General features: G+C 64.9%; 55 protein-coding genes (2 of these 55 only partly in view). 37 read left to right on the top strand and 18 right to left on the bottom strand.

What is annotated here, in order from left to right; all coding sequences use genetic code 11:
* The 3 genes in view from L0U84_RS32085 to L0U84_RS32075 are tightly spaced (each overlapping or abutting the next) and all read right to left on the bottom strand, a layout consistent with a single transcriptional unit that may run on beyond the window.
* Positions 1-750, bottom strand: the 5' portion of a protein-coding gene (locus L0U84_RS32085; protein WP_233856074.1) for a DUF6513 domain-containing protein. It extends 633 nt beyond the left edge of the window; only the first 750 of its 1,383 coding nucleotides appear in the window; it begins with the start codon at positions 748-750; its stop codon lies beyond the left edge, outside the window.
* The gene (locus tag L0U84_RS32080; RefSeq protein ID WP_233856073.1) at positions 729-1,349 is read right to left on the bottom strand and encodes a flavoprotein; all 621 of its coding nucleotides are present in this window, start codon (positions 1,347-1,349) and stop codon (positions 729-731) included. Before L0U84_RS32080 ends, L0U84_RS32085 begins: the two co-directional genes overlap by 22 nt.
* The gene (locus L0U84_RS32075) at positions 1,346-3,409 is read right to left on the bottom strand and encodes a sigma-54-dependent Fis family transcriptional regulator (RefSeq protein WP_233856072.1); all 2,064 of its coding nucleotides are present in this window, start codon (positions 3,407-3,409) and stop codon (positions 1,346-1,348) included. The genes L0U84_RS32080 and L0U84_RS32075 overlap by 4 nt, the downstream gene beginning before the upstream one ends.
* A 393-nt stretch (positions 3,410-3,802) precedes the next feature.
* On the opposite strand from L0U84_RS32075, the gene L0U84_RS32070 reads away from it, so the two are divergent.
* Positions 3,803-4,306, top strand: coding sequence for a dihydroneopterin aldolase (locus tag L0U84_RS32070; protein WP_233856071.1), 504 nt, complete (start codon positions 3,803-3,805; stop codon positions 4,304-4,306).
* A gap of 148 nt (positions 4,307-4,454) precedes the next feature.
* On the opposite strand, the gene L0U84_RS32065 is transcribed toward L0U84_RS32070, so the two are convergent.
* The 9 genes from L0U84_RS32065 to L0U84_RS32025 form a co-directional block, all read right to left on the bottom strand.
* On the bottom strand, positions 4,455-4,835 hold the full coding sequence (locus L0U84_RS32065) for a hypothetical protein (protein ID WP_233856070.1): 381 nt from the start codon (positions 4,833-4,835) through the stop codon (positions 4,455-4,457).
* 185 nt (positions 4,836-5,020) lie between these two features.
* Complete coding sequence (gene fae / locus L0U84_RS32060) at positions 5,021-5,530, bottom strand: formaldehyde-activating enzyme (protein WP_233856069.1); 510 nt, start codon at positions 5,528-5,530, stop codon at positions 5,021-5,023.
* A gap of 181 nt (positions 5,531-5,711) precedes the next feature.
* Positions 5,712-6,626 carry a triphosphoribosyl-dephospho-CoA synthase gene (locus L0U84_RS32055; RefSeq protein ID WP_233856068.1) on the bottom strand — a complete coding sequence of 305 codons (915 nt, stop codon included), beginning with the start codon at positions 6,624-6,626 and terminating at the stop codon, positions 5,712-5,714.
* Between the two features lie 5 nt (positions 6,627-6,631).
* Positions 6,632-7,639 (bottom strand): ATP-grasp domain-containing protein, encoded by a 1,008-nt coding sequence (locus L0U84_RS32050; RefSeq protein ID WP_233856067.1) that lies wholly within the window; start codon positions 7,637-7,639, stop codon positions 6,632-6,634.
* Entirely contained in the window at positions 7,636-8,676 is a 1,041-nt protein-coding gene (mch, locus tag L0U84_RS32045; protein WP_233856066.1) for a methenyltetrahydromethanopterin cyclohydrolase, read from the bottom strand. The genes L0U84_RS32050 and mch overlap by 4 nt, the downstream gene beginning before the upstream one ends.
* Positions 8,639-9,862: an ATP-grasp domain-containing protein gene (locus L0U84_RS32040; RefSeq protein WP_233856065.1), complete on the bottom strand. Its 1,224-nt coding sequence runs from the start codon at positions 9,860-9,862 to the stop codon at positions 8,639-8,641. The genes mch and L0U84_RS32040 overlap by 38 nt, the downstream gene beginning before the upstream one ends.
* 11 nt (positions 9,863-9,873) lie before the next feature.
* Positions 9,874-10,800 (bottom strand): NAD(P)-dependent methylenetetrahydromethanopterin dehydrogenase, encoded by a 927-nt coding sequence (locus tag L0U84_RS32035; RefSeq protein WP_233856064.1) that lies wholly within the window; start codon positions 10,798-10,800, stop codon positions 9,874-9,876.
* A 102-nt stretch (positions 10,801-10,902) separates the two neighbouring features.
* Entirely contained in the window at positions 10,903-11,928 is a 1,026-nt protein-coding gene (locus L0U84_RS32030; protein WP_233856063.1) for a beta-ribofuranosylaminobenzene 5'-phosphate synthase family protein, read from the bottom strand.
* A gap of 287 nt (positions 11,929-12,215) precedes the next feature.
* On the bottom strand, positions 12,216-12,614 hold the full coding sequence (locus L0U84_RS32025; RefSeq protein WP_233856062.1) for a 4a-hydroxytetrahydrobiopterin dehydratase: 399 nt from the start codon (positions 12,612-12,614) through the stop codon (positions 12,216-12,218).
* 417 nt (positions 12,615-13,031) lie between these two features.
* Between L0U84_RS32025 and L0U84_RS32020 the strand changes: the two genes are divergently transcribed.
* From L0U84_RS32020 to L0U84_RS31960, 13 genes are all read left to right on the top strand, one after another.
* On the top strand, positions 13,032-14,849 hold the full coding sequence (locus L0U84_RS32020; protein WP_233856061.1) for a methanol/ethanol family PQQ-dependent dehydrogenase: 1,818 nt from the start codon (positions 13,032-13,034) through the stop codon (positions 14,847-14,849).
* 164 nt (positions 14,850-15,013) lie between these two features.
* On the top strand, positions 15,014-15,433 hold the full coding sequence (locus L0U84_RS32015) for a c-type cytochrome (RefSeq protein WP_233856060.1): 420 nt from the start codon (positions 15,014-15,016) through the stop codon (positions 15,431-15,433).
* Positions 15,434-15,482: 49 nt separating this feature from the next.
* Positions 15,483-16,376 (top strand): substrate-binding domain-containing protein, encoded by an 894-nt coding sequence (locus tag L0U84_RS32010; protein ID WP_442794063.1) that lies wholly within the window; start codon positions 15,483-15,485, stop codon positions 16,374-16,376.
* Positions 16,373-17,140, top strand: coding sequence for a hypothetical protein (locus L0U84_RS32005; protein ID WP_233856058.1), 768 nt, complete (start codon positions 16,373-16,375; stop codon positions 17,138-17,140). Before L0U84_RS32010 ends, L0U84_RS32005 begins: the two co-directional genes overlap by 4 nt.
* 16 nt (positions 17,141-17,156) lie before the next feature.
* Entirely contained in the window at positions 17,157-18,161 is a 1,005-nt protein-coding gene (locus L0U84_RS32000) for a LysR family transcriptional regulator (protein WP_233856057.1), read from the top strand.
* A gap of 4 nt (positions 18,162-18,165) precedes the next feature.
* A complete protein-coding gene (locus L0U84_RS31995; protein ID WP_233856056.1) occupies positions 18,166-18,735 on the top strand; it encodes a DUF3280 domain-containing protein in 570 nt (189 codons plus the stop codon).
* A gap of 195 nt (positions 18,736-18,930) precedes the next feature.
* Positions 18,931-19,953, top strand: a complete 1,023-nt coding sequence (locus L0U84_RS31990) for an AAA family ATPase (protein WP_233856055.1) — start codon at positions 18,931-18,933, stop codon at positions 19,951-19,953.
* A 20-nt stretch (positions 19,954-19,973) separates the two neighbouring features.
* Positions 19,974-20,933 carry a DUF58 domain-containing protein gene (locus L0U84_RS31985; protein ID WP_233856054.1) on the top strand — a complete coding sequence of 320 codons (960 nt, stop codon included), beginning with the start codon at positions 19,974-19,976 and terminating at the stop codon, positions 20,931-20,933.
* Positions 20,930-21,853 (top strand): calcium incorporation protein MxaA, encoded by a 924-nt coding sequence (locus L0U84_RS31980; RefSeq protein ID WP_233856053.1) that lies wholly within the window; start codon positions 20,930-20,932, stop codon positions 21,851-21,853. The genes L0U84_RS31985 and L0U84_RS31980 overlap by 4 nt, the downstream gene beginning before the upstream one ends.
* A complete protein-coding gene (locus L0U84_RS31975; protein ID WP_233856052.1) occupies positions 21,850-22,836 on the top strand; it encodes a vWA domain-containing protein in 987 nt (328 codons plus the stop codon). The genes L0U84_RS31980 and L0U84_RS31975 overlap by 4 nt, the downstream gene beginning before the upstream one ends.
* The gene (locus L0U84_RS31970) at positions 22,833-23,378 is read left to right on the top strand and encodes a tetratricopeptide repeat protein (RefSeq protein ID WP_233856051.1); all 546 of its coding nucleotides are present in this window, start codon (positions 22,833-22,835) and stop codon (positions 23,376-23,378) included. Before L0U84_RS31975 ends, L0U84_RS31970 begins: the two co-directional genes overlap by 4 nt.
* Positions 23,375-24,361 carry an MxaL protein gene (locus L0U84_RS31965; RefSeq protein WP_233856050.1) on the top strand — a complete coding sequence of 329 codons (987 nt, stop codon included), beginning with the start codon at positions 23,375-23,377 and terminating at the stop codon, positions 24,359-24,361. Before L0U84_RS31970 ends, L0U84_RS31965 begins: the two co-directional genes overlap by 4 nt.
* 379 nt (positions 24,362-24,740) lie before the next feature.
* A complete protein-coding gene (locus L0U84_RS31960; protein WP_233856049.1) occupies positions 24,741-25,310 on the top strand; it encodes a hypothetical protein in 570 nt (189 codons plus the stop codon).
* A gap of 32 nt (positions 25,311-25,342) precedes the next feature.
* Here the strand turns inward: L0U84_RS31960 and L0U84_RS31955 are convergent, their stop codons facing one another.
* Positions 25,343-26,317 (bottom strand): GlxA family transcriptional regulator, encoded by a 975-nt coding sequence (locus tag L0U84_RS31955; RefSeq protein WP_233856048.1) that lies wholly within the window; start codon positions 26,315-26,317, stop codon positions 25,343-25,345.
* A gap of 174 nt (positions 26,318-26,491) precedes the next feature.
* Here L0U84_RS31955 and L0U84_RS31950 point away from each other — a divergent pair, with 174 nt between their 5' ends.
* From L0U84_RS31950 to L0U84_RS31900, 11 genes are all read left to right on the top strand, one after another.
* Positions 26,492-27,175: a DJ-1/PfpI family protein gene (locus L0U84_RS31950; protein WP_233856047.1), complete on the top strand. Its 684-nt coding sequence runs from the start codon at positions 26,492-26,494 to the stop codon at positions 27,173-27,175.
* Positions 27,176-27,288: 113 nt separating this feature from the next.
* Positions 27,289-27,729, top strand: coding sequence for a zinc-finger-containing protein (locus L0U84_RS31945; protein WP_233856046.1), 441 nt, complete (start codon positions 27,289-27,291; stop codon positions 27,727-27,729).
* Positions 27,730-27,947: 218 nt separating this feature from the next.
* A complete protein-coding gene (locus L0U84_RS31940; RefSeq protein WP_233856045.1) occupies positions 27,948-28,925 on the top strand; it encodes an ABC transporter substrate-binding protein in 978 nt (325 codons plus the stop codon).
* 58 nt (positions 28,926-28,983) lie between these two features.
* Positions 28,984-30,009, top strand: a complete 1,026-nt coding sequence (locus tag L0U84_RS31935; protein ID WP_233856044.1) for an amidohydrolase family protein — start codon at positions 28,984-28,986, stop codon at positions 30,007-30,009.
* A 41-nt stretch (positions 30,010-30,050) separates the two neighbouring features.
* Positions 30,051-30,902, top strand: coding sequence for an amidohydrolase family protein (locus L0U84_RS31930; RefSeq protein WP_233856043.1), 852 nt, complete (start codon positions 30,051-30,053; stop codon positions 30,900-30,902).
* Positions 30,903-31,001: 99 nt separating this feature from the next.
* Positions 31,002-32,282 (top strand): MFS transporter, encoded by a 1,281-nt coding sequence (locus tag L0U84_RS31925; protein WP_233856042.1) that lies wholly within the window; start codon positions 31,002-31,004, stop codon positions 32,280-32,282.
* Between the two features lie 60 nt (positions 32,283-32,342).
* Positions 32,343-33,329 (top strand): protocatechuate 3,4-dioxygenase, encoded by a 987-nt coding sequence (locus L0U84_RS31920; RefSeq protein ID WP_233856041.1) that lies wholly within the window; start codon positions 32,343-32,345, stop codon positions 33,327-33,329.
* Positions 33,330-33,374: 45 nt separating this feature from the next.
* Positions 33,375-34,232: an HpcH/HpaI aldolase family protein gene (locus L0U84_RS31915; protein WP_233856040.1), complete on the top strand. Its 858-nt coding sequence runs from the start codon at positions 33,375-33,377 to the stop codon at positions 34,230-34,232.
* Entirely contained in the window at positions 34,233-35,780 is a 1,548-nt protein-coding gene (locus L0U84_RS31910; RefSeq protein WP_233856039.1) for an acetolactate synthase large subunit, read from the top strand.
* A gap of 28 nt (positions 35,781-35,808) precedes the next feature.
* Positions 35,809-36,705: a phosphate ABC transporter substrate-binding protein gene (locus L0U84_RS31905; RefSeq protein WP_233856038.1), complete on the top strand. Its 897-nt coding sequence runs from the start codon at positions 35,809-35,811 to the stop codon at positions 36,703-36,705.
* An 80-nt stretch (positions 36,706-36,785) separates the two neighbouring features.
* Complete coding sequence (locus L0U84_RS31900) at positions 36,786-38,711, top strand: hypothetical protein (protein ID WP_233856037.1); 1,926 nt, start codon at positions 36,786-36,788, stop codon at positions 38,709-38,711.
* A 522-nt stretch (positions 38,712-39,233) separates the two neighbouring features.
* Here the strand turns inward: L0U84_RS31900 and L0U84_RS31895 are convergent.
* Complete coding sequence (locus tag L0U84_RS31895; protein ID WP_233856036.1) at positions 39,234-40,295, bottom strand: hypothetical protein; 1,062 nt, start codon at positions 40,293-40,295, stop codon at positions 39,234-39,236.
* A gap of 535 nt (positions 40,296-40,830) precedes the next feature.
* On the opposite strand from L0U84_RS31895, the gene L0U84_RS31890 reads away from it, so the two are divergent.
* Complete coding sequence (locus L0U84_RS31890) at positions 40,831-41,916, top strand: porin (RefSeq protein WP_233856035.1); 1,086 nt, start codon at positions 40,831-40,833, stop codon at positions 41,914-41,916.
* Between the two features lie 41 nt (positions 41,917-41,957).
* Here the strand turns inward: L0U84_RS31890 and L0U84_RS31885 are convergent, their stop codons facing one another.
* Complete coding sequence (locus L0U84_RS31885) at positions 41,958-42,290, bottom strand: hypothetical protein (RefSeq protein WP_233856034.1); 333 nt, start codon at positions 42,288-42,290, stop codon at positions 41,958-41,960.
* A 42-nt stretch (positions 42,291-42,332) separates the two neighbouring features.
* Here L0U84_RS31885 and L0U84_RS31880 point away from each other — a divergent pair, with 42 nt between their 5' ends.
* Together L0U84_RS31880 and L0U84_RS31875 are read left to right on the top strand one after the other, a co-directional pair.
* On the top strand, positions 42,333-43,262 hold the full coding sequence (locus L0U84_RS31880) for a helix-turn-helix domain-containing protein (RefSeq protein WP_233856033.1): 930 nt from the start codon (positions 42,333-42,335) through the stop codon (positions 43,260-43,262).
* Between the two features lie 140 nt (positions 43,263-43,402).
* The gene (locus L0U84_RS31875) at positions 43,403-44,581 is read left to right on the top strand and encodes a lactonase family protein (RefSeq protein ID WP_233856032.1); all 1,179 of its coding nucleotides are present in this window, start codon (positions 43,403-43,405) and stop codon (positions 44,579-44,581) included.
* A 4-nt stretch (positions 44,582-44,585) separates the two neighbouring features.
* Here the strand turns inward: L0U84_RS31875 and L0U84_RS31870 are convergent, their stop codons facing one another.
* From L0U84_RS31870 to L0U84_RS31860, 3 genes are read right to left on the bottom strand one after another with little or no spacing between them, the layout of a single operon-like run.
* Positions 44,586-45,323 (bottom strand): ABC transporter ATP-binding protein, encoded by a 738-nt coding sequence (locus L0U84_RS31870; RefSeq protein ID WP_233856031.1) that lies wholly within the window; start codon positions 45,321-45,323, stop codon positions 44,586-44,588.
* A complete protein-coding gene (locus L0U84_RS31865) occupies positions 45,320-46,186 on the bottom strand; it encodes an ABC transporter permease (RefSeq protein WP_233856030.1) in 867 nt (288 codons plus the stop codon). The genes L0U84_RS31870 and L0U84_RS31865 overlap by 4 nt, the downstream gene beginning before the upstream one ends.
* A 28-nt stretch (positions 46,187-46,214) precedes the next feature.
* On the bottom strand, positions 46,215-47,285 hold the full coding sequence (locus tag L0U84_RS31860; RefSeq protein WP_233856029.1) for an aliphatic sulfonate ABC transporter substrate-binding protein: 1,071 nt from the start codon (positions 47,283-47,285) through the stop codon (positions 46,215-46,217).
* Positions 47,286-47,576: 291 nt separating this feature from the next.
* Here L0U84_RS31860 and L0U84_RS31855 point away from each other — a divergent pair, with 291 nt between their 5' ends.
* From L0U84_RS31855 to L0U84_RS44080, 9 genes are all read left to right on the top strand, one after another.
* Positions 47,577-48,395: an ABC transporter substrate-binding protein gene (locus L0U84_RS31855; protein ID WP_233856028.1), complete on the top strand. Its 819-nt coding sequence runs from the start codon at positions 47,577-47,579 to the stop codon at positions 48,393-48,395.
* A 92-nt stretch (positions 48,396-48,487) separates the two neighbouring features.
* Positions 48,488-49,249, top strand: coding sequence for an amino acid ABC transporter permease (locus L0U84_RS31850; protein WP_233856027.1), 762 nt, complete (start codon positions 48,488-48,490; stop codon positions 49,247-49,249).
* On the top strand, positions 49,246-49,983 hold the full coding sequence (locus tag L0U84_RS31845) for an amino acid ABC transporter permease (protein ID WP_233856026.1): 738 nt from the start codon (positions 49,246-49,248) through the stop codon (positions 49,981-49,983). The genes L0U84_RS31850 and L0U84_RS31845 overlap by 4 nt, the downstream gene beginning before the upstream one ends.
* Before the next feature lie 40 nt (positions 49,984-50,023).
* A complete protein-coding gene (locus L0U84_RS31840) occupies positions 50,024-51,043 on the top strand; it encodes a succinylglutamate desuccinylase/aspartoacylase family protein (RefSeq protein WP_233856025.1) in 1,020 nt (339 codons plus the stop codon).
* Positions 51,044-51,251: 208 nt separating this feature from the next.
* Positions 51,252-51,803 (top strand): GNAT family N-acetyltransferase, encoded by a 552-nt coding sequence (locus L0U84_RS31835; RefSeq protein WP_233856024.1) that lies wholly within the window; start codon positions 51,252-51,254, stop codon positions 51,801-51,803.
* Between the two features lie 39 nt (positions 51,804-51,842).
* Positions 51,843-52,772, top strand: coding sequence for an ABC transporter substrate-binding protein (locus tag L0U84_RS31830; RefSeq protein ID WP_233856023.1), 930 nt, complete (start codon positions 51,843-51,845; stop codon positions 52,770-52,772).
* A 43-nt stretch (positions 52,773-52,815) separates the two neighbouring features.
* Entirely contained in the window at positions 52,816-53,817 is a 1,002-nt protein-coding gene (locus L0U84_RS31825; protein ID WP_233856022.1) for an LLM class flavin-dependent oxidoreductase, read from the top strand.
* Positions 53,818-53,855: 38 nt separating this feature from the next.
* Complete coding sequence (locus L0U84_RS31820) at positions 53,856-55,220, top strand: LLM class flavin-dependent oxidoreductase (protein WP_233856021.1); 1,365 nt, start codon at positions 53,856-53,858, stop codon at positions 55,218-55,220.
* Positions 55,221-55,239: 19 nt separating this feature from the next.
* Positions 55,240-56,454 carry the 5' portion of an amino acid ABC transporter permease/ATP-binding protein gene (locus L0U84_RS44080; RefSeq protein ID WP_326491212.1) on the top strand. 588 nt of this gene lie beyond the right edge of the window, so 1,215 of the gene's 1,803 nt are visible here — the first part of the coding sequence; its start codon is at positions 55,240-55,242; the stop codon falls past the right edge of the window.

The following is a 56,454-nucleotide window of genomic DNA, read 5'->3' as shown; positions in this document are numbered from 1 at the left end:
CGCGGCCAGCCCGAACGGAATCGGGTCGAGAATCGGATCGGCGAGAAACGCGCGGCCGCGTGCTGTCAGCGCTTCAATCGCGCTGTCGAGCGAGGCTGCGTCGGCTGGTTCGCGCGCGACGAGGATCGGCGTCGCTGGCACTTCATCGGCGATCCACAGCGTGTCGAGGTTCAGGCTCATCAGATAGTCGGCGCCCGCGCGGCCGCCGCGCAGCAACTCGTCGTCGCGCATCGAATCGACGCTGACGCGATAGCCTTCGGCCTTCAGCCGTCGCACCGCGTCTTCGAGATGCGCAAACGGCGTGTCCGGCAGACAGCCTATGTCGATCACGTCCGCGCCCTGGGCCGCGTACTCGCGCGCCCTTGCGGCGATGCCGTCGAGGTCGAGCCGCGGCGCGTCGACGATCTCCGCGAAAATCTCGGTGTCGTAGCGGCTCAGATCGAGTGGCTTCGCTTTGCGCCCGAAAAACTGCGGCAAGTCCTTGACCTCCTCGGGCCCGCGTTCGAACGGCACGCCGTAGTGCGCGCTCAGCGCGTCGAGATCGCCGCGGCAGCGGCCCGGCACGATCACGCGCTGCGCGGCGAGCGGCGCGCTCACGCGACGCTGGATCAGCTCGGCGGTCATCAACGCGGCGACCTGCAGGCCGATTTCGCGTACCTCCCAGCTGAACGGCGTCGGCGCCATGCCGTCGAGCACGCGCCGCAGGCTCGGTTCGGCAAGCCGGCCGGTCAGGAAGAGGAGGTGGTCCATGCGAGAGCGAGGGTCGCGAGGCGTTGGGCGAGCGCCGCTTCGAGTTCGTCGAGCGAGCGCACGAGCGTCGTGTATTCGAAGCGCGCCAGACGCTCGACGTTATCGAGTTCGATCGCCCTTGGCCGCAGTTCGACCCATTCGTCCGGGCTATGCGTGATCACGCTCGGTTCGGTGTCGCATGCAAAGACGATGCCGGGGATGCATTGCTTGCCGGCCTGCGCGTACATGTTGGTCGGCAGCGTATCGGAGATGCCGTACGCGCATTTGGCGACCGTGTTGCTGGTGGCGGGCGCGATCACGACCGTGTGATAGACGCCGTGATACAGCATGCCGACCGGCACGCCGCTCGCGCTGTTGTCGCGCAGCACGCGAAACTGTTCGCGCAGCTTGTCGAGCGACCAGCCATAGAGCGGCAGCACTTCCTCGGCAGCCGCGGACAGAAACAGATCGACGCGCGGCAAGCGCCGCGCGAGCGCGATCGATTCTTCGAGCATGTGACCAGAGCCGGTCACGCACCACGCGAAGCGCGCATCCGGCTTGAAGTCGGCGAGATCGCGGGCGGCTTGGTGCGCTGACTCGTTGGGGGACGACTGGGTCATGCGTCGAGATCGAGCGGCATGCCGTCCGGCGGCGAGCCTTCGTGCGACAGCCGGATGTGCAGCCGGCGCATCTTGCGGTACAGCGTGTTGCGGCTGATGCCGAGCGCTTTCGCGACGTTGCTGACGTTCCAGCGATGCTCGTCGAGCAGCGACAGCACCGTGTCGCGCTCGTTCAGCTGGATCGCGTTCAGCGAAGAAATGTCGGCCTCGTCGGCGAGATGCGCGTCCATGTCCGCGTTCGCAAGGCGCAGCGCGGTCGGCATGTCGACTGCCGAGGTGCGTTGCGTGACCTCGGGCGGCAGATGCTCGCAGCGGATCGGCTCACCGTCGGACAGCGCGATGGCCATCTGCAACACGTGACGCAGCTGACGGATGTTGCCGGGCCACGCATAGGTGAGCAGCGCGTGTTCGGCTTCCGGCGTCAGATCGGGCGGATCGTCGGTTTCGTTGGCGAGCAGATGATGGATCAGCGGCAGCTTGTCGACGCGCTCGCGCAGCGCCGGCAGATTCAGCTCGACACCTTTGAGCCGGTAGTACAGGTCCTCGCGGAACTGGCCGCTCTGCACGAGTTCGAGCAGATTGCGGTGGCTCGCGCTGATCAGCTGGAAATTGACCTTGACGGTGGTCTCGGCGCCGAGCGGCGTGACCTCGTGTTCCTCGATCACGCGCAGCAGGCGCGCCTGCAGCACGAGCGGCATGTCGCCGATCTCGTCGAGAAACAGCGTGCCGCCGTTGGCCTGCACGATCTTGCCGCGCCGTCCTTCGCGCTGCGCACCGGTAAACGCGCCCGCGCGATAGCCGAACAGCTCGCTCTCGATCAGGTTCTCCGGCAGCGACGCGCAGTTGACCGGCACGAACGGACCATCGGCGTGCGGGCTGATGCTATGCAGCGCCTGCGCGAAGACTTCCTTGCCGGTGCCGGTCTGGCCGCGTAGCACGATTGGAATCTTGCGCTGGATCACGCGCGCCGCCAGTTGGATCTGCGAGGCCATGCGCGGGTCGCCGAATTCGAGGTGGGCGATCTCGTCGAGCTTCGGCACCGGCGCGTGCTTCTCTTGTTTCTCGTGTTTTTCGGGGGTGTCGCCGCGCAGGGCGGAGCCGCTGACGAGCACGCGCGTCACGCGCCCGGTCGCGTTCTGCGGCGTCTGCGCGACGAGGAAAAAGCGGTTCGTCGCATTCGCGCTGTAGACGGTGACCGGATGGAACGAGCCGCGAATGCTACGCGCGATCATGTCTTCGAGCGACGCGTTGAACGCTTCTTCGATGCGCCGGCCGCGCAGCTCGCTCAACGAGCGGAAGCCGAGCTGGAACAGCGCGCTGCGATTCGCGGCGAGCACGGTGCTGTCGTCGCCGACCGCGAGCTTGCCGCCGTGCAGCGTGCCGACGAATTCCGGGCGGCTGTGGAAATGGATCATGTGGGCGTGCCGGTAGCGCGCATCGAGCAACCGGTTCTCGATCATCTGCCGCGACATGCCGACGAGCACCAGCGAGTGCTGCTGCAGCAGCTTCGAGCGGCTCGTGACGTCGAGCACGCCGGCGATTTCGCCGCCGTCGTCGAAGATCGGCGCGGCCGAGCAGGTGAGCGACGTATAGCGCGGATAGAAATGCTCGTGCTGACAGACGGCGATGCAGTCGCGCTCCGCGAGACAGGTGCCCATGCCGTTGGTGCCGGCTTCGCGTTCGCTCCACAGCGCGCCGACGCGAAAGCCGTCGCCGGCGACCGCCTCGGCGAACGGCACGGACGACACCTGATGCACGATCACGCCGCCCGAATCGACGAGCACGACCGCGAGTTCGGGGTCGGCCAGTTGCTGATAGAGCGTGGTCATCTCGAGCTTCGAACACGCGATCAGATCGCCGAGCGCCTCACGGCGGGCGCTGAGTTCGTACTCGGTCAGAACCGGTGGTGGGACGAAACGCCCGGGATCCAGCTGGAATTCGTTGATGCAGCGCGTCCACGATTGAGCGACGCATTCGCTTGTCGGCCGCGTGGTCAACTGATGGTTGACGACGTTCAGAACTTCCCGGACGTGCGTATTGCTGTCAGCGAGCAACGACATGGGATTTGTCTCCGTTGCGTCATTTCGGAAGCGTGACTGCTTCGCACGCCGCGAATGCCGCTTTATCAAGCCTGTCTGCCCTTGGTGCGGCGTAATCTCGGTTCGCCTGCGCCCACGCGACCGGCCCTGCTACCAGGCGGGTATTTAAAACTGTACGCCCGATGCCAGATTGGTTCAACAGAAAGTCACACGGGTTTACCTCACCGTGCCCGAAATTTGCTTTTCTCGATGCGCGATGCGTTAAACGGTTTGCATGTTGCATGCCTGTGGCAGCTTCGGCACAGAGTGTGCCGCGGGTCGTTCAGTTCTACTGTTCTACTGTTCTACTGTTCTATTGTTCCGCTCTTCATCACAGGTTATTCAATCTTGGGCCGCGCCGCGGCGGAGACCATCATGGATCGAATCGATACTGTTCGCCTTGCCGCATTTTCCAGCCTCGGCGCCAATTCCTCGGATACCGGCGGACTGCCCGAGCGCCTCGACATCGTATTCATCGAGAACTTCATCGGCCAGACGGTCATCGGTATCGATAGCAGCGAGATGCATGTTGCGCAACCGGTGCGTGTGAATCTGGCCATCGGCGTGCCCGCGATCCGCGCGTGCACGACGGACCGAATCGAAGATACGGTCAACTACGCGGCCGTGCGCGAGGCGCTGCTCGCGCTATTCGCATCGCATCGCGTGCGGCTGCTGGAGGCACTCGCCGAGACGATCGCGCAACTGCTGATCGCCGACTTCGGCGCGCACTGGGTGCGCGTGTCGCTCGCGAAGCCGGCCAAATTCGCCGATCTTGCGGCCGTCGGCGTGCAGATCGAGCGGCGTCGCGGCGATGGCTCGGCGGCCGCCGTGGGCCTCGCGCGTTACGCGTCGCTGGGCGAGGGGCTGGTGCCGAATTGAGGGGGGCGCCTAGCCGGGGGCGCCTAGCTGGGCACGCCTAGTGGGGGGCGCCTAGCCGGGCAGCCTAGTGGGGCACGCCCAGCCGAGCACGTCTAGCGGGAAGCGCCGCCCCGGCCGCGCCGCACACCCGGCGCGTTTCAGACAACGGTCATTTCGCCACGGTCGAGGTTTTCTGCGGACCTAGTCCGCACGCCTGATACGCGCTCGTTTGCAGCGTGCGGAACCGCTTGGTTTCCGCCTTCGCGTGATCAACGCGGAATTCCGCGCCGCCTTCGCCGCCTAGCGTCGCGTACTTCGAGAAGGTCGACTGGTCGACGAACTCGTCGTACGGCAACGATGCGGCCATCTTGTCGATCACGCACGAACACTTGTAGACGTTCGCGAAATCGTGGCCGTTATCGTCCATGCAACTGAGCACGTATTCGACGCGGCCTTCGGTCGGATAGTTGTAGCCGCCGTCCGCCCACGCGAGCGGCGCGGCGAGCACGAGCGAGGTAAAGGCGAGAAGCGCGCGACATCTGTTGTTCATTGAATGCCTCTGCGAGAGCATTGAACCTGCTTCACGAACCGCTATTCGAGGTGCATGCCTTGCGGCCGCGAGGCGACGGGATGCGCGAGGAGGCGGGGCCGGCCATGACGCCGCGAATCGCATGGCGATAAGCATCGCGGACGACACCGCTGAGGGCGCCGCGTCTCCTGCGCTGGCACGCGCCGTCAGTTCGGAGCGAACGGATGCGCGACGGTGCCTTTCTTCGATACTACTTCAGCCGCGCTCGGTTCGCCGCTGACCGCGCGCTTGAGCGCCTCGCGGGTCGCCTGATAGTTGAACTGCTGGATCTTCTTGTCGTCCTCGGCCTGCCAGTGGATGAAGACGCCGACGCAGACGAACAGATCGTCGGCCTCGTCTGCGGGAATCGTGCCGTCCTCGACGCTGTCGGCCACCGCGAGCGCGACCGCGTGCTGCGCCGGGCCGAACATCTGCACCGCCTGCTTGGCGCCTTTGATCGTCACCTTGTTGAACAGGATCGTATTGGGCTTCGTGATGAGATTGGGCGCGACGACGGCGAGTAGCGAAGTGAAGCCGTCCTTGTTGTTGGTGAGGGCGTTGCAGAACGCGGTCTCCGCAGCCGAACCTCGCGGTCCGATCAGCAAGTCGATGTGCGCGACCTCGTTGCCGTCGCCGACGAGCGACTCACCGATCATGACGCGGTTGATCTTGGCCATTCTGTTCCTCCAATGAGTAGGTATGGACCTGCTGACGAGGCGCCGCCCGCGATCGTCCAGACAAGCATCGCGAGAGCGGTGCGGATGCACGGCGGTACTAACTAACAGGTTCCGTGCCAGTTGCGGCTGCGAGCGTGCCCACGCGCCTCGCGGGCGCGTATCCAGTCCATACGATTCAGGGTTAACCGCTCCCTTCGACACAGCGCGCGATGAACAGCGTGGCTACCGCGAGGTCCGCACTGGTGCCGGGATTGATCGCGCGCGCCTTCAATTCGTCATCCCAGGCATCGAGTTGTGCATCGCTTGCCGGGCGGCGCGGGGCGGCTCGGGTCTGGCGCCAGCGCGCGTGCTGTTCGCGTGCCACCAGCGTGACACTCTGCGCCAGCGGGAGCCCGTGCTTGCGCACAATGTGAGAGTCGGGCCAGCCGCCGAGGAACGCGAGAAACACGTTGAGCATCGCGATTTCGTTAGCGATTTGGTTAGCAATTTCGGGCGCGGCGTCGCGCGCCCGCGCCGAAGCTTCCCGGTACGCCGCGAGGCCGGTGTCGAACAGGTCCGCGAAACCGTTCGCGTACTGCCGCGCGATGCTGTCGCGCTCGCTGGCGAGCCGCATCGCGTCGCGCAGGCCGATCGTCGGCGGCGCGTGGACCGATTGCTCGGGCGCGTCGCCGAGGCCGCCCGGATTGGCGAGCGCGATCGCGCGGTAGGCCAATCGCGCGTCTTCGACGTCGAGCCGGCTCAGCACATCGCCGGCGGCGGCGCGCCACGCTTCCTCCGACACCGGCCGAGCGCCGGCTTCGTCGAGGGCTGCGGCGAGCGGCGCGACCAGCAGCACGATGCCAAGATTCGTATTGCAGCCGACGGCCGCGCGCGTGCGCGTGACTGCGTCGAGAATGCGCTGTCCGACTCGGGCGCCGCGTGCGAATAGCGCATCAAGCGACGCGTCCGCGCTGGCCAGGAACTGTGCCGCCTGCATGCCGTGGCCGGGGCTTCGGATACTGACGTTGCCGGGTTTCGGCGTGGTGACGTCGAGCGCGCAGGCTTCGAGGAAAGCCGCGCGCGCTCGCTCGACGGGAATCGCAGGAGCGTCGGGCATGGCGGTCAAGCCCGGCGCCGCGGAGACTGCTTCGGCAACCCGTCGCTAATGGCTGGCTCGCCTTGCTCGTTCGCACGCCGCTGTGCCGCGAGCTTGCGATCGAGCAGATCGTCGACCAGCGCGGCCGCGACGTCGAGCGGCACGACCGACTGCAAGCCGCGCCACGCGGCCACGCCGTTGACTTCAAGCACGAGCGGCAGCGCGGCGGGGTTGGCGGGGTCAGGATTCGGGATCAGGTCGACGCCCGCATAGTCGAGCCCGAGCGCGGCGGTTGCGCGCACTGCCGTCTGCGCGAGCGGAACCGTCAGTTCGGCGGGCTCGCAGCGTGCCCCTTGCGCGACGTTGTGAATCCAGCCCTTGCCGCCGCTGCGCCGCATCGCCGCAACCGCCTTGCCGCCGATCACCAGCACGCGCCAGTCGAAACCGGGCCGCTCGCCAGCGACGAAGCGCTGCAAATAAGCGACCTGCCGGTAACGTGCAAGCGACGGCAACGGCGCAAGCAAGCCGCCGCGCGCACCGAGCCGTCTGAGCCCGTGGCCTTGCGAACCGAACAGCGGCTTGAGCACGACCTGACGGCCGGCGGCCGCTTCGCGCATCAGTACGCGTTGCGCGAACGCGGCGGATTCGCCGGCCCACGTCGCCGGTGTCGGCACGCCGGCGCGATGCAGCAGGAAGCTCGTCATCGATTTGTCGACGCTGCGCTCGATCGCGCGCGCGTCGTTGTAGACCGGCACGCCCGACTCGCGCAGCGCGTGCAGGATGCCCAGGCGCAGCGTCACCTGCTCGAAGGTGCCGCCGGCGATGCCGCGCACGAACACCGCGTCTGGCAGCGTGCGGCCGAAGCCCGGGATCACGAGGCCGTGCGGCAGCCACGTGGTGTCGATGCGGCAATCCGCGAGATCGACGCAGCGCGCATCGGCGCCGCGCGCGCGGAACGCTCTTTTCAGCCGGCCGGTGTGCCAGCCGGTTTCGTCGGTCATGATCGCGATGCGCACGCCTGGCGTAGTCATCATTGCGCGACGGACTCGCCGCCCCACTGTTTGCGCAGCAGGGCGGCGTCGAGGCGGCCGCCATGATAGGTCGTGCCGCTTTCGAGGCTGCTGACCCACACTTCGGCGGGCGCGAACAGCGCGGGATCGATCTGATAGAAGTCGAAGTTGACGGCGGTGAACACGTCCGCGAACGGCCGGCCGTAGTCGCGCGAATTGGCGGAGGGCAGGCTGTCGGCGAGACGTTGCGCGATCTCGTCGTGCTGGACGGTCAGATGCACGCGGCCGCCGTACAGGATCGCGTCGTTGGTGCGGCCCATCGCCTGAATGCCGTCGGGCGCGGGCGGCGGCAGCGGCGCCGAGCCCGTGCCCGCGACGATCTCGTCGAGCGGCACGCCGAGCACGTGCACCTTGTGCAGCGCAACTTCGACGACGCGAGCCACCACCTGTACCGTTCCCGCGACAGAGTGTGTCGGCGTGACGATCAGCGTCAGGTGCTCGGGCGCGAGGCCGCAATCGCGCAGCACCTTGTCGATCACGACCTGCGGCGGCAGGCGATCCACTTCGAGCACCAGCGCACCGCGTTCGTGGCGGTCCCGATAGCCGAGTTCGTCGAACAGCGGCTCCTTGACCGCGAGCGCGCGGGCGGGCCCCGAGCCGAGCGAAAAGAACTTCTTGCCGCCGGTCTGCTCCTTGGTGGCCGACAGACTCCAGCCCGCGTACTGGCTGCCGAGACAGGCGAGCACCGGCGAGGAGGTGCTGACCTCGAGCATCGTCGGCCACAGCGGCGTGGCGTCGAAGTTCGCCCGCACCGCGACGCGGCCGAGACCGCCCATGCAGATCCGCGCGATCAGCACGCCCGCGTCGAGACTGCCGCGCGCGTCGACGCCGGCATCCGCGATCACCGTGCCGTCGGCCGTGCGCGTGAGCGCCACGCCGAGGTGCGCCGCCTGCTCGACGAGCCGTGCGACGAGGCGCTCTGAAAGCGCGTTCACACTCGGCAGCGCGGCGGGCGGGGAAGTCTCAGCTGTGGGCGTGGAGGCAGGCATGGTCGGGTTCATCGCAGGTTTCGATTCGTTGGACGACGCGTTCGTGCTGCGCGTCGAGCGCGCCGCGCACCGCGTCCGCCGACGCCGCGCGCACGTGCAGCGTGCAGACCGGCTGCGCTACGTCGATGCGGGTGCCCGGCGTCGGCACGTCGCGGCATTGCGGATCGCGCAGGCAGGCGTCGGAGAACGCCGCCGACACGTTGAACGGCCGCTGCGCGAACAGCACCCGCTGGCCGGCGCGCCAGCGCGGGGCGCGGGCGAGCGCGAGGCTCGCCGCCGACGGCGCGTGTGCGTGCCGACACGCGTCGAGGTGGCAGGCGAGCAGGCCGGCTGGCCATGCATCGGGCGACGCGGTTTCGTAGAGCGCCAGCGTCGACGAAGGGCGCGCGTTGATTTCGAGCACTTCGAACGTGGTGCCGTCGGACAGGAAGTCGCAGCTGTTGATGCCGACCAGACCGGTGCGTGCGCACAGCGCGTCGAGCGCAAGCTGCGCGTGCGCGACGAGCGTCGGCGGCAAGTCGATGGGTCCGATCGAGCCCGCATGCACGAAGCGCAGATCGCCGGTCGCGCAGGTGAGTTGCTCGGCGAAACCGATCAGATGCGCGCGGCCGCGCACGCCGATGAAAAGCGCCGACAGCGAGCGGCCCTGACCGATGCGCTGGAAGTAGCCGTGCGCGCAGTCGCTCGTTGAACCGACCGCGTCGGCCGCCCGGATATGCGTACCGCCGCAGCCATCCGCCCGCTTGAACAGCCAGCCCTCGGGCGTGGCGGGCGGCTCGAACGACACGGCCGGATGCGCGATCCGCAACGCGTCGAGCAGCGCGAAGAAGCGCCGCGGCTCGCGCACGGCCGCGATCGTCCCGGCACCGTTGCCGAGAAAGCGCGGCAATCCGGGCTCCCGGCACAAGTCAGGCATCAAAGGTTCGAGCCCGCTGCCGCCGATCCAGCCAAGCAAACCCGGCAGGTGCGCGACACGCGCAAGCGCATCGACGAGCCGCGCCCGATCGATTGCGAGCGCGCCATCACCCCGGCCGATGTCGAACCACAGTTCGGCGGCCTCGCGTGTGTCGCGGTCGCCGAAGATATCGAGCGCGGCGACGTGCAGGCTGGCGCGCGCCGCGGACTGCGCGAGCCAGCGCGCGGACAAGCCGGCGAGCGCGACAAACGGCGCATGCGTGAGCGGCCGGTGCGGTTTCATGATGGCGGCTCTCAGCCGAGACCGGCCGCGACCGCGCGGGCCTCGTCGTAGGCTTGCGGGAAGCCTAGGTAGACCGGCTTGCCGCCCGTGCGCATGCGCATGAACAGGCGATGCTCGACCTGATACTTGACGTTGCCGATCGCCAGCGCGCCGATGCCGACCGCGCCCGCGTTCGGCACGCCGTCGATCGGCTTGCCGTCGTTCATCACGTTCACGCCGGCGATGCCTTCGGGTGGCACCGCGTTGACGTCGGCGGCGACGAGCAGGCGTTTCGCATGCGCGAGGTCGTCGCTGCCGACCACCTGCACGCCCGCGAGCGCGGTCGCGAGCACGATTTCCGCGTCGGCGAGCGCGCCGCGCAACTCGTCGGGTGTCGTGGTGCCGATGCCGTTGGTGAAGATGCCGAAGCGCTGGTTGAGTTCGGCCGAGGCGCTGAGCGCTCGATTGCGGTCGGTGTGGCTCGCGATCGTCACGTCGGCGCCGCGCGACGCGGCGATCGCCGCCGCGATGCGCCCGACCGCGCCGGTGCCGCCGAGAATCAGCACGCGCTTGCCGCCCAGCTCGACGCCGTGCTGTTTGCCCAGGTGCCGCTCGACCAGCGCGACGAGCGCGGCCGCGGTCGTGTACGAGCCGCTCGGGTCGGCGAACACCGAGACTTCGAACGGCGGGACCATCGCTTTGCGCGCGGTGTCGAGCATGTCGGCGGCCTGCATCACGTCGCGTCCGCCGATGAAGATGCCGGTGCGCGACACCCCTTTCGGGCCGCGCGAGAAGATCGCGTCCTGCGTCAGATTCGCGACCATCCCCGCTTCGACGTTGCAGTACGGCACGATGACCTGATAGCCGGCGTCGGCGGCCATGTTGACGTCGAACGGACTCATCTGCGGCGTGGCCGTGAGCATGTGCAGGATGTAGGGCCTTTCAATGGTTTCTGACATGGCGGGGCTCGTTTTAGTGGCAATCCTGGGGACGGCGCGAGGTCAGGCCGCGCCGCGCGTGGCCGCGCCTTTTGCAAGCGGCGGCCTGAGCAGGGCCGCGCATCATGCGGCGTCGATGTGCGGCGCGTGCGTCTCGGCGCCGCCGATCGCCGCGCCGCTATTGCGGCCCGCGACGACGCTGCATTCGATATGCGGCAGCGCGCTCGCGACGGCGCGTGCGGTCTCGAGCGCGCGCTCGGCCTCGCGCGCGCTCGCGAGCACCGCGAAGCCCGTCGGGCCCCACGAGGTCTGGCCGATGCCGGCGGTGCGTTCGGCGGCGACCGCGCGCAACACGCGCTCGACGTCGGGGCTCGCGAACACGCCACCTTGCGCGCTCGCGAAATATTCTCCGATGGTCTGCTGCAGCTCGGTCAGGCCGTGCGCGAACGGCGCGAAGTTATGTTCGGCGGCGCCGGGCAGAATCTGCATCAGCACCAGATGGCACAGATGCGCGGCGAGCTGCCGCGGAAACGGCGCGAGCGACGCGAGCGCGCCGCGTTCCTCGGCACCGTGCAAGCCCTCGCGGCTGTTGTCGCTGACGAGCAGCACGCGCCACTGTTGCGGAAACGGCTGGCGCGACAGCAGCGGCGGCATGCTCTGGCGCAGATCGCCGGGCGGCCCGCCATCGAGCAGCAGGCCGCCGTGCTCGAAGCCGAGTATGCCGATGCCGGAGCGCGCGCCGCGCCCGAGCAGGCTGGCGAGCTCGGCGCTCGTCGCCGGCTGGCCGACGAGGTGTGCGAACGCGGTGCCCACGGCGAGCGCCAGTTGCGTGCCGGAACCGAGGCCCGTGTGCGCGCGCGGCGCCTCCAGCACGTCGATCGCGAGTGTCGCCGGTCCATAGGCAGCCTGCAGCCGCGCAAGACTCATCGCGATCCGCCCGCGCTCGGCCTCGCTCGCCACGCCGCCAATCTGCTCGCGTTCGGCGAGCCGTGCTTCGATCCGCGTGCCGTGCGTATCGATGACGAGCCCCAGGCTACCGAACGCACGCCCGAGCGACGCGTTCGGATCGAGAAAGCCCAGATGCAGCCGCGCGGGCGCATCGATCGTAATGGGGGCGCGTGGCGGCAGGCGACGAAGCTGAAGCGGCATCTCGAGTGTCCTCAGTTGTCCTTGCGGGTGCGAGCGACTGCGTTTGGCCGCGGAGCGTCCGCGAGCGTCGCGTCGCATCGCGTCGCGGGTTCCAGCGACAGTGCGCCCGGCGACCTCAAGCGAAAGCCGTACCAGGCGCGCGGAACGGCTCCCGCCGCGGGTTCGGCCCGCCGACACCACTCAACGGGCGGGTCGCGCGCGACGCGATTTCGCCGCTGCATGGACGCTGTGTGACGCCGAAGGCGCACTGTGTCACGCGCTGTTTCATCCGGCGCCAGCCGGCCGCGTCAACTGCCTTGCGCGGATTTGGGCGCGTCGTACTTGATGTAGCGGAAGCGCTGATCGTCGGCCGGCGTGCCTTCGAGCGGGCCGTCCTCGAGGCCAGGCTGCCAGTGGACCACCGATTCGATCTTGGTCGCGAGCGCGAAGTCCTTGTCGGTGATGCCTTTCGCGCTGTGCGTTTTCAGCTTGACGGTCACGAACGCGTACGAGACCGTCAGATCCGGGTGGTGCCATGCGGCTTCCGCAAGATGGCCCACGGTGTTGACCACCATCAGCGTTCCCTTCCAGCCCTCGGTGCGGTATTTGCGCCGCAGCCAGCCATCTTCCAGATACCAGTGCTGTAGCGGACCGACGAGGCGCTGCTGGATCTCTTCGTCGGTATAGACGTGCTCGGTGTTTGCCATGGCGGTTGCTCCTCGAATACGCGAATCGTTCGCCGAACGAAGCATCGTTGCTGGTGACAGGCCCGTGCTGCGGCGCGTGATTCGCAATGGACACGATTCGTATCACGCAAGTGACACAGTATGTGCCGCATCGCGTGACGCAACCCTTTCAGCTTACCGCCATGCAAGCTTCGGCGTGCAACGCCCGAGCGCCGCGACAGGTCGCGCGAGCAGGGTCGCCGGGCCCGGGAGGGCAATGGCGGCAGCGTTATCGCTATTCCGGCATGGAATATGCGTCGGCCGTTCATGCGTCGCGAAGCCTGACATCGAATCGGGATAGGGCGTTAATCGTTACCTGCACTCGAGAAGGCGCGCACGATGCGATGAGGTAGCGTGGGTCATTCGTGAGTTGAACAGCAGGACAATTCTGGAGGAGACATGAACTTACGCACTGTAGTTCTTGGGCTCGCGATCCTCGCATCCGCAGCCTTTGGTTCTCTGGCTGCGCAGGCCGATTCGCAGCTCGACGGACTGATGAAAAACCCATCCAACTGGGCGGCCCAGGCGGGCGACTATGCGAATCACCGCTACAGCCCGCTCAAGCAGATCAACGCGAACAACGTCGGCAAACTGCAGGTCGCATGGACCATGTCGACCGGCGTGCTACGCGGCCATGAAGGCGCGCCGCTCGTGATCGGCGACACGATGTATATCCACTCCCCGTTTCCTAACAAGGTGATCGCGGTCAACCTGAAGGATCAGACGTTCCTCTGGCAGTATCTACCCAAGCAGGACGAGCAGGTCGTCTCCGTGATGTGCTGCGACACCGTCAATCGCGGTCTCGCTTACGGCGACGGCAAGATTTTCCTGCAGCAGGCCGACACCAAGCTGGTCGCGCTGAACGCGAAGACGGGCGAGGTGGTGTGGACCGCGCAGAACGGCAATCCGAAAGCCGGCGAAACCAACACCAACGCGCCGCACGTATTCGGCGACAAGGTACTGACCGGCATCTCGGGCGGCGAGTTCGGCGTGCGTGGGCGTCTGATCGCATACGACATCAAGACCGGCAAACCGGTCTGGACCGCGTACAGCACGGGCCCCGACAACGAAATGCTGCTCGACCCGCAAAAGACGATGACGTACACCAACGGCCAGATGGTGCCGGTGGGCGCGGATTCGTCGCTGAAGTCGTGGAAGGGCGACCAGTGGAAGCTGGGAGGCGGCACCACGTGGGGCTGGTATGCGTGGGACCCGAAACTCAACCTTGTCTACTACGGTACCGGCAATCCGGGCACATGGAACCCGACGCAACGTCCGGGCGACAACAAATGGTCGATGTCGATCTTCGCGCGCGACCTGAATACCGGCACGGCCAAATGGGTCTACCAGATGACCCCGCACGACGAATGGGACTATGACGGCGTCAATGAAATGATCCTGTCCGATCTGACGATCAACGGCAAGAAGGTGCCCGCGATCGTGCACTTCGACCGTAACGGCTTCGGCTATACGTTGAACCGCGAAACCGGCCAACTGCTGGTCGCACAGAAGTACGACCCGGCGGTGAACTGGGCCGACCGTGTCGATCTGCAAAGCGGCCTGCCGATTCGCAACGCGGCGTACTCGACGCAGGCAGCCGGGTCCGATCACAACGTGAAGGGCATCTGCCCGGCAGCGCTCGGTTCGAAGGACCAGCAACCGGCGGCGTTCGATCCGAACTCGAATCTGTTCCTCGTGCCGACCAACCACGTCTGTATGGACTACGAGCCGTTCGATGTCGACTACGTGTCGGGACAGCCGTATGTCGGCGCCACGCTGTCGATGTATCCGGGCCCGAACGAGAACAACGCGATGGGCAACTTCATCGCGTGGGATGCGAGCAAGGGCAAGATCGTCTACTCGAAGCCGGAGAAGTTCTCGGTATGGTCGGGTGTGCTGGCGACCGGCGGCGGCATCGCGTTCTACGGCACGCTGGAAGGCTACCTGAAGGCGGTTCGTATCTCGGACGGCAAGGAACTGTGGCGCTTCAAGACGCCGTCGGGAATCATCGGCAACGTCTTCACGTATGAGTATCAGGGCAAGCAGTACGTCGGCGTGTACTCGGGCATCGGCGGCTGGGCCGGCATCGGCATGGCGGCAGGTCTCGAGAAGCCGACCGAAGGTCTGGGCGCGGTCGGCGGCTACAAGGATCTCGCCAAGTACACCGCGCTGGGCGGCACGCTGTTCGTGTTCGCGATTCCTAACGAAAAGAGCTGAACCAACGGCTGAAATGAACGGCTGAACGAGCGGGGCGGCCTCTGCAGGCACGGTCGCCCCATCAGCCTCGTCAAGCCGGTGAATCACCCTCAACCGCGCCCGTATGGTGGATGCGTTGATGAAGCGCATCGGGGAGCGGCTTATTTCCAGATGGAGACATGTGCATGAAAGGCCGATCTATCCTGTTGCTCACCGTGTTGCCCGCAGCGCTGGTCGTGTTGCCCGTCGGATACGCGCAGAACAATCCTTCGATTGCGCAGGTCGCGTACAAGGTAGTCGACGGCGACAAGGTCGACACTAATACGCTGCTGGGCTGGAAGACGTGGCGCGCGCTCGCCTGCGAACGCTGCCACGGCGCGCAGCAGCAGGGCATGGTCGGGCCGTCGCTGATCGATGCGTTCAAGACGCTGGATAAGACCGAGTTTCATCGCACGGTGTTCGGCGGCCGGGTGGAGAAGGGCATGCCCGATTTCAGCTCGAGCCAGATGATGCAGAAGAACTGGGAAAATCTCTACGCGTATCTGAAAGGACGCTCCGATGGACAGATCAAGCCGGGCGATCTGCATGCCATCGACTCGAATTAACGCCGCGCCGTCATTCTTCCGGAGGCTCACGATGCGTGTTAAGAGAAGCATGTCCGTGCATGTCAGCGTGATCGCCGCCGCGTTGTGCGGCGCCGCGCTCGCGAGCGCCGCGGTCCGGGCGGACGGCCCCGCGCTGCCGAACAACGACGGCGCGGACGGCGTGCTCAGGGTGTGCGCGGACCCGAACAACATGCCGTTGTCCAACGACAAGGGCGAGGGCTACGAGAACCGCATCGCGGCCCAGATGGCGAGCGACTTCGGCTACAAGCTCGAATACACGTACTTTCCGCAGCGCATGGGTTTCGTGCGCCACACCTTGCGGGAGAAGGCCGAGGGCAGCGACCGTTATCGCTGCGACCTGATCATCGGCGTGCCGAAAGGCTATGACATGACGTCGACGACGCAGCCCTATCTGCGCTCGACTTACGCGATGGTGCTGCCGAACCGGCCCGAGTTCGCGAGCATCAAGACCCCCGACGACCTGTTGAAGCTGCCGCCCGATCAACTGCACAAGCTGCGCTTCGGCATCTTTTCGCAAACCCCGGCGGTGGACTGGCTGCTCGGCCACAACCTGATCGACCAGGCGGTGTCGTACCAGGTGCAAAGCGGCGATCCCGGCGTGTACCCCGGTCAGATGATCGAACACGATCTGCACGAGGGCAACGTCGACGTGGTGTTCCTGTGGGGGCCGATTGCCGGCTACTTCGCAAAGCGCGCCGGCGACTCGGTCAGGCTCGTGCCGTTCCAGCCGACACCCGGCATCCGCTTCGACTACACGATTTCGATGGGCGTGCGCTACGGCGAGAAGGACTGGAAGGACAAGGTGGATCAATGGATCGGCGCGAATCACGACAAGATCGACAGCATCCTCGCGACCTACCAGGTGCCGATGCTCAAACCGGTCGACGTGCCGGCAGTGAAGCCTGGCGACACCTCGCAATGACGCGCGTGCGCGGCGCGTGGCTGCGCGCGGCACGCGCCGCGCTGATCGGAACGCTGTGGGCGCTGTGCCTCGCGCCGTTTGCCGCGCGTGCGGCGAGTCCGGCGTCGGCGCCGGGCGGCGAAGAAATCACGCCGGCCGAGCGGCTGATCTTTCTGACCGATCATCTGCACGGCGTCGCCGCGCAGACCGAACTCGACTACGCGCTGATCGATTCGGAGCAGCCGTCGCGCAGCGCCGATGTCGTCAAGGTGCTGGTGCTGAGCGAGAGCAACGCGAAAGGCGATGCGCAGGTGTCCGACCACAGCGGCAGCGTGAACCTGCCGATCGGCGGCCTGCAGTGCAATCCGGCGATCATCTATTTTCTCGAACACGACATCGCGGAGATGCAGGGGCTCACCGGCGGGCAGCGCCGCTATTTCCAGCAGCGTCTGCGGCTCGCGCTCGCCGCGGGGCCGCAGATCGAGAGCGTGCCTAGCGAGATCGGCGGCAAGTCGCTCAGCGCGCGGCGCATCGTCGTGCAGCCGTATCTGAACGATCCGAACGCGGCGCGCTTCGCGCAATACACGGGCAAGCGCTACACGTTCCTGCTCGCCGACGGCGTGCCGGGCCAGGTCGTGCAGATCCGCACCGACGTGCCGGGCCCCAACAACGACTTTGCGCATCCGGCGCATACGGAGTCGTTGAGTTTTCAATCCGCGCTGAACAAGTTGCCGTCGGGCAAGGCGCCGGCGAAGCCGTCGAATGCGCCGCGGGCGAGCCGTTGAGTTGCTGGGAGCTCCAATGCAGAACGCGAGCTTCGCGACGAACCGGGTCAAGCTGAATTTCGTTCGCACGCTGACCCTGCGGCAGTTGCAGATCTTCGTCGTCGCGAGCCGCTATACGAGTTTCGCGCGCGCGGCCGAGGAACTGCATCTGACTCAGCCGGCGGTGTCGATGCAGATTCATCAGCTCGAAGACGCGGTCGGCCTGCGGCTGTTCGAGCGCGTCGCGCGCAAGCTCACGCTGACCGAAGCGGGCGAGGTGCTGACCCATCACGCGAGCCGCATTCTCGGTGAAATCAAGGACACGGAAGACGCGATGATGTCGCTGAAGCAGGCCGACAGCGGCTCGATCAACGTCGGCATCGTCAGCTCGGCGACTTACTTCGCGCCGAAACTGCTGGCGATGTACTCGCACCTGTACCCGAAGGTCGACGTGCACTTCTCGGTCGGCAATCGCGACGCGTTGCTGCGTCTGTTGCAGGACAACGCGATCGATCTCGCGATCATGGGGCGCCCGCCGCCCGAACTCGATACCACGGCCGAGCCGCTCGCGAATCATCCCCAGGTGGTGATCGCGCCGGTGCATCATCCGCTGTGCGGCGCGCGCCGCTTCGATCTGCAGGAGTTGCGCAACGACACATTCCTGCTGCGCGAGCCGGGCTCGGGTACGCGCATGGCCGCCGAGGCGATGTTCCGGCAGCATCTGTTCACACCCGTGAAAACCGTCACGCTCGGCAGTAACGAAACGATCAAGCAGGCGGTGATGGCGGGCATGGGCGTGAGTCTGATCTCGCTGCATACGTTGCAGCTGGAGTTGCGCACCGGCGAGATTGCGCTGCTCGACGTGAACGGCACGCCGATCGAACGCACGTGGCAGATCGTGCATCTGCGCTCGAAGCAGCTTTCGCCGACCAGCATGATGTTCCGGCAGTTTCTGCTCGAGCATGCGGCGGTGCATCTGGAGCAGGAATATGCGCAGTTTGCGGGGGTGTTTGCGAAACCGTCGGTCGGCGCGGAGCGGTAGCGTCATGCGTGCCCGGCTTTCGCTTCGCATCGCCGCGTTCGTGCGTCGCGCGGCTGTGCTGTGCGCGACCGTGTTCTGCGTGGGCTTTGCCGGTTTCTTCGTGATGGGCATCGTGGCGGCGCGCGCCCAGCCGGTGACGATCGCGGTGCTGAACTGCGGCCTGATCGACGATAACGCCGCCTACAACGATGCCGAAACCAACCGCGCGCAAGCGGCACGCATCGAGATGGTCAGCGATACGGTGCGCGCGCAGCTCGATGCGAGCGAGCGTTACCGCGTCGCCGACAACGCCCGCGCGTCCGATCTGATCGCGCGGCTCGGCGCCGCGCAAGACCTGACGACCTGCGAGGGCTGCGCGCGGCAGGTTGGCCGTTCGCTGGGCGTCGAGCAGGTGGGCGTCTGCTGGGTGCAGAAAGTCAGCAACCTGATTCTCAATCTGAACCTGCGTGTAGAAGACGTCGCGAGCGGCAAGACGTTGTTCCAGCGCTCGGTCGACATCCGCGGCAATACCGATCTGTCGTGGCGGCGCGGTGCGATGGCGCTCGTCGGCTTGCTGGTGAACGGCGCGTCTTAGACATCTTCGATGGCACAGTCTGTACCCGGCCGCCGTGACAGGCTGCCAACTTTTCGCATTCGATTTAACTGCTGGATCCTGTGCGCGCGATCGGCATAAACCGTGCTTGAACGGAAGGCTGGCGAGTCTTGAAGCGCGTCGACGTTCGAGCGTCGCGCAAATAAACGCCGGCCACCACGGAAGGGGATCGCAGCGATGGATTCTGGCGAGCAGCTTCAGGACTGGCGCTCTCACGCCCAGCAGATCGAAAACGAAGTCGCGAGAGTCGTCGTCGGACAGCAGCAAACGCTGAGGCTCATCAACGTCGCGCTGTTCGCGCGCGGCCACGTGCTGCTCGAAGGCGGCGTCGGAGTCGGCAAGACGACCGTGTTGCGAGCATTCGCGCGCGTGGTCGGCGGCGACTTCGAGCGCGTCGAAGGCACGATCGATCTGATGCCGGGCGACCTCGTCTACCACACCTACGTCGATGCCGACGGCAAGCCGCGCATCGAGCCGGGCCCGCTCTTGCGCCACGGCGAACAACTGACCACCTTCTTCTTCAACGAGATCAATCGCGCGCGCCCGCAGGTGCAATCGCTGCTGCTGCGCGCGATGGCCGAGCGTTCCGTGTGGGCGTTCGGCCGCGAGCACCGCTTTCCTCATATGACCGTGTACGCCGACCGCAACAAGGTCGAGAAGGAAGAGACCTTCGAGCTCGCGTCGGCGGCGCGCGACCGCTTCCTGTTCGAGCTGAACATGCCGACGCCGACCGACGAGGAAGCGCGCCGAAGCCTCGTCTTCGACACGAGGTTCCATGACGTCGACGGCCTGCTCGCGCAACTGACACCGTCGATCGTGCCGTGGGAACAGTTGAACCGGATCGGCGCGGCGATCCAGCAGGGTGTGCAGGCGAGCGAGACGATCGAGCGCTACGTGCACGACATCTGGCAGGCGACCGAAACGCCGGCGCACTTCGGCATCGCGCTCGACGGCGTCGACATGCAGCAGCTGATTCTCGCGGGCGCGAGTCCGCGCGGCATGAGCGCGCTGTTGCGGGCCGCGCGCGTGGTCGCCTGGCTCGCGGGACGCACGCATCTGATTCCGGAGGATATCCACGAAGTGCTTTTGCCGGCGCTGGGTCATCGCGTGTTCTTCACGCCGATCTACGAGCTGCGCCGTCAGGAGCTGGCCGAAGCGCTGATCGCGCGGATCGTCGCGAACGTCGCCGTGCCTCGCTGAACGCCGGCGCGCGCACCACGATGAACGGCATCGCCGAATTCCACTATCGCCTGCCGATGCGCGCGGCCGGCGCGCGGCCCGGCTCGCATCCGGGCTCGAGCTTCGGCTCGGGCCAGCAGTTCGCGATGCACGGCCGGCTGTTCGACTATCCGGATCCGCGTCGTCTCGACCTGCGGGCGAGCTTGCGCTCGGCGCGCGACGAGTGGCTCGTGCGCGTGCATTTGCAGCGCGTCGCGGTGCCGGTGATCGTGATCGTCGATGTGTCGGCGTCGATGCAATTTGGCACCCGCAGAACGAAGCTGGAGGTTGCCGCTGATTTCGTCGAAGCGCTCGGCCATAGCGCGTTCCGGGTCGGCGACCGGCTCGGCATGCTGGCCTTCGACAGCGGCGAACGCGACGACCTGTTCATGCCGGCGCGCACGGGGCGGGGCACCGGCTCGCTGCTCGCGAGCATGCTGCGCGAATGCGCGGGTGACAGGGCTGGGCGTGCGGCTGATCGTCGGGCCGAACGTCACGGTGAACGTGAGGCCCGAAGCCAGCCCGATCGCCAGCCCGAACGCCAGCCCGAACGCCACGCCGGTCACGCGGCCGTCGAAGGATTGCGGCGTTGCGCGATCCGTCTCGCCGGACGCCAGGCGCTCGTGTTCGTCGTGTCCGATTTCCACTGGCCGCTGGCGCGACTGTCGCCGGTACTCGACATGCTGGTGCATGCGTGCGTGGTGCCGATGGTGGTGTGGGACGCGGCCGAGATCACGCCGCCGCACCACGCGTCGCTGCTGGCCGTCAACGATGCGGAGACCGGCGAGGAGCGTCGCGTGTGGCTCTCCCGCGGCGTGCGCGAGCGTTGGCGTGAAGGCGTCGCGCGCCGTCGCGACGAACTCGCCGCGGTGTTCGGCGTGCGCGGCATTCGGCCGTTCTATGTCGAAGGCGCGTTCGATCCGGAAGCGATGTCGCGCTACTTTCTGGAGGTGACGGCATGAGCGCGCGCGGTGGGCGCGGTGGCGTCGCGCGTCGAGCGGCGATGCCGGTGCTGATCGCGTCGCTATGCGGCGGCGCGTGCGCGATGGCCAGCGCCGCCGTGGTGACCCCGCTCGTTCAGGAGCCGCGCGCGTTCGGCTACGTGCTCGGCGATGTGCTGACGCAGCGCGTGCTGCTGGAGGCCGACGGTCGCGACATCGGCGCGGTTGCGGCGCCTTCGATCGGACGCACGGGCGTGTGGCTCGAACGCCGGCCCGTGACGCTCGAAACCGATGCCAATGGCCGCAAGTGGATGGTGATCGCGTACCAGGTCGTCAACGCGCCGCAGACGCTCACGCAGATCACGTTGCCCGCGTTGACGTTGACGTCGGCGGCGGGCACGCAATTGCAGATCGCCGAATGGCCGGCGAGCATCGGACCGTTGACGCCGCAAACGGCGTTCGCCGCAGGGGACCTGCAGCCGCTGCGGCCCGATCGTCAGGCCCCGATGCTGGGGACGGCCGGCTGGCGTCGGCAGATCGCGTGGGCGCTCGGCCTGCTGCTCGCGACGCTGCTCGTGTGGGCAAGCTGGTGGTGGGCGCGCAACCAGCGCGAGTCGGCGCGGCTACCGTTCGCGCGTGCATGGCGGCAGATGCAGCGGTTGCCGGAGGCGCCCGCCGCTTCATCGAGCGATGCGTGGGTGTGCCTGCATCGCGCGCTGAACGAAACCGCCGGCCAGGTCGTGCATGCGGCTTCGCTATCCGCGTTGCTGGCGCGCGCGCCGTATCTGCAACCGCTGCGCGAGCAGCTCGAACGTTTCTATCAGGCGTCGGCCGAGCGTTTCTTCACGCCGGCGCCGCATGCCGTCGAGTATCAGGGCGAGCTTTCGTTGCACGCGCTGTGCCGTGCGTTGTATCGGGCGGAAAGGCGCCATCAGCGATGACCATGAACCTCGATTTCGCCTTTCCGTGGATGCTGGTGCTGCTGCCGCTCGCCGCGCTGCCGCTGCTGCGGCGGCGCAGCGACACGCTGGTGTTTTCGAGCGTCGCGTGGCTGCCCGCCGACGATCTCGGGCGCGCGGCCGGCTGGCTCGCACGCGGTAGCGCCGTGCTGGCGATCGCGGCGCTCGTCGTCGGGCTGGCCGGGCCGGGGCGCTCGCAGTTGCAGGTGCTGCGCACCGGCAGCGGCGCGCAGATCCTGATCCTGATGGACCGCAGCCAGAGCATGGACGAGCCGATGGGCAGCAAGGGCGTCGAGGCGCCGCGCGGCGACTCCAAGAACCTCGTGGCGCGCGCCGCGTTGACGCGCTTCGTCGAGCAGCGGCCGAACGACCGGCTCGCGTTCATGATGTTCGGCACCAACCCCGTGCTGGCGATGCCGTTCACGTACAACCATCGCATGATCGAGGCCGCGGTTGCGGCCACGGCGATCGGTCGCGGCATGCCGGACACCGAGCTCGATCGTGGCATGCTCGCGGCGATCGCGCAGTTCGACGGGCGTTTGTCGTCGGGCCGCCGCGCGATCGTGCTCGTCTCCGATGGCGGCGCGTTGCTCACCGAAGCGATGCAACGGCGCATCGAGGCAGGACTGCAACGCGACGGGATCGCGCTGTACTTCATCTATTTGCGCAGCAGCGTCTTCAGTCCCGATCTGAACGCGACGCTGCCCGTCAGTGGCGCCTCGGCCGAAGCCCTACTGCATCGCTTCTTTCTGACGCTCAGGACGCCTTACAGGTTGTTTCAGGCCGAAGACCCGAAGGGGATGATGGCGGCGATCGCGGAGATCAACCGGCAGCAGAACAAGACGACGACGTTCATTGAGCATCTGCCTCGCCAGGACCTGAGTCCGTACTGTTTCGCGCTCGCGCTGTTCTGTTCGGCGCTGCTGGTACTGCTGCACCAGTTGCAGGTCAGGAGCTGGGCATGAAGCGCACACTGATCCACACGCTGTTCGGCACCGTGGCGATCTGCTGCGCCGCGTGGGCCGGCTATGGCTTCGTTCGTCTGCAGCACGCGGAGCGCGTCGATCAGGCGATTGTCTCGACCAATGCCGCTGCGCGCGGCCAGCCCGCCGACGACGACGCGCGCGAGGTTCAACTGGCCCGCGCGATAGCGCTGTCGAAAGCGGGCGCCTACGACGCGGCGGCGCGGCTCTACAACGGTCTGATCCCGGAGGGCAGCCCGCCGGATGAAGTCGGCCGCGCGGCGCTGTTCGATCTCGGCAACCTGTACCTGCGCGAAGGCAGCGGCGACACGGCGCAGACGGTCCGGTCCCTGCCGATGATCGGCGAGGCCAAGGCGCGCTACCGGCTCGCGCTGCGCGCGGCGCCCGACGATTGGGACGCGCGCTACAACCTCGAGCGCGCGTTGTGGCTTGCGCCGGAAACGCCGTCCGCGCTCGCCGGGCCCGATGTGAAAGAGCAGCACAACGTCACCGTGCGCGACGCGCAGAGTCAGGACTTGCCATGAGCGGCGTTCGGCGCGAGCGCGGCTTCGGATGGTTGCGTCACGCGTTGACGCCGCTCGCGCTCGTCGCGTTGATCGCGGCGGTCGCGATGCCGGACGTCACTTTGCCGCGCAACACGTTTAACTACATCGTGACGTTCGACATCACGCAAAGCATGGATGTCGAGGACGTGGTGCTCGACGGCGTCCCGGTCAGCCGGCTCAAGTTCGCGCAGGCCACGATGCGTGACGCGCTCGGGCGCTTGCCGTGCGGCTCGAAGGTGGGCTGGAGCGTGTTCACGGGGCAGCGGGTGTTGCTGCTGATGGCGCCGGTCGAAGTCTGCGGCAACTACGACGCGCTGCTGGTGTCGCTCGACGGCATCGACGGGCGCATGCGCTGGACCAACTGGAGCCGCATTGCCGAGGGCGGTGTGTATTCGGCGGTGCGCGTCGCGCAGCAGGTGCGCGGCGCGGCCATCGCGTTCGTCACCGATGGCCAGGAGGCGCCGCCGGTGACGCGCCCGCTGATGGAAGGCATCAATGCAGCGCGCATCAGGGGCTGGCTCATCGGCGTCGGCGGCGACCAGCCAGCGGCCATTCCGAAGACCGACGCCGACGGCAACCGGCTCGGCTACTGGCAGGCCGACGACGTGATCCAGGTGCCGTCTACGCCCGGCTCGGGTGTGGCGGCGCCAACGCACGAGGAGCTGTCGGAATTGCGCGGCGAGTACCTGGCGTCGGTGGCTGGGCAGACTGGCCTCGACTATCGGCGCCTGCTGAATGTAACGTCGTTCGGCGATGCGCTGCTCGATGCACGCTTCGCCCATCGCGAACCCGTGCCGACCGATCTGCGCTGGTGTCCAGCGCTGCTTGCATTGCTGCTGCTCGTCGCGCGCTTCATGCCCGACGCCGTTCTCGCATGGCCGCGCGCCTGGCGAAAGCGCATTCAAACGATCGTTTTGCTGATCGTGCCGGCATTCAATGGCCGGCCAACACGGGTCGACTGACGACCGCTAGCGCGAACGTTGACGCTGCAACGGTTGAAGGTGCAGGTATCCGCTCGAACTGAGTGGTTGCATGTGAAACCTCGCAGGAATTGCCGGGATCGGCCGACTCGCGTGGCTTGCGCCAGAAGCTTCTGCCGGCCTTCGATGGCTGAGAGCGTTTCCAGGAATCATTCTCAATCGTTCCACTTCGGCCTCGACTCCAGCGTTGAGCCGCGATAGCGCACGCGATCGCCAGACACGCGGCTTACCTCACACATTGACCTACCGCTACGCAAATGACTGACTACAATGTCTGAATGCAAGCGACGCTGCAAAGCGCTCGGTTCGACTGGAGCGCTGTGTCATATGACGTTTCAATTCCTTCACTGGAGGCATGCCGATGACGTGCCAAAACGAGAGGATTGTCGGGGTGGTACTCGTCGTGATGAGCGGCTACGCGTTTGCGGACGGCCCCCTCGGCGAAGTGCCGCAAGCGATGATGGTCGCCAACATCGTCGCGTCACCCGTCGAAGTCGTGCCGCCCATTCCCGAGCCTCGGCGCTACTTCGAGCAGCAGCGGCAGCAGCACTATGCGATGGAGTATCAGGGAGATCGAGGCAAGCCGCTCCATCCGCAAATGGAGAATTACTATAGCGTGGACGTGACGCGCGATGTCCGGCTCGGTACCTCGAAGGCACTGGCGTCGTCCGGACCGGAGTTCGCACCGGCGTCCGAACCAGGCGCAAAGGCGGCCGTGCAGGATGCTGCGAATCCTCTGGGTCTGGGTGCATCTACCGCGCCGCAATTGTCCATCGTTCAGCTGAACGGTTCATCGTTGTCGATTGGTCAGTCACCGCAGCGACGCTTGTCCTTGACGGTCGACGATTGGGTGTTCTCCGGCACCGCGCGCGTCGCGGTTCTGCATTCTCACGATACGGGTGCGACGCTGATCGTCAAACGTCGCTACTGAGTGATGTCGAGCGGGTGCGCCGGCCGCGCATGTCACGTCGACGAAAAGCGCTCGCGGTACATCTGCGGCGCCACCCGCAGCTGACGCACGAAGCTGCAGCGCATCGTTTCCTCGCTGCCGAATCCACATCGCGCCGCGATCCGTTTGATCGACCAGGAGGTCTCGCTCAGCAAGCGCTGCGCCGCTTCGATGCGCAACTGCTCGACCGCGCGGGCGGGCGTGCGGCCCGTTTGCGCCTTGTAGTGGCGCATGAAGCTGCGCTCGCTCATGTGAAGCCGTGCCGCGAGCGCGGGCACCGACAGGTCGGATGCGAGATGCGACGTCATCCATGCATGCAATTCGCCGAAACGGTCGTCGGCATGTTGCAGCGATAGCGTCGTGCTGAACTGCGACTGACCGCCCGGCCGCTTCAGAAACACGACGAGCTCGCGCGCGACGTCGAGCGCCAACGCGCGCCCATGATCTTCTTCGAGCATCGCCAGCGCGAGGTCGATGCCGGCGGTGACGCCCGCCGACGTCCAGATATCGCCGTCGCGAATGAAGATCGGATCGGCTTCGACTTGCAGTTGCGGATACGCCTGCGCGAGTTCGTCGCAACGCCCCCAATGCGTGGCGACGCGCCGGCCGTCGAGCAGTCCTGCCTCGGCGAGCAGGAACGCGCCCGAGCAGACCGAGGCGACGCGTCTGCACTGCGGCGCGTGGCGTTGCGTCCAGCGGATCAGACGCTGATCGGCCGAGGCCTCGCGAATTCCCCAGCCGCCCGGAACGATCAGCGTATCGACCGGTGCCTTCGCCGAGCGTAGCGAACCGGCAAGCACCGCTAGTCCCGACGACGAAGTGACGGGCCCGGCAACGGCCGCCATGACGCGTGGCGCGTAGAGTTGCTCGAGACCGCGCTGCGCGACGAGTTCATTGGCGGACGCGAATACCTGCAGCGGACCGCTGACGTCGAGCAGTTGCATGTTAGGGAAGGCGAGCAGCACGATGGAGCGGGGAGCGCTAGACATGTGGTGTGTAGTGTCGTTGCTGCGAAAAGGTATGGCAGAGGTATGGCAGAGGTATGGCAGAAATCAAGGGGACAATGGCAGTCTTGCCAAAGACTACGCGCATAGAATCGATCCGTCCACCTGGAAGAAATGGCAGATGGCGTGTTTCGATTTCCTCTTTGATAAGGCATCCCTATGAACCTGCAAATCGGTTTTCTGGTGTTTCCGAAAGTACAGCAGCTCGATCTGACCGGCCCGCACGACGTGCTCGCGTCGTTGCCGGGCGCCACGATGCATCTGGTCTGGAAGACACGGGAGCCCTTGGTGTCGAGCAACGGGCTCGTGCTGACGCCGAGCGCGACCTACGAAAGCTGCCCGCCGCTCGACGTAATCTGCGTGCCGGGCGGAAGCGGAGTGACCGACCTGTTGCAGGACGAGCAGACGATCGAGTTCGTTCGCCGGCAGGCCGCGAGCGCGCGCTACGTGACGTCGGTTTGCACCGGCGCGTTGCTGCTTGGCGCGGCCGGTTTGCTGCGCGGGCGTCGCGCGACGACTCACTGGGCGTTTCACTCGCTGCTGGAACCGCTCGGCGCGATACCGACGCATGCGCGTGTGGTTCGCGACGGCAATCTGATCACGGGCGGCGGCGTGACGGCGGGCATCGATTTCGGCCTGACCGTGGCTGCTGAACTGGCGGGCGTCGATGAGGCGCAGGCGATCCAGCTCGAACTCGAATACGCGCCAGCGCCGCCGTTCGACGCGGGCGATCCGGCGCTGGCGCCGCAAGCGGTGGTGGAACTGGTCCGGGAACGGTCGGCCGAAGGCCTCGCCGCGCGGCGTCGGGTAGTGATGGAGATCGCGCAAAGGCAGGCCGGGTAGTCGCGAGCCTTGCCTGCGGGGGCGGGCATTCCATTAAACTGTGTGGCTCTACCTGTTTGCGCTTGTCGGATCCATGCGATGAAGTATTGCGAATTTTCCCGGGGGCACGCCTCATGCGCGTAGGCAAGCCCGTCAAGGCACTGCCGCAGCCGTCTTGCGACTACTGCGGCAGCCGCGCGCTGCTCGCGCGTTACGGCGAAGAGTCCTACCCGTATCGCAGCGATCAGGGGCCGCTGTGGATCTGCACTTCATGTCAGGCGTGGATCGGTGTTTATTCGCGCAGCAAACACAACCTGCCGCTCGGCCGCCTCGCCGACGCGACGTTGCGCGAGGCGAAGAGCAAGCTGCACGATGCGCTCGAACCGCTCGTCGCCGGGAAGGTGCGCCGCGATGGCGTCAATGCGTTCGAAGCCCGCGCGAAAGCGATCCGGTGGGTCGCAACCGAGCTTGGCTTCGATCCTGTTCCGGCGAGCATTCACGCGTTCACACCGGAGCAGTGCGAACAGGCGCTGCATTATGTCGAGGCTTTTGTCGAGGCTCGGCGTACCCGATAGCGCGGCGTGCGCCAGCGATCGGCTTCCTTTCATTCCCCTCAACACCCCTCCCGTCGGCTTTTCCCGCGTCTCTGCGCCCTCACCAAAAAGTGCCATCGAATCTCTCTTTTGTGTAGGGACGCCTCTCCCGTCCTCCCATATTCTTACGCCATCGAGACGACACGTCCCGCGCTGCAAACCTTGTCCCGCAGCCCGCGACGATCAATCCACAGGAGAGGATGTTGACCAAGAAAGTCCCGCTCAAGATCGCGATCGCTGAGCATCCGCATACGTCGGCCATCCGTAACGGATCCATTCTCATCGAGGGCGTCGACGCCGAGTTCGTCACCGTCAAGCCGCAAATCGGCGCGTTCCGTCGCATGGTGCGCGACGTCGAATTCGACGTTTGCGAACTCGCCCCGACCACCTACATCATCGCGCGTGCTTATGGCGCGCCGTTCGTCGGCTTGCCGATCTTCGTCGTGCGGCGTTTCCATCACGCCGGTCTGCTGGTGCGTCCTGACGCGGGCATCAACACGCCGAAGGACCTCGAAGGCAAGAAGGTTGGCGTGCGTGCGTATTCGGTCACGACCGGCGTGTGGACGCGTCAGGTGCTGATCGACGAGTTCGGGCTCGATTCGTCGAAGGTGACGTGGGTCGTCGACGACGAAGAACACGTGACGCAATTGAAGCTGCCGTCGAACGTCGTGCATGCGCCGCAAGGTAGCTCGCTCGCGCAGATGATGGCATCGGGCGAACTGTCCGCCGGCTTTGCGGCCGCCGCGGGCATCGGCCGCACCGGCGCGCCGACGGGCGGCTGGCAGGAAGTCGAGGCCGACTATCCGGATCTGCTGCCGAACGCGACCGAACTCGAAACCGAATACTACGCACGCACCGGCGTCTATCCGATGCACGGCACGATCGTCGTCAAGGACTCGGTGCTCGCCGAGCATCCGTGGATTGCAAAGTCGCTGTTCGATGCGTTCGCGCAGGCGAAGAAGGAATGGCTCGAGCGTCTCGATGCCGGCGAAGCGACCAGCGCGAGCGACAAGAAGTATCTCGAACTGTGCAAGATCGTTGGTCACGATCCGCTGCCGTACGGTCTGCCGGAAAACCTGAAGACGATCGAAACGCTCGAAGCGACCGCGTTCAAGCAGGGCCTCACGCCGCGCCGCATGTCGATCGATGAGTTGTTCGTCGACCCGCTGGCGCGCTGAGCCACCCGATTGCTTGCTGGGCGCTAACCGCCGACCCGACGATTCGAACGGAGACACCATGATTATCGATTGCCACGGTCATTTCACGACCGTCCCGGCTTCCTTTCGCGCCTGGCGCGCCAAACAGGTCGAGTTCGCGAACGACCCGGCCAACGCGCCCTCGCGTGACGGCGCCCTGGTCAGCGACGACGAGATTCGCGAAGCGATCGGCAACGGTCAGCTCAAACTGCAGCGCGAGCGGGGGAGCGACCTGACGCTGTTCTCGCCGATCGCCGGGCTGATGAGCCACCACCTCGGCAACGAGCGCACGAGCCTCGAGTGGGCCGAAGTGTCCAACGACCTCGTGTACCGAGTGACCGAGCTTTACCCGGACAACTTCGCACCGGTCTGCCAGTTGCCGCAATCGCCGGGCGTCGCGCCCGCGAATTCGATCGCCGAATTGCGCCGCTGCGTCGAGCAGCTCGGCTTCGTCGGCTGCAACCTGAATCCGGACCCGAGCGGCGGCTACTGGACCGGCAAGCCGGTGACCGATCGCGAGTGGTATCCGCTGTACGAAGCGCTCGTCGATCTCGACGTGCCGGCGATGATCCACGTCGCCGCGTCGTGCAACCCGTGTTTCCACGGCACCGGCGCGCACTATCTGAATGCGGACACGTCGGTGTTCATGCAGATCCTGCAGTCCGATCTGTTCAAGGATTTCCCGACGTTGCGGCTCGTGATTCCGCACGGCGGCGGCGCGGTGCCGTATCACTGGGGCCGTTATCGCGGCATGTCGCTCGAAATGCGCGAGCGTCCGCTGGAAGGCTTGCTGAACAATATCTTTTTCGACTCGTGCGTGTATCACCAGCCGGGCGTCGAGCTGCTGACGAAGGTGATCCCCGCCGACAACGTGCTGTTCGGCTCGGAGATGATCGGCGCGGTGCGCGGCAAAGATCCTTCGACCGGTCATTACTTCGACGACACCAAGCGCTATATCGACGGCTGCGCGGCATTGAGCGACGAGGATCGCCACAAGATCTTCGAAGGCAACGCGCGGCGGGTCTATCCGCGTCTCGATGCGCGCCTGAAAGCGCGCGGCAAGTAACGGCGCGAGCCGCATGTAACGAGCAAGATACCGAGGCATTCATGACTTCCTCAATCGTTGATATTCACCCGCACATCATTTCCGACGACGAAAACCGTTACGCGCCCGCGCCGCTGTTCGGCAAGCGCTCGGACTGGTCCAAGGAACGGCCGACCACGGTCGAGACGCTGATCGCATCGATGGACGCGGCAGGCGTCGCCAAAGCAGCGGTGGTCCATTCGTCGACGACATATGGTTTCGACAATAGCTACGTGGTCGACGGCTGCGCGCAATACGCGGACCGCCTGGTCGCGGTCGGTTCGGTCGATGTGCTGGACCCCGACGCGCCGGCGCGCATCCGCGCATGGGTCGAGCGCGGCCTCGCGGGCCTGCGTCTGTTCACCGGCGGCAGCACGAAGGAGTTCGACCCGAGCGAGCTGGACGACCCGCGGTCGTTTCCCGCCTGGGAGCTGTGCGGCGAGCTCGGCTTGCCGATGTGCATCCAGACCGGCCCGATCGGCTTCCCGCAAGTCACCGCGCTCGCGCGGCGCTTCCCGAACGTGCGCATCATCCTCGATCACCTCGGCCGCCCCGAGGTCGCTGACGGCGTACCCTATGCGAAGGCGCAGAGCCTGTTCGATCTCGCGTCGCTCGCGAACATCTATCTGAAGCTGACGCCGCGCATTTTCGGCGACGTGAAGATAGAGCGGGCGAGCGCCGAGACGTTCTTCCCGCGTGTGGTCGAAGCATTCGGCGCGCAACGGATGGCGTGGGGCTCGAACTATCCGACCTCGCCGGGCACGCTCGCGGAAATTCTCGCGACCGCACAGGCCGGTCTCGCATCGCTCAGCGATGAAGACCGCGAGTGGATCTTCAGCAAGACCGCGCGGCAGCTTTATCCGGCGCTCGCCTGAAGTTCGGCGGTATCCGGGGCGGCCGCCGCGAACGCGAACGGCAACATGGTTCGCGGCGGCCTGCACGCAGCATTCAATCAAACTGAAGAGAACGAACTGATGGAGACAGGCAAACCTGAACGACGAGGAATCGCGAGCCGCTGGGCCGTGCTCGCGCTTCTTGCGATCGGTGTGCTGATTTCGTTTGTCGATCGCACCAGCATTTCGTCGACGCTGGCGGACGCGAACTTCATTCGGCACTTCGCGCTGACGGATGTCGATCGCGGCTGGATCAACGCGGCGTTCTTCTGGTCGTATGGCCTGTTTCAGGTGCCGATGGGTTGGGTCGCCGACCGCTACGGCGTCAAATGGCCGTATGCGATCAGCTTCGCGCTGTGGTGCATCGCCACGACGTTGATGGGTCTCGTGACCACACTCGGCGCACTCGTGCTGATGCGTCTGATCATCGGCGTAGCCGAGGCGATCGTGATTCCCGCAAGCTATCGATGGATTCGCAATAACTTCGACGAACGGCAGAACGGCCTCGCCGTCGGCCTGCTGGCAATGGGCAACAAGTTCGGCCCGGCGCTCGGTGCGCCGATCGCAGCCTGGTTCATCGTCACGTACTCGTGGAAGCTGATGTTCATCGTGACCGGTCTCGCCGGGTTGCTATGGCTCGCGCCCTGGCTGGTGCTGGTGCGCAACGACCTGCCTTCCAGGGCGGACCTGTCGCTGGCGAACCGCCGCGCTCGCACGGTGAGCTTCGCCAACATCCTGTCGAGCCCGGTCGTGTGGGGCGGCATGATCACGAACTTCTGCTACGGCTACTTCACGTTCTACTGCATGACGTGGATGCCGGCATATCTGGTCGAGCAACGCGGTCTGTCGATTTCGCGCTCGGGACTCTTCACGTTCTTCAGTTTCGCTGGAATCGCGATCGTCGCGGCTCTCGCGGGGTCCGCTGCCGATCTGATCATCGCCCGGGGCAAGGATCCGATCCTGGTCCGCAAGGTCTTCACGGTGACCGGGTTCGTTGGCGGCTGCAGCGTATTGCTCGGCGCGTACGCACCGACGCTGCAGATGGCCCTGTTCTGGAATGTGTTGTCGCTGTCGCTGCTGGGCTTCGTCACCGCGAACAATCTGGTGCTGTCGCGCCTGACGTTGATTCCGAAGCAGGCGATCGGGCTGGTCACCGGGGTTCAGCAACTCGCGACCAGTCTCGCGGGCGGTGTGGCGGCGAGTCTGTCGGGGTGGCTGCTGCACGTCAGCGGAAGCTACACGGTGCCGATGATGGTGATCCTCGGATTCCTGATAGTCGGCGCGATGGCGACGATCGTCCTGTATCGCCCTGAATGGTCGCCCAAGGTGACCGACGCACCGGGCACGTTGCGACAGGCCTGAATACCCACAGCACGGCCGGCATAGGGCGGCCTGGACAAATTAATTCACTGAGAAACACACATGGCGAAGATCGTATTCGGGATGGCGGTGCCGCACAGCGGCATGCTGGGCCAGGCGCCGGAAGACTGGCTCAAGAACGGGGAGCGTGACCGCAACAACCCGGAACTGTGGTATCGCAATCGCACGTGGACATACCCCGAGCTCGAAGCGCATCGGGAAGCCGCGTTCGAGAAGTACCTGACGCTCGAAGAGCGGACCGTGCGCGCCGCGCGTTGCCGTAGCGCGCTCGACACGATGGCGGCCGCGTATCGCGAAGCGAACATCGACGTCGCGATCATTCTCGGCAAGGATCAGAAAGAGATTTTCACCGACTTCTCGCCGTCGATCGCGATCTATAGCGGCGCGCAAGTGCACAACGGTCCGCCGCAGCGTTCGGTCTACGCGCCCGATCATCACGTGACGCACGACTGCCATCCGAAGCTCGCGACCTATCTGATCGAGTATTTCCAGAACGAAGGCTTCGATCTGACCGATCTGTTCGCGTGGCCCGACAACGTGTGGATGAAACCGCTGCCCGAATACCCGGTGGTGCCGCACGCGTACAGCTTCGTGTATCACCAGATCATGGGCGACAACCCGCCACCGCACGTGCCGGTCATCATGAACTGCTTCTATCCGCCTACGCAGCCGTCGATGTCGCGTTGCATCGAATTCGGCCGTGTGCTGCGCGACGCGATCAAGGCATGGCCCGACGACGTACGGGTGGGCATTTTCGCGTCGGGCGGCCTGTCGCACTTCGTCAACGACGAAGAGTTCGATCACCGCATCATGAAGATGCTGGCGGACTACGACTACGACGGCCTCGCGGCGGTGGACAACCGGTCGTATCAGTCCGGCACGTCGGAAATCAAGCTGTACGTCAGCGTGATGAAGGCGGTGCAGGAGACCGGCGCCGAAATGACGCTGGTCGACTACGTGCCGTGCTGGCGCACGCCCGCGGGCACCGGCGAAGGCATGGGCTTCATGTACTGGAAAGCCGCCGACTGATCCAGCTTCACCCGCTAATTCACGAGTTCACGAGAGAGCAAGACCATGAGCGATAACCGTCTCAACGGCATCATTCGCGCGTTCGAATCAGGCAAGCCCGCATTCACCGCATTTTCGAAGCTCGACAAGCAAACCGCGATCGAGATGAGCGACGCACCCTATGACGGCATCGTGTTCGAAATGGAGCACAACCCGTACGACGTGTCGGCACTTGGCGACGCGTTGCAGTACATGCTCAACCGCAAGGCGATCGTCGAATCCGCTTCGGTCGCGCCGCGCGTGACGCCGATCGCGCGGATTCCGGCCAATGGCGCCGAGATGAACCAGGCGTTCGCGAAGCAGGTGCTCGACCGCGGTGTTTATGGCGTGGTGTGGCCGCACGTTGCGACGGTCGAGCAGGCTTATAACGCGGTCGCATCGTGCCGCTATGCGCGGCCTAAGAGCGCGCCGCTGTATGAGCCGAAGGGCGTGCGCGGCGACGGTCCCGCGACCGCGGCGCGCTACTGGGGCTTGAGCATGGCCGACTACTACCGGAAGGCCGACGTGTGGCCGCTCGCGCCGGAAGGAGAAATTCTCGTCGGGCTGATGTGCGAAAGCACCGAGGCGATCGAAAATCTCGACGACATTCTGTCGAACGTGCCGGGCATCGGTTTCATTCTGATCGGCGAGGGCGACCTGAGTCAGGAGCTCGGTCATCCGCGCGATTACGAACATCCGATCGTGGCCGACGCGATGCGCAAGATCGTCGACACCTGCCGTAAGCACGACGTGGTGGTCGGCAATCCGCACGTGAACGCGAAGAATCACAAGCGGCTGATCGAAGAGGGCTACCGCTTCCTGATGTCGGCGCCGACGCGCAGCTATGGCGTGGTCGGCTCGGCGCGCGAGATGGCGGGGTATTGAATGAACGGAGCCGAAAGCCTCGTCGATACGCTGACCGGTCATGGCGTCGACATCTGTTTCGCGAATCCGGGCACCTCGGAGATGCACTTTCTGAAGGCGCTCGAAAATCCGCGCATGCGCAGCGTGCTGTGTCTTTTCGAAGGCGTGTGCACGGGTGCCGCTGACGGCTATTACCGGATGAAGGACACGCCCGCGTCGACGCTGCTGCATCTCGGCCCGGGTCTCGCGAATGGACTGGCCAATATTCACAATGCCAAACGCGCATCGTCGGGCATGGTCAATATCGTCGGCGAGCATTCGGCCGCGCATCTGAAATACGATCCGCCGTTGATGTCCGATATCGAAGGCCTTGCCCGGCCGCTCAGTCACTGGGTGCGCCGCGTCGAATCGCCCCGCGCGGTCGTATGGGACGTCGCGGCGGCGGTGAGCAAAGCGCGCGAGTATCCGGGGCAAATCGCCACGCTGATCCTGCCCGGCGATGCGTCGTGGCAGGACGCGGGCGAACCTGCCCCGCTGCCGGCGTTGGCGCTCGCGCAGCCGAAAGCGCCGGACGCCGCGCGCATCGATCACATCGCGAAGGTGCTGCGCTCGGGCGAGCCGACGCTGATCGTGCTGGCCGGTCGCTCGACGCGCGGCCGCGCTCTCGAACTCGCGGGCAAGCTGAAGGCGGCGAGCGGCTGCCGTCTCGCGACGCAGTTCTTCAGCGCGCGGATTGAACGCGGCGCGGGACGGGTGACGCTCGAACGGATTCCGTACGCGGTGAACGCGGCGGTCGATTACCTGCAGGGCTTTCGCCACATCATCACGGTCGAGACGACCGAGCCGGTCGCGTTCTTCAGTTACCCGGACAAACCGAGCCTGCTCAAGTCCGCCGGCACGAGCGTGCATGCGCTCGCGGAAGTCGGCGAGGACGGCACGGCCGCACTCGACATGCTGGTCGAGGCACTCGGCGCGACGCTCACGCAGCCCGTGCGGCAGCAGCGCGCGGACACCAGCGCGCCCAGCGGCGCGCTGAACCCCGCGAGCATCGCGCAGGCGCTTGCCGCCGCGTTGCCGGAAGACTGCATCCTCGTCGACGAATCGCTCACCACCGGCCGCGAAACGATGGGTCTGACCGTCGGCGCCGCGCGTCACGACCTGATCAACAACATGGGCGGCTCGATCGGCTACGGCACGCCGGTGGCGACCGGCGCGGCGCTGGCGTGCCCCGAACGCCGCGTGTTCTGCATGGTCGGCGACGGCAGCGCGATGTACACGATCCAGTCGCTGTGGACCCAGGCGCGCGAAGGTCTGAACATCACGACGATCATCTTCGCCAACAACAGCTACGCGATTCTGAAGGCCGAGTACGCGAACATGGGCGCCGGCGCGCCGGGCGAGCGCGCGCTTGCGATGATCGATATCGATCGTCCGCGCATCGACTGGCTCGCGATGGCGAAGAGCATGGGAGTGCCCGCCGTCGCCGTCGATACCGCCGAAGGATTTCACAAGGCCATGGCCGATTCCGTGCATGCGGCCGGCCCGTGTCTCATCGAAGTGAGACTGTAATTTCGTTCAAGCATAAGGACCGACATTCATGACGACGACGCAAACGGCGGTGCCGACGCTGCGCACCAATCTGGCCGTCTATCCGGTGACGAAGGCGTTGAGAGACGGGCGCGTGCGCTCGGATCTCGTCACGCTCGACTTCTGCGGACCGACGCCCGCGCACAATGGCTTCAAGGCGATGGTGCGCGAAAGCCAGTTCGACGCGGGTGAGCTCGCGATCGTCACGTTCCTGCAGGCCAAGGCCTACGGCAAGCCCTATGTGCTGCTGCCGACGCCGATCTCCGGCCGCTTCCAGCATCATTGCGCGGGCTTCAATATCGACTTCGGGCATCTCGATCCGAAGGACGTCGAAGGCAAGAAGGTCGGCGTGCGGACCTATACGCAGACCACCGCGCTGTGGATTCGCGGCATTCTGCGCCACGAATACGGCGTCGATCTCGACAAGGTCACGTGGATGACGCTCGGCGACGGCCACCTCGCCGAGTATCGCGATCCGAACAACTGCGTGCGCTTGCCCGCCGGTTCGTCGATCCCAGACATGATGATGAACGGCGAGCTTACCGCCGCGCTGCTCGGCGAAGACATGCCGAAGGACGAGCGCGTGCGCACGCTGGTTCCCGATGCGCAGAACGCGGCAAAGGCATGGTTCGCGCGCGAAGGCGTGGTGCCGGTCAATCACATGTTCGTCGTGCACCAGGATCTGTCGAAGAAGCGGCCGGACGTCGTGCGCGAGTTGTACCGGATGATCGTCGAGAGCCGCGCGCAAACCGAGGGCGGCCCTCCCGCCGTGTTTCCGCCGATCGGCCTCGAACAGAACCGCAAGGGGCTGCAACTGGCGATCGACTGGGCGCTCGATCAGAAGATCCTGCCGCATCGTTTGTCGGTCGATGAGTTGTTCGACGATGTGACGGGCAGCCTCGGCTAATGATGGTGTCCGCCGGCTCGAATACCGGTCCGGCGGTTTCGAGGTTGCTGTGATGATTTGAAAAAACGGAGACTAGTATTGTGCGTGCCTCGCTTCAGATAAAAAAGAAAATCCTGTCCGGCCTGACCATTGCCGCCATCGCCGCTTTCGTACCGGGAGCGGGAGCGGGAGCCGCGACGGCGACCAGGGGCGACCTGCTGATCTACCGCATCGGCCCCACGACCTCGGAACTCTATGTCGCCAATGCCGACGGCAGCGACGAACACCGGCTGATTCAGTCCGATGGTTTCGACTATCACGGTTCGTTTTCGCCGGACGGCAATTGGATCGTGTTCACCTCGGAGCGCGATGGTCTCGGTCACGCGAGCCTCTACCGGGTGCGAGTCGATGGCACCGGATTGCAGCGCCTGACCGACTCGATCGGCATTAGCGATGCCGCGGTCTTCAATCCGGCCGATCCGGATCTGATCGCGTTCGTTTCGTCGCGTCGTGACAAGGATACGTGGGGCACCACGAACATCTGGACGCTCAACATGAAGACCGGCGCGCTGCATAACGTGACGGGCGAAATCAGGTTCGACCCGAACAAGCCGCACAGTTTCTTCCGGCCTTCCTGGTCGCCGGATGGCAAGTGGATCGCGCTGTCGTCCGATATCGGGACCGACTGGCGAGGCCACAACCTGCCGGTCGGCTGGGAGCGCACGCAGGAAAGCAGCATCTACGAGATCCATCCGGACGGCACGGGTTTCAGGCAGATCACCGCGCGTCCCGGCTATGCCGAGGGCTCGCCATCGTGGTCCGCGGACGGCAAGCGCGTGGCGTTCTATGAAACCCCGGTCGAATCGACCTGGGGCGCGCACCGTCCCGAGGCGATCGGCAAGGTCAGCACGCAGATCGTGCAGGTCGATGTGGCCACCGGCGAGCGCACGGATCTGACGAACACGCCGGGATTCAAGGTGTTCCCTCAATACGTAGGCGCGACGAACGTCGCCTATCATGTCAAGAACGGTCCTCAGGAAGGCTTCCATACGACGGACGGTCAGTCGCATGCCACGGCGGGAAGCGGCATCCGCTCGCCGCATTACTCGGCCGACGGCAAGAAGGTCGTCTACGAGAAGGTGGTGTACGGCAAGCCGTTCCATCCGAACGGCACGGCACTCTTCAGTTTCGATCCGCAATGGAACTACCGCTTCGTCGATGTATTCCCGCAGCTTTCGCGTGACGGCAAGTCGCTCGTGTACACGGAGAAGGCGGTCGGCTCGTCGATCGTGGTGTCGAATACCGACTTCAGCGACGCGCGTCATATTTACGATCCGGTCACCAGCGGCCTCGATCCGAAGATGATCCAGATGGGTCTGGCAGGTGCGTTCCAGCCGACCTGGTCGCCGGACAAGCAGTGGGTGGCCTTCGGCGTGGGCGGCTGGTTCTTCACGCGCGCTCATATGCCGGGGCAGATCATGCGCATCAAGGCCGACGGCAGCATGAACGGCAAGCCGGAGATCCTGACCGACGGCAAGGAAAACGCGGGCTTCCCGAGCTATTCGCCGGACGGTACGAAGCTCGTCTACCGCGTGTGGAGCGATAACGACAAGGGTCTGCGGATTCTCGACCTCCGAACGCAGAAGACCACGATCCTGACCACCGAGCCGGACAACTTGCCCGGCTGGTCGCCGGATGGCAAGAAGATCGTCTTCACGCGCAAGGAGGTCAACCCGAGCGACCCCAACAAGTTCCATTTCGACGTGTACACGATCAATCCGGACGGCACGGACGTGCAGCGCGTGACCCCGCAGGGTTCGAACCAGGCGCACGCAACCTGGACGTGGGACGGCCGCATTGCGTACAGCTCGGGCGAGTATGGCTTCCGCGATGAGCTGTCGCTGTACGACGACACGTTCCAGCCCGATGGACAGAACTGGGTGATGAACGCGGACGGTAGCGACCGGCATGCGATTACCGACACGATCTGGGAAGACTCGATGCCGCTTTATATTCCAAAGCAGTAAGCGGAGCGTGTGAAAAAGGCGCTGTGTTTCGACACAGCGCCTTTTCTTTTCTGGTTGAAAGCTGCGTTTATTCGCCTGCGTCCCTCCGCATTCCAGCGAGGTCTCGGAACGCAATTCGCGCGGACACATCATTCGTCCCGTTGACTGTCGGTACCCGATTGGGTCGCAGCAAAGAAACGCACGATCCGCGCCCTATCCGGCCAGCGCGGCGACGATCGCGATGCCGACAAACCAGCCTCGCTCGAAGCTCGTCAACGCAAACCTGCACACGCAATGTTGGCCCGAGAGCAACGCGGACAGCCTCGCTCGATCGACAAAGCAAATCGGCAGGCAGAGTGCGAGCAGCACGAAAATGGTTCACGAGGTTGCGGCAGTGCACGGTTCCCTTTGTCCCATGGTTCTTCTTGTTGCGAATTCGATTCGGGTCGGGAAAGACGGATGAAAAAGCGAACCGCGAAACGAACATCGGCGGCCCGCTATGCTGGGCCGCCGATGCTTTGTTCATTCAACCGGAGCTGCTGGTCAGAAGTGAATTTCAGCCACGAACATGGGGACGGAGGTTTGGGTCGTCCCGGGCTGCGCGGAGGCTGGCGTCCCGTACATGTTGTGCCAGTATTCGTAGCCGAGACCCGTGTACACAGTGCGCGGATGACCAGCAAACGATCCGACGTCCACCAGCAGATAGGCGCGGGTCAGGAACTCCGTGGTTGTCTGAACGCCGAAGCCATCTTTGCCTTTAGGTCCGGTGAGACTTGCGAAGCCTTTGAAGACCAGCGGAACCGGACCGAGTCGGAACGGGTAGAGCCAGGAACTCTCGAGGTGCACGGCCGGATTGAAATTCACGTCCACATTCGCGATGCCGTTGTGGTTACTTTCCGTGCGAACGCCGAGCGTCACGTTCCAGAAGCCATTCGGAATGGAAAACTCGATGGTGGGCCCGGCAACGAACATGCGGGCTCGCTCGGCAAAGGAATCGTTCTTCGCACCGAACTCATAGCCGACGGTCAGGCCGAAGTCGCGGATGAATCCGTAGGAAAACGATTTGCCGAACACCTTGCTGGCACTGAGCGAGACCCGGCCAACGCTGTAGACCTCCTGCGCGCCACCGGAGCCCGGTGTCGGATAACCGTAGGCGTTGGTCGGACCCGCTTCCGGATTCGCCATGCTGGAGACCAGGTAGTCGACGTTGAACGCATAGCTACCGTATTTGAAGCCGCCCACGGTCGTCAGATAGCCGATGTTCTGCGTGATCTTGGCGGGTGCCCCGGATTCGGTGCGCACGCCGGGATAGTAGAAATTGGAACCCACGCGATAGCCGATATACGTGTCATTCCACGAGGTAGGTGGGGCGAACAGGCTCGGCGGCGGTGACAGCGGCGCGGTCACGGTGCTGGCCTGGGACAGCGTGACCGGTGCTGCGTTCAGATCCGATGCGGCGCCGTTACTGTTCGTCTGAGCAACTTGTACCGCTTGAGTGTCCCCTTGTGCGCTCGGCGATGTATCCGCAGCATGCGCGGCAGCCGTGAAGCAGCCGAAGACGGCAATACCTAACAGCGGCATGCCGATGCCCGTGGTTTTTTTCATGTCTCTTCCATATTTGTTGATACGCAAGATGTGGTCGATTCTCGACTCTCGATTTTTTCGCACCGTCGACGCTTGACTCCGATAGTCAACGCAGTGATATCTGCCGCGGTCGTATGGAATGTATGCGATGCCCGCGTGAATGCCTTTACACAAAAATGAGATTCGCTGGCACTTTTTAATCAGAACGGACCGGATTCGGGTAAATCTCAGGTCGCGGTTGATCCGAACGTATCGAACGACTCCACCTCCATGACCGGCGCTCGCGTGCGTCGCTGGAAAAAATGCCAGTGAATCTGATTTTTGTGTAAGGACGCCCTGCGGGGCATCCAATATTCTTGGCCTCGGCAGCGGGCTCATCGCTGCTTCGCTCGTGAACGTCGACTTCGAGGATCCCCTTCGATCTGTGGAACAGGTGGCGTGTCAGGCCGCAACGATACGCTCGATCCATTGCGTGACGTTTCGATTAGCAGGACCAATGAAATAGCTGTGAATAAGAGCATCGGCGTTCCGATGCGTATAAGAATGGAGATATCGCATGAAGAGGTTTATCACTCTCGCATCCGGCGCAGTCTTGTCTTGTGCGTCCGTTTCCCCCGCGTTTGCGCAGTCATCGGTCACGCTCTATGGCGTGCTCGACAATGGTCTCGCCTATCAGAGTTCGAGCGGCAAAAATTCGGCGACTCGAGCGGTACCGGGCGGACTCTACGCGACGCGCTACGGCTTTAAGGGCAGCGAGGATATCGGCGGCGGCCTGCACGTCAATTTCCAGTTGGAGCAGGCTTTCTCAGGTCAGACGGGTGCAGCGACGGATCCGACCAAGGCGTTCAATCGCCTTGCGTTCGTCGGGCTGTCCGGTGGTTTCGGAGAGGTGCGCTTCGGCTTGCAGAACTCGCCGCAATACGACGTGCTGCAGGCGGCGATGGATCCGTCATGGGTCAAAAGCGTTGCTTCGCCGATGAATAATTTCAACGCATTGATCATCCGCGCGAACAACGGTATTTCGTACTACACGCCGACGTTTGGCGGGCTGAACGCCAAGTTCATGGTGGCATTGCGCGACCCAGCGACGGGTGGAGGCAACGGCATCGGGTTCTACAACGCGGTCGTCCAGTACGTCAACGGGCCGTTGAATGTGGCGGCCGGCTATGAAAGAGGCGACGAACCCGCCATCGGCGCGGGCGGAAGCTATGCGCTGGCAGGCGGTGCTGCCGCTGGTCCTGGCGCGGTACTGAACGTGTTCAACGCGGGTGCTTCGTATGCAATCGGCGCCAATCGCATCTGGCTGGCCTATCACACGGAGAACCTGACCAATACGCCGAAGTACATGCAGCACGACGTCTACCAGATATCCGACTCGTATCAGTTCGACCCGTTTTCGCTGCTATCGCTGATGTACGGTTACTTGCACGACCGCACCGGCAAGGGCAACAATGCGCAGCAATTGGGCTTGCTTTTCGAGTACTCGCTGTCCAAATCGACCGAGCTCTATACGGCGGCCGGCTTTATCCAGAACCGGAACCAGGCGGCATACACGCTGTCCGGGACGGCGTATTCCGGCCTTGCGATCACTCCGGGCACTGACACGCGCGGCATCGGAGTGGGCCTCGTACATAAGTTCTGAGGCGACCGGCGGAAACCCCGCCGCCTTTGTGCAAAACCCGCTCAGGCGCGCCAGACTCGGAACGGCACCGGTTTTACCGGCGTTGCGGCCGCGCCTGGTGCCGATGTGCGCGGTGTACTACTGATGTGCTGGTGGAAATGGTTGGAAAAAAACACCAGGTTCCGCCGGCCATTCGACAGTGCTAGGATGTGCGCCGAGGCCGGGGCGGCTTCCTTTGCGGTCAGGGTAAATACCTCCTCGCGTTTGCTGACGATCGAGAAGCGTACCGGAGAAGCCTCGGCACCCATTACAAGCACTGCATGCCGAGCGCCGCAGCGGTTCTTCTGTTGCGTGTCGGCGGCCGCCGATTTGCCGCAGCGGGACTCGATTGCCATGAGGGCCGCGAGCGCGAGCGAATCGGCCGTCAAGGAGACTGTATGACACACAGCGCCGCGGCGAAACATCAGCCTGGAGCGATCGCGAAGGCGAAACGGACCACCGTGCCGAAGGTCCGCTTGTACGTCGAGCGCCCCGAGGTCAAGAACTGGTTCGTACACGTCGGGCATGTAACCGACCGCGGCCGCTGGCGCACCGAGCCGCATGCGCATCCCGCTTACGGTCAGGTAATTTTCGTGCGCAGCGGGCGCGGCGTGATGAATCTGGAAGGCGAGAGCGTACCGTTCGAGGGCCCTTGCGCATTGCTGCTGCCGACCGAATGCGTGCACGGTCTCGACTACGAAGTCGACGCGGACCGCTGGGTAGTGACGATCGAGGTCGCCTATCTGACGCAGGTCAACTCGAAGCTGCGCGAGTTCATCGCGCTGTGGGAGACACCGCGGGTGATTCCACTCACCGGTCCCGCCGATGCCGGCATGGAGTTCTACAGCCTCATCGATAGCCTGAAACAGGAAGCCGAATCGGATGCGGTCGGGCACGTGGTAGGCACCGAAGCGTTGTTGACCACGCTGCTGCTGAGGCTCGCGCGCGCCACGCCGCTCGGGCAGGGCGCGAACGAAAGCGCGACGCGCAACGACATGCGCCAGGTGGACCGCTTCCGCAAGCTGATCGAAGAACACTACCGCGAGAATCTGACGCTGCAGGACTACGCGTCGATGATGGCCATATCGCTCGTGCAATTGCGCGCTGCCTGCGCGTCCGCGTCCGAGCAGAGTCCGACCAAGATGATTCACGCGCGCATCATTGCCGAGGCCAAGCGCAATCTGATTTTCGGCGACATGTCGGTCGAGCAGATCGCGTTCGGGCTCGGCTTCGCGGACGCCGCGTACTTCACGCGATTCTTCCGCAGGGAAGTGGGCCAGGCGCCGAGCCAGTTCCGCGTCGCGGCGCGGCAGCAGCCGAACCGTTAGCGTGTGGCCACGCGACCCGGCACCAAGGTAGTTTTCATTAAGTCCAGGCGAATCGGCTTTTTGTGCAGGGACGGCGAGCGGCGATTCGACTACGCTTGAGCCGATTGCTCACATTGCCTGTCTTCTTACGTTCATCGAATATGACCCGGTTGTTCCCGCAGAATCGCGCCGCGTACCACGCGCTGACGGCCGCGTGCACCGCGTTGACGTTGTCGGCGGGCATGGTCGGCGCGCCGCTGTATGCCGCTACGTTGCCGGAGTCCGCACCGACCGAACTCGTTTATATCGGCACGCTGCACCAGCAGATCAGCGCGCTGCGTTTCGATACCTCGACCGGCGCACTCACGGCGCTCGGACCTGTTGCAGAGGGGCCGAAATCGACGTGGGTCGCGGCATCGCCGCATGCGCCGGTGCTCTATGCCGTCGACGACGACAGCACCAAAGAAGGCAGCATCACCGCCTACGCGGTCGACCGCGCGAACGGTTCGCTGAGCGCGCTCGGCACGGTGCCGACAGGCGGCCGCGGCACCACCTTCCTGCGCTTCGACACAGCGTCGATGACCTTGCTCGGCGCGAATTACAACAGCGGCTCGGTGTCGAGCGTCGCGGTCGATGCCGACGGCAGCGTCGGGCCGCTCGTGTCGACGCTCGCGGAAACCGGCTCCGGCCCGAACCGACGCCAGGCGAGCGCGCATGCGCACGGTATCGCCATCGATCCATCCGGGCGTTATGCGCTCGTTGCCGATCTGGGCGCCGACCGTGTGTTCGTCTATCGTTTCGATCGCGCGACGCATGCGCTGTCGCAAGACGATGCCACGCGCGCGGCCACCTTCGTCGCGCCGCCGGGCAGCGGTCCGCGTCACCTCGAATTCTCCGCGAACGGACAGTTCGTTTATCTGCTGACCGAGCTGAGCGCGCAAGTGATGGTGTTTCGCTGGGATGCCGCGCAAGGCACGCTGACGCACGTGCAATCGCTGCCGATCGGCACCGACGGATTCGACGGCGTGAAAAGCGGCGCCGAGATCGCGCCAGGTCGTGACGGGCGTTTCGTGTATGTCGAGAATCGCGGGGAGAACTCGCTGGTCGTCTATCGCGTGAATGCGGACACGGGCGAACTTTCGCTCGTGCAGCGCATTGCCTCGGGCGGCGACAAGCCGTGGGGCTTCGGCATCGACGGGTCCGGCCGATGGCTGCTCGTCGCGAATCAGCGCAGCGGCAAGGTCAGCGTTTTCAGCATCGATGCGGCATCGGGCAGGCTGACGGACACTGGGCAATCGGCTGATGTGACCGACCCGTCGAGCGTTGCGTTCGTCAGGTAGCCCGCTACATCTCCAGCAACACATCGCGCAGCGTATTCAACGACGCATCGCGCGGATTTCTGGGCCGCTGCAATGTGATTGGCAGTTCGCGCGCGATCCGGCTCGGGCCACCGGCGCCCGCGGAGGACAACAGCAGCACGCGGTCGGACAGACTCAGCGCTTCGTCGAGATCGTGCGTGACGAGCAGCACCGTCGTGCCGCGCGCGTGTTTCAACGCGAGCAATAACTGCTGCAGTCGCGCGCGCGTGATCGCATCGACGGCGCTGAACGGCTCGTCGAGCAGCAACAGTTCGGGTTCGTCGAACAGACCTCGGGCGAGCGCGACGCGCTGAGCCATGCCGCCGGACAGTTGCTTCGGCAGCGCATCGCGCACGCCTGCGAGGCCCACCTCGGCGAGCAGCGGGTCGACGCGCGGATCGTCTCCCGCATGCGACCCCGCGGCAAACGCGATGTTGTCCGCCACGCTGAGCCATGGCAGCAGGCGCGGCTCCTGAAAGATCATGCCGACACGCGGCGACGGCGCGAGCAACGGTACGCCGTCGATCAGCACGGCACCCGTGGCCGCGCGGTCCAGCCCCGCAACCGCGCGCAGCAACGTGCTTTTGCCGCAGCCGCTAGGACCGACCAGGCCGACTATTTCGCCGCGCGACAGCGCGAACGACACCTGCTCGAACACTTTGCGCTCGCCAAAGCGCCGCGTGAGTCCACGTACTTCGAGCAATGGAGCGAGTGCCCGATTCATCGCGTGGGCTCCGACACTTCATGCGCATCGCGCCACGACAGCGCCCGTACCTCGATCGCTTTCAGCATGCCGTCGCTCAGTTTGCCGAGCAGCGCGAGCAGCAGGATCGCGCCGAATACCAGATCCGGGCGGCCGGTTTCGCGGCCATCGCTGAGCAGATAGCCGAGCCCGCGCGTCGCCGCGATCAGTTCGGCGGCGACCATGAACATCCACGCGAGGCTCAGTCCGGTGCGTAGTCCGGTAAAAATCTGCGGCATCGACGCGGGCAGCAGAATGCGCGTGAACAACCCGCGCCGGCTCAGCCGGTTCAGCTCGCCGAATTCAATCAGCTTGCGCTCGACGCCGCGGATGCCCGCCACCACGCTCAATTGCACCGGGAAAAACGCGCCGATCGCGATCAGCGTGATCTTCGGTGCTTCGTCGATCCCCATCCATAACAGCAGGATCGGCACCCACGCGAGTGACGGAATCGCCTGCAAGGCCTGAAACCCCGGGTCGAGCAATGCATCGACGCGCCGGCTGAGGCCCATCGCCGCGCCGACCAGCAGCGCGAGCGCGGCGCCGATCGCAAAGCCGCCATACACACGGATCACGCTCGCGCCGATATGCCGCGCGAGGTGCGCGGCGCCGAGATCCCATAGCGTCCGCGCGATCGCGCTCGGCGCGGGGACCAGATGCATCGGCAGGATCGACGCGCGCACGAGCACCTCGATGACAGCCAGAAAGACGATTGGCAACGCAACGCCAGCATGGCGCCACGGCCGCAACCGGTCGTGCGCGCGTGGCGGTCGCTTAAGTTCGCTACATGACGGGCACGGCGAATCGCGCCGTGCCAGCGTGAAATGATTCCTCGTGGTGCTCATCGGCGTGCTCAGGTCTGGTGTGGGCGTTTCATTTCGCGCCGTTGCTCGCTGTCGCAATCACCGGTTGGGCGACTTTGGAGTCGACCAGCGCATCGATGATCGCGTTCAGATCGGTGCCGCTCTTCACGAGTTGTTCGTCGACCAGGATTGGCGCGGCGGCTTTGAGTGCGGCAATCTGCCGGGCGCCCGGCTGAGGCTGGCTGAAGTCGTTACGGCTCAACTGCAGCCTCGCGACCGGCAGCGATACCCTGGATTCCTCGGCGACGATTTTCGCGGTGTCGTCGGGGTGAGCGGCGATCCAGACGCGGGCCTTTTCATAGACTTTCAGCACCCGCGCGAGCGCGTCCGGATGTTCGCGGATAAAGTCTTCGCGTGCGTTCAGAAAGCCCCATGTGTTGAAGTCGACGTTGCGGTACAACAGGCGCGCGCCATCGTCGATCTGCGCGGCCGCCATGTGTGGATCGAGTCCGGCCCACGCGTCGACCTGGCCGTTCGCGAGCGCGGTGCGACCATCGGGATGCTGCAGATTGACGATCTCGACATCGTCGCGCGACAGGCCCGCCGTATGCAGTGCGCGCAATGTGAACAGGAACGGATCGGTGCCCTTGGTGGCCGCGATCTTCTTGCCCCTAAGATCGGTGAGTGATTTGACCGGCGAGTCCTTGCGCACGACGAGCGCGGTCCACTCGGGCCGCGAAAAGATATACACCGCACGAATCGGATTGCCGTTCGCCTTGCCGAGCACGGCGGCGAGTCCCGCGGTCGAACCGATGTCAATTGCGCCGCTGTTCAGATATTCGAGCGCGCGGTTGCTGCCGAGGCTCAGCACCCACTTCACCTGGGTGTGGTTGGCGGCGAATTCCTGTTCGAGCCAGCCGTTGCGCTTGATCACGAGGCTTTCCGGCGAATAGTACGCATAGTCCAGCTTCAGCTCGTCGAGCGGCGCGGCGTGGGCTACGTAGGCCGCGCCGAAGATACCGATTGCGAGCGCTGCCGCGACCGTCTTCAGCCAACCGCGCCGGCCGCGATTGCGTTCGCCGTCGGATGTGATTGCGTTGCGCGCTGTCGCGAAGAATGAAAAGCCCCGGGCCGGTGTCATCGATTGTCCTTGTAGTCGCGTGTGGTGGTCGTCCAATGTAAGCAGAGCCGCGACGCAAGCGAACCAATAAATGCTCACAATCAAAGCAGCTTTGGCGCTATGGCGGATAGAGCCGGCGCGCGCCGGAGAAAGGCAGGCAGTAAGCACATACCGCATATCCGATTCACCGCTTAGCTCGCGACGATTTATTGGTTCGCCATTGCGGTGCGCGTTGCTACAGTCTGCGCGTCGTCGCAGTGAGACAGTCGTGAATCACGTCGTACGCAAAACATCCAATACCAAGGCCAAACCATGAAAATCAAATTCGTTGGCGCAGCAGTCATGGGGTTGCTGCTCGCGATCTCCGGCGTCGCACACGCCGATCGTCTCGACGACATCAAGAAAGCGGGCGTGCTGCGCGTCGCCACGTTCGACAGCAACGCCCCGTTCGGTTTCGTCGATCCGAAGACCAATCAGATCGTCGGGCTCGACGTCGACTATGCGCGCGCGGTCGCCAACAAGCTCGGCGTGAAGCTCGAAATCCAGCCGACCAATCCGGCGAATCGCATCGCCTTCCTGAAGTCGGGCAAGGTCGACCTCGTATTTGCGAACTTCACGATTACCGACGAGCGCAGGAAGGAAGTCGATTTCAGCACGCCGTACTTCGCATCGGGCACGCAGTTCATCGCGAAGAAGGGCGTGCTGAAGTCGCCGCAGCAGTTGAACAGTCTGCGCGTGGGCGCCGACAAGGGCACGACGAACGAGCAGCAGGTGCGCGCGCAGTTCCCCAACGCCACGATCGTCGCTTACGACGACACGCCGTTCGCGTTCGCCGCGCTACGCGCCGGCAACGTGCAGGCGATCACGCAGGACGGCCCGAAGCTTGTCGCGCTGCTCGCGAACGTGCCCGATAAGGCGAACTATGAGATCGCGCCGTTCACGATCTCGAACGACTATGAAGGCGTCGGCGTGCCGAAGGGCGAGACGCGTCTTCTGAGCGTCGTCGACGATACGCTGAAGGGCCTCGAAGCGGATGGCAGCGCCGCGAAGATTTACGACCACTGGTTCGGACCGGAGAGCCGCGCGCCGTTGCCGCGTCTGTTCAGGATCGGCGATTCGCAGAAGAGTTGATCCGTCGGTAACTTTAGAGCCGGCCTGCCGTGTGAAAGCGGCGGGCCGCTTGTCATTGCGAAACGAAATCGGCGCTTGAGTAGAAGGGCGGAATGAACGGCTGGCTAGAACCGAAGTACCTTGGTTGGATCGCGCATGGCTTTGTGATGACGCTAGTGTTGTCGGCTTGCGCGGGCGCGGCGGCGACGCTCGCCGGTTTCGGGCTCGCGCTTGCGCGCAATGCACGCAACGGCATGCTCGCGCGTACGGCCGCGCTATATGTGCTGGCGTTTCGCAATTCGCCGTTGCTCGTCCAATTGCTGTTCTGGTATTTCGGCGCGGCGACGTTATTGCCGCAGCCGTGCATGGAATGGCTCAATGCGTCGCACACCGTTTCGCTGTTTGGCTGGACGCTCGCGTGGCCGTCGTTCGAATTCGTCGCGGGCTGGGTCGGGCTCACTTGCTATACGACCGCGTTCATCAGCGAAGAATTTCGAGCAGGCATGCGCGGCGTCAAGGACGCACAGCATCAGGCCGCCGCGGCGCTGGGCCTCACGCCGCTCGCCTCGTTCCGGTATGTGATCCTGCCACAGGCGATTCGGATCGCGACCCCGCCGCTTGCTGGGCAATACATGAATCTCGTGAAGAACTCGTCGCTGGCGATGACGATCGGGCTCGCGGAGTTGTCGTACGTATCGCGGCAGGTCGATACGGAAACGTTCAAGACTTTTCAGGCATTCGGCGCGGCGACCGTGCTCTATATCGTGATCATCGCAGTTATCGAAGCGGCGCTGCTAGTGTGGAAGCGCGGCGGCGTCCGGCGGATCGGCGCCCGAACCGATAGCGCCCGGGTCTGGCAAGGAGGGCATGGATGAGCGCGCTCGAATGGCTGCCGTCGTTGCGCTATCTGCTGCTCGGCACGTTCCCCGATGGGCCGCTGGGCGGCGCGGCGCTGACGGTCGTGATGTCGACCGTCTCGGCCTTACTGTCGGCTCTTTTTGGTCTGGCTGGTGGCATTGCGTTGTCGATGACGCGCGGTGCCGCGCATCTCGCGCTGACTGCCGTGGTCGGCTTCTTTCGAGCTATTCCCGTGCTGATGCTGATCTTCTGGACCTTCTTCCTGATGCCGATGCTGCTGCACATCGACGTGCCCGGACTCGCCACCGTGGTTAGCGCGCTCGCGCTGATCGGCGGCGCGTATCTGTCGCATTCGGTGCAGGCGGGTATCGCGGCCGTCGGCTCAGGGCAGGCGCAAGCGGCGGCGTCGCTCGGCATGACGCGCTGGCAAGCGCTACGGTACGTGCAATTGCCGCAAGCGATACGGATCATGATGCCGTCGTTCGTCAATCAGTGGGTCACGCTGATCAAGGACACCTCGCTCGCTTATATCGTCGGGGTGCCCGAGTTTACGTTTCTCGCGAATCAGGTCAATAATCGGCTGATGGTGTACCCGGTGCAGATATTCCTGTTCGTCGGGGTCGTTTATCTGCTGCTGTGCTCCACGCTGCAGTACGGTGCGACGTGGCTGGTGAAGCGTCGCCTTCGTGCAGGCCATTGCGCGACGAGCGACGATACGAAGATCAAATGGCAATTTCCATTTGGCGTCTAGCTGCAACGGCTAGAAGGCCGTTACTTGCGCGAGCGAAGCAATGAGTTCAATGGTCACGCCGAGCAACCCGATTCGCTGCGAAATCAATCTGGATGCTCAGGGCAAGCATGCGGGCTATCTGCGGCTGCCGCATTCCGTGCATCGGTCCGCGTATGGCTGGCTGCCAATTCCGATCGCCTCGATACGCAATGGCGGCGGTCCGGTCGTGCTGATCATGGCAGGCAATCACGGCGACGAATACGAAGGGCAGATCCTCGTGTCGACGCTGATCCGCGAAATCGACGCGGCTCAGGTTGCCGGTCAACTGATCCTGTTGCCGCAAGCAAACGCGCCGGCGGCCGAGGCCGGACTGCGCACGTCGCCGCTCGATGACGGCAATCTCAACCGCACGTTTCCAGGCGATCCGCAAGGTTCGCCGACGCAGCTGATCGCACATTACATCGAGCACGTGCTGCTCGCGCGCGCGAACTATTTGATCGATCTTCATTCCGGCGGCAGCTCGCTGCTTTATCGCGGCAACAACATGCTCGCGATCGATCCGCGCGACGACGGCGAGAAAAAGCGACTGCAACACGCGTTACGCGCGTTCGGATTGCCGAACGCCTTTCTGCATGCGGAAAACCCGGTGCATGCGGCGACGGCCGCGCGGCGGCAAGGGGCCTTGTCGATCACGGCGGAGTTGGGAGGCGGCGGTACCGTCGATGCCGCGCTGCTGCGCGAGGCCCGTCACGGCCTGTTGCATTTTCTCGGCGCGATCGGCGCTTTGACTGGCCCGCTCGTGCCCGAGGCGCCGCCTGCCGACACGCGTTTTCTGCGCGTGGCGGGCGCGCGTCACTACGTGTACGCATACGACAACGGTCTGTTCGAGCCGCTAGTTGAACTCGGTGAGAGAGTGGTCGCAGGGCAACCCGCGGCCCGCATTCATTTCCCTGATACGCCGCTGAAAGAGCCGGTGACCTGCCATTTCGCGAGCAACGGTGAAGTCGTCTGCAAGCGGGTGCCCGCGCTCGTCAGGCGAGGCGATTGTCTGTTCCATCTCGCGGAGGAAGTGGCCAGCTGAAGCGACGATACCAGGCACTCGCTGTTCCGTTTCGACATTCGTCACACTGTGATATTGGCATTGCTACACGTAATCACAGCGCCATTCATCACGATCACAGCCCATCGCGATACCAGATAAAGATAGCGAAATTGCTTGGTTAGCGGCAACGCGGCTGCAAGCTATCGTATGAGCTCCTGAATATCCGACGACCTCGTGTCGATCGTTCATGAGCACTCTCGTCGTTGACACCACGCCACTGGATCCCCGCGCGCAGCCACTGCTCGACGCGCTGCGGCGCGAATACGCGACACGCTACGAAGATTATCGAAGGGACGGTGGCGCGGCCGCCGCGCAAGAGATTGCGCGCTATCCGGCCGAACTGTTCGCACCGCCTCAAGGCGCGTTCATTCTGCTGATCCGCGACGGCGCGACGATCGGCGGCGGTGCGTTCAAGCGCTATGACGCGCGCACGGCCGAACTCAAACGCATCTGGACGCGCGACGATCTGCGCCGCCAGGGACTCGCGCGACAGGTCGTAGAGGAACTGGAAGCGCGCGCTCTCGCGCAGGGCTACTCGCGCCTCTATCTGACCACCGGCTTCAAACAGCCGGAAGCATGGGCGCTTTACGAACGCACCGGCTATACGAAGCTGTTCGATACCGCATTGCCTCCCGAAGTTCACGTGCACCTTCGCTTCGGCAAGAACCTGCTCGCGCCGCATCGCATCGACACGCTCGACGACCTGCGCGCGAACGACGCCGATCTGACCGTCCGCTAAACGCTCACTCCTATCTCCTCACACTACTACGGACACTTCATGAAAACAGGTCTGCAATTATCGTCGCTCGTGCTGGCAGCCACGTTCTATTTCAGCGCCAACGCGCTTGCCGCGACGGGCTTCGATCTGAGTCCCGACCAGCACGGCCGTATCCGTGCCGAACAGGACGCGGTCGCGGCGAAGGCGGTTCCCGCAAACTTTCCGTTCGTCGCGAAAGACGAACTGACCGTCGGCATCGTCGTCGCGCATCCGCCGATCAGCACCTATGCGACCGATGCGAAGACCGTGGTCGGCTTCGACCCCGATCTCGCGCAACTCGTCGCGGACAGTCTCGGGCGCAAGCTCAACGTCGTGATCCTCGCGTGGCCGGACTGGCCGCTCGCGCTTGCGTCCGGCAAGGTCGACGCGGTGATTTCGAACGTGACCGTGACCGAAGAGCGCAAGGCCAAGTTCGACTTCTCGACCTATCGGCGCGACGAGGTCGGTTTCTTCGTCAAGACCGACAGCCCGATCAAATCGATCCGCGAACCCCGGGATGTCGCGGGCCTGCGCGTGATCACCGACGCCGGCACGAACCAGGAAAAGATCCTGCTGGAATGGGACAAGCAGAACGTCGCGCATGGATTGAAGCCGATCGAGGTGCAGTACTACGACGACGATGCGGTCAAATCGGTTGCGTTGCAATCGGGGCGGGCCGACGCGATCTTCAGCGTCAACGCCGCGCTGCTTTACGACGCAGCTACGCATGGCAAGACGCGCCAGGTCGGCACGGTCAGCGGCGGCTGGCCGCGCACCGCCGAGGTCGCGGTGACGACGCGCCGAGGCAGCGGTCTCGCCGCGCCGGTGACGATCGCCCTGAACGATCTGATCGGCAAAGGCCAGTATCGCGCGGTGCTCGAGCGCTGGAATCTCGGCTCGGAAGCGATCGACAAGGCCGCGACCAATCCGCCGGGACTGCCGAAATCCTGAGTGCGTCAGCGCTTTTCATCTTTCAACGTCGATCTGCCAACCCATGACCTTTTCGCTTTCGCTGCTGGATAAAAGCCCGATTGCCACGGGCGCGAGCGCGGCCGACGCGCTGCGCTTCACGGTGTCGCTCGCGAAGCGCGCCGAAGCGCTCGGCTTCAAACGCTTCTGGATCGCCGAGCATCACGGCGCACCGGGCCTCGCGAGCTCGGCGCCGGAGATCGTCGTCTCGCACGTGCTCGCGCATACGTCGCGGATTCGCGTCGGCTCGGGCGGTGTGATGTTGCAGCACTACAGCCCGTTCAAGGTCGCGGAGACGTTCAGGCTGCTCGCGGCGCTTGCGCCCGGACGCGTCGATCTCGGTATCGGTAAGGCGCCGGGTGGACTGCCGCAGACCACGCGCGCGCTGCAATGGCTGCACGACAAGAAGAACAAGCCCGGCTTCAACCTGCAGCTCGCGCAACTCGATGCGTTTCTCGGTGCGGGCGTCGAAGAGGACCATGCGCTTGCGGGCGCGCTTGCGTTTCCCGCTCCGCCCTTGCTGCCTGAGCGCATTCTGCTCGGTGGCAGTCCCGATAGCGCGGCACTCGCGGCACGGCAGGGCTGGCAGTTCTGCTATGCCGGTCACTTCAACGGTGACGAGGCGAACATCGAGCGCACCGTGCAGACGTATCGCGATGCCAGCGGTCGCGCGCCGTTGCTTGCACTCTACGCGGTGGCCGCGGCGACGCGCGACGAGGCGCAACGCCTCACCGGTCCGTTGCGCATCTTCAGGCTGCAGCTTGCCAGCGGCCAAAGCCTGAATCTGGCGACGGCCGATGCCGCAGAAGAGTACGCGCGCCAGGCGGGCGCGAGCGGCTACACGATCGAAGAGCGCCATCCGCATGTCGTCAAGGGCACGGCCGGCGATGTACGCGATCAACTCGACGCGTTGAGCCGGCGCTACGGCATCGACGAATTCGTCATCGATTCGCCGCTGCAACACTATCCTGCGCGCCTGCGCTCGGTCGAACTGCTCGGCAGCACGATCGAGCCGGCCTACGCGTGATCTCTCCAACCAACCCTCAACGATCGGCGGACTACCCGATGAGCCATCGCAAACTGAATTTCGGCATCATGCTGCAAGGCGCCGGCAGCCATATGAATTCGTGGAAGCATCCGGCCGGACCCGCCGATGCGAGCGTGAACCTCAACTTCTTCGTCGACACGGTGCGCAAAGCCGAGGCACACGGCATCGCGTTCGCGTTCGTCGCCGATGGTCTGTACATCAACGAGAAATCGATTCCGCACTTTCTGAACCGCTTCGAGCCGATCTCGATCCTGTCGGCGCTCGCGACGGTCACCTCGAAGATCGGGCTCGCGGGCACCGTGTCGACGTCGTACAGCGATCCGTTCACGGTCGCGCGCCAGTTCGCTTCGCTCGATCTGATCAGTGGCGGGCGCGCCGGCTGGAACGTCGTCACGACGCCGCTCGAAGGGACCGCGAAGAACTACGGCGGCTCGCACCCCGAGCATGCGCTGCGCTACGAGATCGCCGACGAGTATCTGAGCGTCGCGCAAGGCTTGTGGGATAGCTGGGACGACGATGCGTTCGTGCGCGACCGCGAACGCGGCGTGTTCTTCGAGCGCGACCGGTTGCATACGCTCGATCACGAGGGCAAGTTCTTCCAGGTGGCGGGACCGCTCAATATCCAGCGCTCGGCGCAGGGTCAGCCAGTGATTTTCCAGGCGGGCTCGTCCGATGCCGGCATCGCGCTCGCCGGGAAATACGCGGACGCGGTATTCACGCATTCGGTGTCGATCGAGGAAACGCGCGCGTTCGCGCAGCGTGTGAAAGGCAGCGCGCTCGAGCATGGCAGAAGCCGCGACGACGTGAAGATCTTCCCCGGCATCAGCCCGATCGTCGGTGCGACGCCCGAAGAAGCGGAAGCGAAATACCGCGCGATTCGCGAGCTATTGACGATCGACGAGGCGCTTGCGTATCTGGGCCGCTATTTCGATCATCACGACTTCACGCAGTATCCGCTCGACGAGCCGTTTCCCGAGCTAGGGGAGATCGGCCGTAACAGCTTCCGTTCGACCACCGACCGGATCAAGGCGCAAGCCCGCAAGAAGGGCTCGACGTTGCGCGAGGTCGCGCTCGAAGTCGCGACGCCGCGCACGCATTTTCTCGGCACGCCCGCGCAGATCTCGGACGAGCTGATCCGCTGGCTCGACGCCGGCGCAGCCGACGGTTTCATCCTCGGCTTCGCGGTGCAGGCGCAGGGGCTCGACGATTTCGTGCGCTACGTGGTGCCCGAACTCGAACGACGCGGGCGCTACGAGCGCACGCTGACGGGCGCGACGCTGCGCGATCATCTCGGCTTGCCGCGCAAGGCGAGCCGTTATGCGTCGTCGGCGGCGGGCGTAGACAACCCGATCGAGCCGGCCGCCGTGGCCGACGCGGCCTGACTGCGCGGAGCAGACGACGATGAACGACACCGCTGAACTCGCGAATCCGCAACTCGCCGCCGCGCACGCCGACGCGTTGCGCGAGCGCGCCGACTATCGCATCGTGCCCGCGAAGAACCGCGCGCGCCTCGCCGGCACCGTGGCGGCCGTGGTGCTGATCGGCATCGTGCTCGAATCGGTATTGGGCAATCCGCGCTGGGGCTGGAATGTTTTCGCCGAATGGTTTCTGTCCGAGCCGGTGTTGTCCGGGCTCGGCCGCACGCTGCTGTTGACCGCGCTGGGCGCGGCGTTCGGCTTCGCGCTCGGCATCCCGATCGCGCTTGCGCGCGTGTCGCGTTCGCCGTTGCTCGCGGGCTGCGCGTGGGCATTCGTGTGGCTGTTCCGCTCGATTCCGCTGATCGTGCTGCTGCTGATCCTGAACAATCTCGGCTATCTGTACGAGACCGTCCATCTCGGCGTGCCGTTCACGAGCCTCGTCGTTCTCGAGGTGCCGACCACCGAGCTGATCAGCCCGTTCCTCGCCGCGGTGCTCGGCCTGACGCTCAATCACGCGGCGTTCTCGGCCGAAGTGATTCGCGGCGGCATTCAGTCGGTCGATCATGGTCAACTCGAAGCGGCCGCCGCGCTCGGCTTGCCGCGTGAGCGCCAGGTCTCGCGCATCGTGCTGCCGCAGGCGATGCGCGCGATCCTGCCCACCGCGTTCAACGATCTGATTGCGCTCGCGAAGGGCTCGTCGATGGTCTATGTGCTCGCGATGCCGGAGCTGTTCTACACGGTGCAGATCATCTATCGACGCAACCTCGAAGTGATCCCTCTGCTGATGGTCGCGACGGTCTGGTATCTGATCATTCTGAGCGTGTTGTCGGCGATACAGGTTTATGTGGAGCGGCACTTCTCGCGCGGCGTCAGGCGTACCGCCGTGCCGTCCGCTTTCGGCGCGCTGCTGAAAAGTGTGGGCATTGCGCGCGACGGCAACGATGCGCGCGTCGACCCGCTCAAAGACGTAGACGACAAGGCACGGGCCCGCGCGCCCCTGGATCAACGCTGGGCCGATCAACGCGATGGCGCACGCATCGCGATCCAACAGGTATCGAAGAGCTTCGGCACGCTGAAGGTGCTCGACAACGTATCGCTGACGATGCGCCCCGGCAGCGTCACCGTAATTCTCGGCCAATCGGGTTCTGGAAAATCGACGCTGCTGCGCACGATCAATCATCTTGAGCGTGTGGACGGC

Source organism: Paraburkholderia sp. HD33-4 (genome assembly GCF_021390635.1).
GTDB lineage: Bacteria > Pseudomonadota > Gammaproteobacteria > Burkholderiales > Burkholderiaceae > Paraburkholderia.
The sequence above is the reverse complement of the archived record's forward strand: the minus strand, read 5'-3'. Positions and strand labels throughout refer to the sequence as shown.

Coding starts and splice junctions, on each gene's coding strand:
- L0U84_RS32080 (WP_233856073.1), bottom strand. CDS start 1,349: ATGACCCAGTCGTCCCCCAACGAGTCAGCGCACCAAGCCGCCCGCGAT.
- L0U84_RS32075 (WP_233856072.1), bottom strand. CDS start 3,409: ATGTCGTTGCTCGCTGACAGCAATACGCACGTCCGGGAAGTTCTGAAC.
- L0U84_RS32070 (WP_233856071.1), top strand. CDS start 3,803: ATGGATCGAATCGATACTGTTCGCCTTGCCGCATTTTCCAGCCTCGGC.
- L0U84_RS32065 (WP_233856070.1), bottom strand. CDS start 4,835: ATGAACAACAGATGTCGCGCGCTTCTCGCCTTTACCTCGCTCGTGCTC.
- fae (WP_233856069.1), bottom strand. CDS start 5,530: ATGGCCAAGATCAACCGCGTCATGATCGGTGAGTCGCTCGTCGGCGAC.
- L0U84_RS32055 (WP_233856068.1), bottom strand. CDS start 6,626: ATGCCCGACGCTCCTGCGATTCCCGTCGAGCGAGCGCGCGCGGCTTTC.
- L0U84_RS32050 (WP_233856067.1), bottom strand. CDS start 7,639: ATGATGACTACGCCAGGCGTGCGCATCGCGATCATGACCGACGAAACC.
- mch (WP_233856066.1), bottom strand. CDS start 8,676: ATGAACCCGACCATGCCTGCCTCCACGCCCACAGCTGAGACTTCCCCG.
- L0U84_RS32040 (WP_233856065.1), bottom strand. CDS start 9,862: ATGAAACCGCACCGGCCGCTCACGCATGCGCCGTTTGTCGCGCTCGCC.
- L0U84_RS32035 (WP_233856064.1), bottom strand. CDS start 10,800: ATGTCAGAAACCATTGAAAGGCCCTACATCCTGCACATGCTCACGGCC.
- L0U84_RS32030 (WP_233856063.1), bottom strand. CDS start 11,928: ATGCCGCTTCAGCTTCGTCGCCTGCCGCCACGCGCCCCCATTACGATC.
- L0U84_RS32025 (WP_233856062.1), bottom strand. CDS start 12,614: ATGGCAAACACCGAGCACGTCTATACCGACGAAGAGATCCAGCAGCGC.
- L0U84_RS32020 (WP_233856061.1), top strand. CDS start 13,032: ATGAACTTACGCACTGTAGTTCTTGGGCTCGCGATCCTCGCATCCGCA.
- L0U84_RS32015 (WP_233856060.1), top strand. CDS start 15,014: ATGAAAGGCCGATCTATCCTGTTGCTCACCGTGTTGCCCGCAGCGCTG.
- L0U84_RS32010 (WP_442794063.1), top strand. CDS start 15,483: ATGTCCGTGCATGTCAGCGTGATCGCCGCCGCGTTGTGCGGCGCCGCG.
- L0U84_RS32005 (WP_233856058.1), top strand. CDS start 16,373: ATGACGCGCGTGCGCGGCGCGTGGCTGCGCGCGGCACGCGCCGCGCTG.
- L0U84_RS32000 (WP_233856057.1), top strand. CDS start 17,157: ATGCAGAACGCGAGCTTCGCGACGAACCGGGTCAAGCTGAATTTCGTT.
- L0U84_RS31995 (WP_233856056.1), top strand. CDS start 18,166: ATGCGTGCCCGGCTTTCGCTTCGCATCGCCGCGTTCGTGCGTCGCGCG.
- L0U84_RS31990 (WP_233856055.1), top strand. CDS start 18,931: ATGGATTCTGGCGAGCAGCTTCAGGACTGGCGCTCTCACGCCCAGCAG.
- L0U84_RS31985 (WP_233856054.1), top strand. CDS start 19,974: ATGAACGGCATCGCCGAATTCCACTATCGCCTGCCGATGCGCGCGGCC.
- L0U84_RS31980 (WP_233856053.1), top strand. CDS start 20,930: ATGAGCGCGCGCGGTGGGCGCGGTGGCGTCGCGCGTCGAGCGGCGATG.
- L0U84_RS31975 (WP_233856052.1), top strand. CDS start 21,850: ATGACCATGAACCTCGATTTCGCCTTTCCGTGGATGCTGGTGCTGCTG.
- L0U84_RS31970 (WP_233856051.1), top strand. CDS start 22,833: ATGAAGCGCACACTGATCCACACGCTGTTCGGCACCGTGGCGATCTGC.
- L0U84_RS31965 (WP_233856050.1), top strand. CDS start 23,375: ATGAGCGGCGTTCGGCGCGAGCGCGGCTTCGGATGGTTGCGTCACGCG.
- L0U84_RS31960 (WP_233856049.1), top strand. CDS start 24,741: ATGACGTGCCAAAACGAGAGGATTGTCGGGGTGGTACTCGTCGTGATG.
- L0U84_RS31955 (WP_233856048.1), bottom strand. CDS start 26,317: ATGTCTAGCGCTCCCCGCTCCATCGTGCTGCTCGCCTTCCCTAACATG.
- L0U84_RS31950 (WP_233856047.1), top strand. CDS start 26,492: ATGAACCTGCAAATCGGTTTTCTGGTGTTTCCGAAAGTACAGCAGCTC.
- L0U84_RS31945 (WP_233856046.1), top strand. CDS start 27,289: ATGCGCGTAGGCAAGCCCGTCAAGGCACTGCCGCAGCCGTCTTGCGAC.
- L0U84_RS31940 (WP_233856045.1), top strand. CDS start 27,948: ATGTTGACCAAGAAAGTCCCGCTCAAGATCGCGATCGCTGAGCATCCG.
- L0U84_RS31935 (WP_233856044.1), top strand. CDS start 28,984: ATGATTATCGATTGCCACGGTCATTTCACGACCGTCCCGGCTTCCTTT.
- L0U84_RS31930 (WP_233856043.1), top strand. CDS start 30,051: ATGACTTCCTCAATCGTTGATATTCACCCGCACATCATTTCCGACGAC.
- L0U84_RS31925 (WP_233856042.1), top strand. CDS start 31,002: ATGGAGACAGGCAAACCTGAACGACGAGGAATCGCGAGCCGCTGGGCC.
- L0U84_RS31920 (WP_233856041.1), top strand. CDS start 32,343: ATGGCGAAGATCGTATTCGGGATGGCGGTGCCGCACAGCGGCATGCTG.
- L0U84_RS31915 (WP_233856040.1), top strand. CDS start 33,375: ATGAGCGATAACCGTCTCAACGGCATCATTCGCGCGTTCGAATCAGGC.
- L0U84_RS31910 (WP_233856039.1), top strand. CDS start 34,233: ATGAACGGAGCCGAAAGCCTCGTCGATACGCTGACCGGTCATGGCGTC.
- L0U84_RS31905 (WP_233856038.1), top strand. CDS start 35,809: ATGACGACGACGCAAACGGCGGTGCCGACGCTGCGCACCAATCTGGCC.
- L0U84_RS31895 (WP_233856036.1), bottom strand. CDS start 40,295: ATGAAAAAAACCACGGGCATCGGCATGCCGCTGTTAGGTATTGCCGTC.
- L0U84_RS31890 (WP_233856035.1), top strand. CDS start 40,831: ATGAAGAGGTTTATCACTCTCGCATCCGGCGCAGTCTTGTCTTGTGCG.
- L0U84_RS31885 (WP_233856034.1), bottom strand. CDS start 42,290: ATGGCAATCGAGTCCCGCTGCGGCAAATCGGCGGCCGCCGACACGCAA.
- L0U84_RS31880 (WP_233856033.1), top strand. CDS start 42,333: ATGACACACAGCGCCGCGGCGAAACATCAGCCTGGAGCGATCGCGAAG.
- L0U84_RS31875 (WP_233856032.1), top strand. CDS start 43,403: ATGACCCGGTTGTTCCCGCAGAATCGCGCCGCGTACCACGCGCTGACG.
- L0U84_RS31870 (WP_233856031.1), bottom strand. CDS start 45,323: ATGAATCGGGCACTCGCTCCATTGCTCGAAGTACGTGGACTCACGCGG.
- L0U84_RS31865 (WP_233856030.1), bottom strand. CDS start 46,186: ATGAGCACCACGAGGAATCATTTCACGCTGGCACGGCGCGATTCGCCG.
- L0U84_RS31860 (WP_233856029.1), bottom strand. CDS start 47,285: ATGACACCGGCCCGGGGCTTTTCATTCTTCGCGACAGCGCGCAACGCA.
- L0U84_RS31855 (WP_233856028.1), top strand. CDS start 47,577: ATGAAAATCAAATTCGTTGGCGCAGCAGTCATGGGGTTGCTGCTCGCG.
- L0U84_RS31850 (WP_233856027.1), top strand. CDS start 48,488: ATGAACGGCTGGCTAGAACCGAAGTACCTTGGTTGGATCGCGCATGGC.
- L0U84_RS31845 (WP_233856026.1), top strand. CDS start 49,246: ATGAGCGCGCTCGAATGGCTGCCGTCGTTGCGCTATCTGCTGCTCGGC.
- L0U84_RS31840 (WP_233856025.1), top strand. CDS start 50,024: ATGAGTTCAATGGTCACGCCGAGCAACCCGATTCGCTGCGAAATCAAT.
- L0U84_RS31835 (WP_233856024.1), top strand. CDS start 51,252: ATGAGCACTCTCGTCGTTGACACCACGCCACTGGATCCCCGCGCGCAG.
- L0U84_RS31830 (WP_233856023.1), top strand. CDS start 51,843: ATGAAAACAGGTCTGCAATTATCGTCGCTCGTGCTGGCAGCCACGTTC.
- L0U84_RS31825 (WP_233856022.1), top strand. CDS start 52,816: ATGACCTTTTCGCTTTCGCTGCTGGATAAAAGCCCGATTGCCACGGGC.
- L0U84_RS31820 (WP_233856021.1), top strand. CDS start 53,856: ATGAGCCATCGCAAACTGAATTTCGGCATCATGCTGCAAGGCGCCGGC.